A 56,304-nucleotide genomic window follows, 5' to 3' on the forward strand; every position below is an offset into this window, starting at 1 on the left:
CGATCCCGATACCGGTACGGCCGAATGGCTGCGTGACCAGCAACTGGATCAGCGCCCGCGCCTGGCGCAAAGCCTCACGGTGGAGGCTGGCTGGGAAATGGCAGTCGAAACCGTGCTGGGTGCCGACTTGCAGGCCGTGCTGGTCGATGATTTCGACGGGCTGGACCTGGCGAATTTCCAGCAGGGCGATCTGCGTCTGTTGAGCGCGAGTGCCGACACCCAGCGTATCGCGGGCAGCCTGCTTGAAAAGGTGGAAAGCGATATCGACCTGACCGCCTGGCTGGGGCAGGTGATCCCGGTCAACGATCTGGACGAGGCGCTGGCCCGGCGTGGGCAACTGGCCGCTGGTCAGAGCCTGATCAGTCGCGACGGTTATTGGGTCGGGCGGCATTTTCTGCGAGTCCGGCGCGCCAGCGAAGCCCAGAGCGGCGTGCTGGCACGCGGTCAGGAATTGCAGCAACTCGGCATTGAGCGTGACGAGCGCGAAGCGACGCTGGCCGCGCTGGAAGAACAGCTGCTGACCCTGCGCGAGCAGCAATCGCAGCAGGAAGAATCAAGAGAGCAACTGCGCCGTCGCGTGCAGGACGAGACCCGTCAGCAAAGCGAGCTCAAGGCGCAGCTGTCAGCGGCCAAGGCCAAGGTCGAACAGCTGACGCTACGTCGTACCCGTCTGGATGAAGAGCTGGCCGAGCTGGGCGAGCAACGTGCCGTCGAACATGAGCATCTGGGCGAGTCGCGTCTTGAGTTGCAGGACGCGCTGGACGCCATGGCGCAAGACACCGAACAACGTGAGGTGCTGCAGGCCCAGCGCGACAGCCTGCGCGAGCGACTGGACCGCGTGCGCCAGGAAGCCCGCCTGCACAAGGACCGCAGCCATCAGTTGGCGGTGCGTCTGGGATCGCTCAAGGCGCAGCATGACTCGACACGTCAGGCGCTGGAGCGCTTGCAGATGCAGTCCGAGCGCCTGACGGAAAAGCGCGAGCAGTTGAGCCTGAACCTGGAGGAGGGCGAAGCGCCGCTGGAAGAACTGCGCCTCAAGCTCGAGGAGTTGCTGGAGCGGCGCATGGTGGTCGATGACGAAATGCGCATCGCCAAGAACGCCCTGGAAGACGCGGATCGCGAACTGCGTGACGCTGAAAAGCGCCGTACCCAGGCCGAGCAACAGTCGCAATTGCTGCGCGGCCAGCTCGAACAGCAGCGTCTGGAATGGCAGGCCCTGACGGTGCGCCGCAAGGCTCTGCAGGATCAGCTGCATGAAGATGGCTACGACCTGCACGGCGTGCTCGCCACACTGACGCCTGAAGCCAGCGAGCAGGCCGCCGAGCAGCAACTGGAAAGCATCGCCGCACGTATCCAGCGCCTGGGCGCGATCAACCTGGCTGCCATCGACGAATACCAGCAGCAGTCCGAGCGCAAGCGCTATCTGGATGCTCAGGATGCCGATCTGGTCGAGGCACTGGAGACACTGGAAAACGTGATCCGCAAGATCGACAAGGAGACCCGCAATCGCTTCAAGGATACCTTCGATCAGATAAACAGCGGAATTCAGGCACTTTTCCCAAAAGTTTTCGGTGGTGGCTCCGCTTATTTGGAACTGACGGGCGAAGATTTACTCGATACAGGGGTGACAATCATGGCGCGTCCTCCTGGCAAGAAAAACAGCACCATTCATTTGCTGTCCGGTGGGGAAAAAGCACTGACTGCACTGGCATTGGTTTTTGCCATTTTCAAACTCAATCCGGCGCCGTTCTGCATGCTCGACGAAGTCGATGCGCCGCTGGACGACGCCAACGTTGGCCGATACGCCCGACTGGTGAAGGAGATGTCGCAAACGGTGCAGTTCATCTACATCACCCACAACAAGATCGCCATGGAGATGGCCGATCAGCTGATGGGGGTCACCATGCATGAGCCGGGCTGTTCACGGTTGGTGGCGGTGGATGTCGAGGAGGCCATGGCGCTAGTGGATGCTTAGGCTCTGTACGAAAAGTGGCTGCGCTCGGTGATGCTGCGTTAAAAACAGGCTCGGAATGCTCATTTACAACACGTAGACTCCGCTTCCTCGCCTGTTTTTGCCTTGCCTGACCTTCGCTCGCCGACTTTTCGTACAAAACCTGGGCAAATACACCCGATTCGGTGGGGAAAATGGCAGTACCGGCCCTGAAAATGTGAGGTCCGTGCGGTAGATATCAATTTGTGCGCCAAAGAGGTGTTACAGACGGTGTAAAGTTACCTTTGGTCGTGCTAGTTTAGTGACCACTTTTTATTTTCGCGTGGGCAAAATGCCAGTCAGAACATAGACTTGGCACCACGTATTAAAGGGGTTTAGGCCCTTATTTTCAGAATTCTTCATTAGAGGCACTGGATTACATGGAAATCGGTCTGCGCGAGTGGCTGATCGTCATCGGCATAATTGTCATTGCCGGTATTCTCTTCGATGGCTGGCGCCGTATGCGCGGCGGCAAGGGGAAATTGAAATTCAGGCTGGACCGCAGCTTCTCCAACCTTCCGGACGACGAGGAAACCACCTCCGCCGAAGTGCTGGGGCCGCCCCGTGTACTGGATACTCACAAGGAACCGCAGCTTGACGAACACGACCTGCCGTCGATGAGCGCCAGCCCGCGGGACAACGCACGCGAGAACACGCGTGAGAGCAAACGCAGCAACAGCGACAAGAAGCGCAAGGGCGAGCCGCATCAGGGCGACCTGAACCTGGACATGGACGGCCCGAGTCTGTTCACAGGCCGCGACGACGATTTCCCGGACGACAAGCCGACCCAGACCATCACCGAAGACAAGGACCTGCCTCCGGTCGAAGAAGTGCTGGTCATCAGCGTGATCTCGCGCAGCGAAGGCGGTTTCAAGGGGCCTGCGTTGTTGCAGAACATTCTGGAGAGCGGCCTGCGTTTCGGCGAAATGGACATCTTCCACCGTCACGAAAGCATGGCAGGTAACGGCGAAGTGCTGTTTTCCATGGCCAACGCGGTCAAGCCGGGCGTGTTCGATCTGGACGACATCGACCATTTCAGTACCCGTGCCGTGAGCTTCTTCCTCGGTCTGCCGGGTCCGCGTCATCCCAAGCAGGCATTCGACGTCATGGTCGCGGCGGCCCGCAAGCTGGCGCACGAACTGGACGGCGAGCTGAAGGATGATCAACGTAGCGTGATGACCGCACAGACCATCGAGCACTATCGCCAGCGCATCGTTGAATTCGAGCGTCGTGCATTGACTCAGCGTCGCGGCTGAGCCTCTACCGTGTCGGCCCTGGTTGAATCGCATCCACTGCATTCCACCAGGGCCGGATACCGGTACAACAGAACCATCCGATCGAGCAGCCCAGGCTGCTCTTTTGCTTTTTGAGAGAACACCGTATGAAGGCCGTCGAAACCCGAATCCTGGAACTGCGCGCAGAGCTGGATCAGCATAACTACCGCTACCACGTTCTGGATGAGCCCAGCATTCCCGATGTCGAATACGACCGCCTGTTTCATGAACTCAAGGCGCTGGAAGCCGAGAACCCGCATCTGGTGACGCCCGATTCGCCCACCCAGCGGGTTGGCAGCGCGGCGTTGTCGGCGTTCACTCAGGTGCGTCACGAGATGCCGATGCTCAGCCTGGGCAACGCGTTCGAAGAAAACGACATGCATGAGTTCGACCGTCGGGTAACCGAAGGCCTGGATCTGCCGGAAGGCAGTCGCAAGGTTCAGTACAGTTGCGAGCCCAAGCTCGACGGCCTGGCGGTCAGTCTGTTGTACCGCGACGGCGCGCTGGTGCGTGGCGCGACGCGGGGTGACGGGGCGACAGGTGAGGACATCAGCGTCAATGTGCGCACGGTGCGCAACATTCCGCTCAAGCTGCATGGCACCGGCTGGCCTGACGTGCTGGAAGTGCGTGGCGAAGTGTTCATGTCCAAGGCCGGTTTCGAGCGGCTTAACGCCAGCCAGCTGGAAGTGGGCGGCAAGACCTTCGCCAACCCGCGCAACGCTGCTGCCGGGAGCCTGCGCCAGCTGGATTCGAAGATCACCGCCAACCGTCCGCTGGAATTCTGCTGCTATGGCCTGGGCCAGGTTTCTGCTGAAGTGGCTGATACCCACGTGGGCGTGCTCAATCAGCTCAAGGCATGGGGCATGCCGGTCAGTCACGAACTGAAGCTGGCGGATGGTATCGAAGCGTGTCTGGACTACTACCGTGATATCGGCGAGCGGCGTTTGTCGCTGAGCTACGAGATCGACGGCGTGGTGTTCAAGGTCAACCGACTGGCCGACCAGCGTGAACTGGGTTTCCGTGCCCGCGAGCCGCGCTGGGCAATTGCTCATAAATTCCCGGCCATGGAAGAGCTGACCGAGCTGCTGGACGTCGAATTTCAGGTGGGACGCACCGGCGCGGTGACCCCGGTTGCGCGTTTGAAGCCGGTGAAGGTTGCGGGTGTCACGGTTGCCAATGCGACCCTGCATAACATGGACGAAGTGGCGCGCCTGGGCCTGATGATCGGCGACACGGTGATCATTCGTCGTGCCGGGGATGTCATCCCGCAGGTCGTGCAGGTGGTCATGGAGCGTCGTCCCGACGACGCCCGGCCAGTCGAGGTACCGAAAACCTGTCCGGTGTGCGGCTCGCATGTCGAACGCACGCAGCTGATCAAGCGCAGCAAGGGCAAGGCAACCGTCAGCGAAGGCGCGGTGTACCGTTGCGTGGGTCGCCTGGCCTGTGGCGCACAGCTCAAGCAGGCCATCATCCATTATGTGTCGCGTCGCGCCATGGACATCGAAGGCCTGGGCGACAAGACCATCGAGCAACTGGTGGACGAAAAGCTGATCGGCTCGCCTGCCGACCTCTACAAACTCGAATACGAGCAGATCATCGACCTGGAAGGTTTTGCCAAAATCTCCAGCGAAAAGCTGCTCAAGGCGATTGCCGACAGTCGTCAGCCAACGCTGTCACGCTTCATCTACGCGCTGGGTATTCCGGATGTTGGTGAGGAGACGGCCAAGGTGCTGGGGCGTTCGCTGGCGTCTCTGGATCGCGTCAGGCAGGCGCTGCCTGAAGTGCTCACGTACCTGCCGGACGTCGGCCTGGAAGTCGCTCATGAGATTCACAGCTTCTTCGAGGATGAGCACAACCGTCACGTGATCGACGCACTGCTGGGCGAATGCGGTCTGCAATTGCAGGATCAGGGTGAGCTGGGTGCCGAGTTCGCTGCCAGTACCACGCTTGAAAGTTTGATCGACAAACTGCACGTGCCTTCGGTCGGTCCGGGTGCCGCACAGAAGCTGGCCGACAAGTTCGGCACGCTGGAGGCCGTGATTAGCGCAGACTGGCTGGATATGCGTCAGGCGTTGCCGGAGAAGCAGGCGAAAGCAGTGCGTGATTTCTTCGATGATACGGCCAACGCCGAGCGTGCCCGGGCTATCGAAGCGCAACTCAAGGACTTCGGTATGCACTGGCGCAGCGAGAAAAAGGTCGTCGAAGGCCTGCCGCTGGCCGGGCAGACCTGGGTGCTGACCGGCACCCTGGAGCGTATGAGCCGCGAGGTCGCCAAGGAAAAACTCGAAAGCCTGGGTGCCAAGGTCTCAGGCTCGGTCTCGGCCAAGACCCATACTGTGGTTGCAGGACCGGGTGCGGGCTCGAAGCTGACCAAAGCCAATGAACTGGGCCTGACAGTGCTGGATGAAGATGCGCTGCTGTCGCGCCTGAGCGAACTGGGTGTGGCGGTGGATTGATAATCAGGTGGTGGGAGGCGGCTTGCCGGCGATAGCGGCGGTGCAGTTCACATCACAGTGGGAGTGAGCTTGCTCACGAAGAGGCCAGTACATCCGCTGAAGAGCCATGGCTTTCACGGACACGTCCGCTCCCACGGGGTGCAGTTCATTCGTTCTGCGGTTATCCAGTAGGATTTGTGTAACGACGAGCGCCCGCAAGCACCCTTTTGGCCCACAAAACCGCCGTTGTTCGACTGGATTCAGTTGGCCCGATAATATTTTGAACCCCTGAAGCTTCGACATGATCTAGTCCATGCAAGGCCCACGGGAGATCGCCATGTATCGCTTTTTCGAGCAATTAAGTTCACGTATCACCGCGCCCTTTGTCGGTGAAACCAAACGCAACAGTAAAGTCTGGCAATGTCAGTGCGGCCAGTCGGTGTTTTTCCCCAATACCCAATGCCTGGCTTGCTCGGCAGCGCTGGGTTATCTGCCTGAGCAGGGGCGTATTGCGTCGCTGGAGCCAGGGCCTGAGCCCAGCACATGGCGCTTGAGCGATGAACTCGGCGCAGGTGTCTATCGGCGTTGTGCCAACCTCGACACGCCAGCGGCCTGCAACTGGCTGTTTCCTGCGCACAACGCGGGTGAGTTCTGCGTCGCGTGCAGCCTGAACCGGACCATTCCTGACCTGTCGATCCCGGAAAACGGCGAGCGCTGGCGCAAGGTCGAAACGGCCAAGCGCCGTCTGGTCGCGCAGTTGATATCCCTCGGCCTGAAGGTTATCCCCAAGACAGTCGATGAAGAAGCCGGGCTAGCGTTCGACTTTGTCGGCGTGGATCTGGAAGGCAACCTGCCGACCACCGGTCACGCCAATGGCCTGATCACGCTGAACATCGAAGAGGCCGACGACGCGCACCGTGAAGCGATCCGGGTGAAGATGCACGAACCCTATCGCACACTGCTCGGTCACTTCCGTCATGAAGTCGGGCATTACTACTGGGACCGGCTGATCGCCAATACGTATTGGCAGGAAAGCTATCGCAACCTGTTCGGTGACGAGCGGGCCAGCTATGCCGACGCACTGGATCACCACTATAAAAACGGTGCGCCGGACAACTGGCAGGAAAGTTTCGTCAGCGCCTACGCCACCATGCACCCGTGGGAAGACTGGGCTGAGACCTGGGCGCATTACTTGCACATGATGGATGCGGTCGATACTGCGCTGGGCTTCGGCATGAGCGCCCGCGACATGGAACTGGACTACCAGCCGTTTCCGCTGGAGACGCTGTTCGACCCGCAACATCCAGGCGGTCCGGCGTTCCTGTCGTTCGTCAACGCCTGGATCGAACTGGCCAGCATGCTCAACGAGCTGTCGCGCAGCATGGGTCAGCCGGATTTCTATCCGTTCGTGCTGCCGCCCGCCGTCATCGCCAAGCTGCACTTCATCCATCTGGTCATCCAGGATGCCGGTGGCAAGGCGGATGAGGTATTGCAGGCGCAGTAGACGTTCTGGCGGAACACCGGACCTTGGGAGCGGACCAGGCGATGTTCCGCCTGTCCGCGAATGCAGCAGCTCAGCTGTTGCATCTTCGTCGGGTGTAACGACCTTTTCGCGGACAAGTCCGCTCCCACAGTCTGCTCCAGAAAAGCCTCTTGTTCAGGGGTTTATCGGGCTTTGACGGGATGCGGCTTGCCGGCCATGCAGTCTTTCAGGCGACACAGGATTGACTGGGCGGGCATCTGCGCCGACACGTTGTCTTCCGCACCCGTTGGGCTTAGCTGCTGTAGCTGCTTTCATCCTGAAGCTTCAACACCAGCCGCCGTTCGAAGCCTATCCGACCGCGATAGGCTTCGCCGGTGTCTATCCAGCCCTGACCCACGTACAGCCCGATAGCGGCTGCATTGTCCGCGTCCACTGACAGCATCAGTTGCCTGATGTCCGGCCACTTCAACCCCAGCGCGGCTGGCAGCGCTTTCAAGCACACCTTGCCCAATCCCTTGCCCTGTTCGCGACGATCGATCTGCAGCGCATGCAAGGTGGCGGTCGCGTCTTCCGATGCCCAATGCGGCAGGCATTCCCCGCGCTTGAGCATGAAAAAACCCTTGGGTATCTCGTCGACCAGCAGCACGAACCCCGCAATATCGGCGTTGGGATTGACCAGCAGGGTATTGAGCGCCGTATGGATATCGCCCGAGAACTGAATCTGTTCCGGTGCGATCTCGAGCGTTTCAAGCAGCGTGCATTGAGTGGGGGTGAGTTCTTCGTAGCTGACCAATCGAGTCTGCATGAGCAACCTGTCGGCTGATTGTGGGTAGGGGAGGCAGGTTACAGGAGGCTTCGGCTCCGATTCCAGCGTTGCCGCCCATCTGTGGCACAGACGGGCAACGCTTCAGCCCCTGTCACACAAGTGCTTGAGCCTGATCGAAATTTTTATCCGGGCCGGAGGTTGTAAACTCGCTCCAGACCGGTACAATGGCGCGGCTCGCCTACTGGTGAGCGTCGTTATGGTGACCCCATCGGTCCCCCCGCAACGATTACCCGTGAACCTGGTCAGATCCGGAAGGAAGCAGCCACAGCGGGAACATTGTGTGCCGGGGTGTGGCTGGTGGGGGCACCACCTTAACGACTCCTCTGTCGGTCCTCGACGCAGCAATAACCTCCAGAATCAACCTCCAGAATCCTGTCTCTCCAAAAGCCTTATTCCCGAATGTTTCGTCGATTCCGTTCAATCGGCAAATTAATCTGAACGCTCAAGCCATCAGGCCACCTAAAACCCTACGCGTCGCTTGAAACCGTGTTACGGCAAGGGGCATATCAAGTCGCTGCGGGTGTCAAAGGCTTTTCGGTCGGGCGTCTCGCAGCAATGCAGCCGGGGGGCCGAATGGAACATGACATCATCCTCTTTTTCACAGACTCACAATTTCTGGGTATTTCGCTGGCGAACTGGATTCTGGCTATCGTCGCATCGACGCTGAGCTTCGTCCTGGTTCGTGGGGCTATCGGGTTTGTGCTGCGAAAGATCCGCACACGCTCGTCGGCGCCCAATGCGCACTTGAGTTACATCGCTGTCGAGGTGCTGTCCGGCACCAGCAATACGCTGTTATTGCTGGCCTCGTTGTTGATCGGGGTCGGCATGCTCGATCTGCCGGAGCGCTGGCTCGGGCGGGTCAGCAGCCTCTGGTTCGTGGTCGCGGCCTTGCAGGTCGGGCTCTGGGCGAACCGCGCGATAGCGCTGGCGTTGTACCGCTATTTCGCCCGTCACAGCACCACCAGCACGTTTCAGGGCAGTGCGCTGGCGACCTTGAGCCTGTGGGGCGCGAAGGTCCTGCTGTGGGCCACGGTGCTGATGGCAATGCTGTCCAATGTCGGGGTGAACATCACGGCGTTCGTCGCCAGCCTTGGCGTGGGCGGCATCGCCGTGGCGCTGGCGGTGCAGAACATTCTCGGCGACGTATTCGCCTCGTTATCCATTGCCGTGGACAAGCCGTTCGAGATCGGTGATTTCATTGTGGTGGGCGCGCTGTCGGGCACAGTCGAGCATGTCGGCCTGAAGACCACACGCATCCGCAGCCTGGGCGGCGAGCAGATCGTCATGGCCAACGCCGACATGATCGGCAGCACCATTCAGAACTACAAGCGGTTGCAGGAACGTCGCATCGTCTTCGATTTCAGGCTGACCTATGACTGCTCGGCAGACCAGGTGCGCGAAGTGCCAAAGAAAGTCGAAGAGATCATTCGCAGTCAGGAAAACGCCCGGTTCGACCGCTCGCATTTCCGCAGCTTTGGCGAGACGTCACTGGAGTTCGAGACGGTCTACATCGTGCTCGACCCCAGTTATAACGTTTACATGGACGTGCAGCAGGCGATCAATCTGGACATCATGGAGGCGTTTGCCGACATGGATGTGCGCTTCGCCTTTCCGTCACGCACGGTGTACGTCGCGTCCTTGCCGCCGTCCAGAGCGTCACAGCTGACCGCGCTGGAGGCGCAAAACGCCCACGCCTGATGCTGGCGTCAGGCCTTGTGGTGGTTCGAGAACTGCAAGGCGTTGGTCAGATCGCCCATGGGTTGCTGCCCGCGGGCGATCATCGCGTCGTCGCGGCGCTTGAGGCCGTCAAGTTTTTCCAGGCCATGCACGCGGGTGATCAAGCGCAGGATCGAGGCGGTGTCGTAGACCGTGTGGTCAACCGTGCCTTTACGGGCGAACGGTGAGATGACCAGCGCCGGGACCCGGCTGCCAGGGCCGAAGCGGTCGCCCTTGGGCGGCGCAACGTGGTCCCACCAGCCGCCGTTTTCGTCGACCGTTATCACGATCACCATGTTCTCCCACTGCGGGCTGTTGCGCAGCACTTTGACCACGCGGTCGATGTGCCGGTCACCCGATGCGACGTCGGCATAACCGGCGTGCATGTTCAGGTTGCCCTGGGGTTTATAGAACGTGACCGCAGGCAGCTTGCCGGCCTCGGCATCAGCCAGAAAACGGTTAGTGCCCGACTCATCGCCCAGCCCGCCGTCACGCAGCCTGCGTTTGCGCTCGGCCGGATTCTGCGGGCCTTGCTGCGTAAAGTAGTTGAACGGCTGGTGATGGTATTGAAAGTTGGGGATCTTCGGGATGCCGGTGGAATCCTTGAACTCGTCCAGCGTGACTTGCCAGGCACCCGCGTACCACGCCCAGTCGATGTCCTTTTTCGACAGTTTGTCACCAATGTGCTCGTGGCTCTGCGGCACCAGTACGTTGGCCAGATCCGGTTTGGAGTAATCAGGATTCTGCGGGTCGCGCAGCCAGGTGGGCCAGTAAGGCGGGGCCAGGGTGTTGACCGCGAAGCCGTCCGGGGTAATGGCGCTGGGGCCGAACTGTGGCGGCCCTTCCATGGCGCTGGCGGGAGACTTTTCCAGTGGTTTGAGTCGCGGGTCTTGCGGATTGTCACTCTGCAGCGTCGCGATCTGCGATTTGGCGGGCGAGTTGGCGGCGTCGGGATAGATCGGCGCAGTCGCTGAAATCAGGTACTGGTGGTTGAGAAAAGACCCCCCGAAAGCACCCTGAAAGAAGTTGTCGCACAGCACGAATTCCTTCGCCACGTCCCACAGGCGCAGCGAGTATTGAGTCTGCGCGTAGTTGCCCATGGTCAGGCCGCCCGAGTCGGCCCAGGCCACGAAACGATCATTCTTGCCTTCGTTGATCTGCATCTGGTTCTGATAGAACACGTGCCACAGGTCGCGGGTGACCAGGCTCAGCGGCAGGTCTTCCTTATTTGGCCCTTTGAGCGGGAAGGGCGCATTGGGGAGGTTTTCCTGAAACTGCACGCCAGCCGGGTAGGTCACGCCGTCAACGGTCTGCGGCCCGACCTGCAGCACGCCACCCCAGGCGGGCGGCAAGGTGCTTAGCAGGCTGCCATCGCGGTCGCGTTGTTGATAGTCGGCAGGCTTGAGTGCTGACAAGGGTTTTTCCACACCGGGAAAATCGCCGAACAGGTTATTGAAGCTGCGGTTTTCCGCGTAGATCACCACCACCGTCTTGACGTTATCGCGCAGCGCCTTGTCCAGCGCCGCACCGGTCAGGTGCTTTTCGGCAGAAACGGGGGGCTTCTCGCCGGCGGTCACATAACTGCTAAGGGTTACGCCTGCGCCCAGCGCTGCCATGCCGCCCAGAAAGCGACGACGGCTGGGGTTGGTCGTGGGGTCGTCGGGTCTGTCGGTCATGGCCAATACCTGTCTGAATTAAGTGTTACCAAAGATTTCAGGCGAGCGTATCGATGCAATATGACGGTATTGCTACAGCGCGAACAGCGTTCCGGGGTGAAAACCTTTTAAGGAAGCGGTGAATTCGTTCTTCGCACCACAATAAACCGGACACCGGATGCAATTTTGTCCCTGCTCGGCTAGCATTGGCGGTCTTCCGCTTACCAGTCGCGACGGTTTTCAATGAGTTATCAGGTTCTTGCACGTAAATGGCGTCCGCGCTCGTTCCGCGAAATGGTCGGCCAGACACATGTGCTCAAGGCCCTGATCAACGCGCTGGACAGCCAGCGCCTGCATCACGCCTATCTGTTCACCGGTACACGTGGCGTTGGCAAGACCACCATCGCGCGCATCATCGCCAAGTGCCTGAACTGCGAAACCGGCATTACCTCGACGCCCTGCGGCACCTGTTCGGTGTGCATGGAGATCGATGAAGGCCGTTTCGTGGACCTGATCGAGATCGACGCCGCCAGCCGCACCAAGGTCGAAGACACCCGCGAACTGCTGGACAACGTGCAGTACGCGCCGAGTCGCGGGCGCTTCAAGGTCTACCTGATCGACGAAGTGCACATGCTGTCTAGCCACTCCTTCAACGCCTTGCTCAAGACGCTTGAAGAGCCGCCGCCCTACGTCAAATTCATCCTGGCAACGACCGATCCGCAAAAGCTGCCGGCGACCATCCTCTCGCGCTGCCTGCAGTTCTCCCTGAAGAACATGACGCCGGAACGTGTGGTCGAGCACCTGACCCATGTGCTGGGTGTCGAGAATGTGCCATTCGAAGACGACGCGCTGTGGCTGTTGGGGCGCGCCGCGGACGGCTCGATGCGCGATGCCATGAGCCTGACCGATCAGGCGATTGCCTTCGGTGAAGGCAAGGTCATGGCCGCCGATGTGCGCGCCATGCTCGGTACGCTGGATCATGGTCAGGTGTTCGATGTGCTGACGGCGCTGCTGGAGGGCGATGCCCGTGGCGTGCTCGAGGCCGTGCGGCATCTGGCCGAGCAGGGGCCTGACTGGAACGGCGTGCTGTCGGAAATCCTCAACGTCCTGCACCGCGTGGCGATTGCCCAGGCATTGCCTGAAGGTGTCGACAACGGGCATGGCGACCGTGATCGTGTGCTCGCTCTGGCGCAGGCGCTGCCAGCCGAAGACGTGCAGTTCTATTACCAGATGGGTCTGATCGGTCGGCGTGATCTGCCCCTGGCCCCGGACCCGCGTGGCGGTTTCGAGATGGTTCTGCTGCGCATGCTGGCGTTCCGGCCTGCTGACAGTGAAGACGCGCCGAGGCAGCCGCTAAAGCCAGTGGGGATCAGCCAGGCCACGGTTGATTCCCGCAAGGCAGTGGCCGATGCGACACCTGTTGCATCGGTGGCCTCCCGACCGCCTGTGATGGCGGCACCTGATCCGGCGTTTGAGGCGACGGTACCCGCGCCCGAACCTATCAAGGCTGCCCCTGTAAAACCTGCACCTGAGCCGGAACAGCCAGCGCCTGCCGAAGACATCGACCTGCCATGGAACGAGCCCAAGGCGCCTGTTGCCGAGGCGACGCCTGAGCCCGCTGCGCAACCTGCCGAAGCGCCGGTGGCCGAGCCGGTCCTGGAGACCCTTGGCGAACAACCTGACCTCACGCCCATGCCCACGCCTGCACCGGCCAGCCCCGTGCCGGACGCGCCGCAGATCGAGGAGCAACAGGCACAGCAGCAGGCCCCGGAAGAGCCACAGCCGGTTGCCGAGCAGGCGGTCACGCCTGCCATGCTCGAAGCCATACCGGATGCTGCTTACCTTTCAGCACCCATGGACCGCGACGATGAGCCGCCGCCGGACGACGACTACGTCGAGCCGGATGTCGACATCGACCCGGCCTCGTATAGTTATCTGGATGAACTGGCGCACGAGAGCGTCAGTGAAGCCGAACCGGTCGAACCCGAGCCGACCCCGGCGGCGATGCCCGCCACGGGCCTCGCACTGGAATGGCTGGACATGTTTCCCGGCTTGCCCATCTCGGGCATGACCGGCAGTATCGCCGCCAACTGTACGCTGATGGGCAAGGAGGGCGATCACTGGTTGCTGCACCTGGACCCGGCGCACAGCGCGCTGTTCAACGCGACTCAGCAACGTCGTCTGAACGATGCGTTGAACCAGTTCCTGGGGCGCACGATCAATCTGTCTATCGAGCTGATCAAGCCCGAGCAGGAAACCCCTGCCCAGGCCGCATCGCGTCTGCGTGCCGAGCGCCAGCGCCAGGCCGAGGCTTCGATTCATGCCGACCCGTTCATCCAGCAGATGCTGCAACAGTTTGGCGCGATGATTCGAGAGGATACGATCAAGCCTGTGGACGCTCCGGCAGCACAGGCTCAATAACTGACGGCACGGCGCTTTATGCGCTGCGCAAACGAACCATCCATATTCGAGGAGATATCCCATGATGAAAGGTGGCATGGCTGGCCTGATGAAGCAGGCCCAGCAAATGCAGGAAAAAATGGCCAAGATGCAGGAAGAACTGGCCAACGCAGAAGTGACCGGCCAATCGGGCGCTGGCCTGGTGAGCGTGGTCATGACCGGTCGTCATGACGTCAAGCGCATCAACCTGGATGACAGCCTGATGCAGGAAGACAAGGAAGTGCTGGAAGACCTGATCGCCGCCGCCGTCAACGACGCGGTACGCAAGATCGAACAGGCCAGCCAGGAAAAGACCGCTTCCATGACCGCTGGCATGCAACTGCCGCCGGGCATGAAGCTGCCGTTCTGACGGCTGCTGTTGCGGGTATCAATGCCAGGCCATGTGCCTGGCATTTTTTTGGGTTTTAAATCGCGTCGATGTGTTCATCAAAAAACACGTACACACCTGGAGATGAAGCTTCTTGTGGAGCGGACCGGGCGGCGTTCCGTTTGTCCGCGAAAAGGCCGGTACATCCGACAAATATTCAGCGACTGAAATACAGTATTCGCGGACGAGTCCGCTCCCACGAGTTTGCTGCGCCATAGCGCGGCGTCGTTACTGCTCCCCGAACCCGACGATCGCCTTGGTTTCCAGATATTCCTCAAACCCCTGCACGCCATATTCGCGCCCGTTGCCGGAGCGCTTGTAGCCGCCAAACGGTGCCATGGGGTTCCAGGCCGGGTAGTTGAGGAGCACTTGCCCGGCGCGGATGCGAGAGGCCACGGCTCGGGCCTGCTGCAGGTCCTGGCTTTGTACATGAGCCCCCAGCCCGTAAACCGTGTCGTTGGCGATGGCCACGGCCTCGTCCACGGTGTCGTAAGCAATCAGGCACAGCACCGGGCCGAAGATTTCTTCCTGAGCGATGCGCATCGAGGAGTCGACTTCCGAGAATACGGTAGGGCGTGCATAAAAGCCTTTCTCAAAGCCCTCGACACGTCCAGGCCCGCCGCAGATCAGCTTTGCGCCTTCCTCAAGGCCCGCTTCGATCATCGCCTGCACGCGATGAAACTGGGCCTGGTTGGCAATCGGGCCCAGCACACTGCTTTCCGATTGCGGATCGCCAACGATGATCGCATTGGCAGTTTCGATGGCCAGCGCCTCGACTTCTGCCAGACGGTTCCTCGGCACGATCATGCGCGTCGGTGCGCTGCACGACTGACCGACGTTACGGAACGCAGCCATGACGCCAGGCGGCACAGCCTTGGCGAAGTCGGCGTCGGGCAACAGGACGTTGGGGGATTTGCCGCCCAGTTCCTGCGTGACGCGCTTGACGGTCGGTGCGGCCGCCTGCGCAACCAGAGCGCCTGCGCGATTGGAGCCAGTGATGGAGATCATGTCGATGTCGGGGTGCGCAGCCATCGCGCCGCCGACTTCCGGGCCGCTGCCGTTCACGAGGTTAAACACTCCGGCAGGCAAACCGGCATCGTGCACCAGTTGCGCGAACAGCAGTGCGCTCAAGGGCGACAGTTCGCTGGGCTTGAGCACAACGGTACAACCTGCGGCAATGGCCGGTGCGACCTTGGCGGTGATTTGATACAGCGGCCAGTTCCACGGCGTAATAAGACCGCAGACGCCGATGGGTTCGCGCTGGATGGCGGTGCTGCCTTCAACGGTCTGGAATGCATAGGTGGCCAACAGATCCCGCGCAACCCGGACGTGTTCGGCAGCCAGTGGCACCTGCATCGCCCGCGCCGAGCTGATGGAGGCACCCATTTCCAGCGAGAGTGCCTGCGCCAGGTCTTCCTTGCGCTCGATGATCAGCGCATGAATGCGGCCAATCACGTCGGCGCGCGCCTGGGGCGTCGTCGCAGACCAGGCAGGGAAGGCCGCTCGCGCCGCTGCCACTGCCCGATCCACATCCGCCGCCGAGCCGCTGGCAACGTGCGCCACGACTTCTTCCGTGGCAGGGTTGATCACCGGCAAAGTGGCTGGATCGACTGGCGAGCACCAGTGACCATCGATGTAAAACTGCTGCGCCGTCTGTGGATCGACGCGATGGCTGTTCGAAGAATGTGTGGTCATCCAGCGGGCTCCCTGGAGCAATAGAGGAACGACGGCATGGTCAATCCGTTTCAGATCAATACGCTAACAAAGCGATCGGGATAAAAAGCGCCGATCTTGAAGGCTGCGAAGAATAATCTGCTGTATGCGGGCCGCTAAGCGCATGGAGCTGTTTTGGCCGGTACACCCAGGCCTGTCAGCCGATGGCCTGAGTGACCAGCGTGAACTGCCGGACCTTGTCGCTGACCGGTGGTGGCGCGCCGAGGACCATGCGCGGCGCTCGGTCGACACACGCCAGTCCCAGGCTTTCCAGCCAGGGTGCCAGCCCGCTGTCGGACAGAATGTCGAAGCGCACGAAGGTGTCGGGGATCAGGCGCAGCAAGCAAGAGATCAGCTGGCGTGCCTGGGTCTGATCCTGGGCTACCACCGGGCCGATGATGTGGCCGCGACCGAATCGGCGCAGCAAGGCGATGCCTTGTAGCTGACCCTCCACTTCGATGCCGACGGCATGTTCGGCATCTCGCAACAGGTCTGTCAGCACTGTCGTGCGATCCAGTCCACTGCCTTCATTGGCCAGCCGGATCAGCGCTGGATGATCGGCTGGGCCCAGCGTTCGCAGTGCAGAACCGGCGGCCAGCGGCAGTTGCTCGGGCAACTGTGGTACCCCTTGATGTTGCTGGATGCGTGCGTAATCGACAAAGCCCATGCTCTGGTATAGCGGCGCGCCGGCTTCTGTCGCATTGAGAATCGGCGTGCGTGGTGCTGTGGCGTCCAGGCACAGGTGCATCAGACGACGTCCGATGCCTTTGCCCTGGTGCGCGTCGCTAACGATCACCAGGCCGATGGACGACCAGTCGCCCTGATGACACGTGAACGCCACACCGATCAGTTGCCCGGCCTGCTCGGCCACGAAGCCTTGAGCGGTGCGCTGCACCATGGCCCAGTCTTCTTCGCGATGCGGCCATTTCAGATGCACTGACAGAGCATGGGCAGCGGGCATGTCCGCTGCGGTCGCGGCGCGGTAGTGACAGGTGGAATCTGAGACTGCGCTCATGGAATCTCCTTGAGGGTCTTGTAGGTGAGGTGTCAGCGCGCGCTGCGTGCCTGCGCTTCGATCTCGATCAGGTAGCCATGATGCAGCTCTGGCACAGGGACGACGGCACGGGCCGGGCGATGGTCGCCCAGATACGTGGCGTAGAGTCGGTCGAAGGCGGGCCAGTGCTGGATGCCTGCAACGTAGACGGTGACCTTGATCAGGTCATCGGCGCGGCACCCGGCGGCGGCGAGAATGGCCAGCAGGTTGTCCAGCGCTATCGCCGCCTGCACCTCGAAGGGTTCATCGACGCTGTGACTGCCGTCGGCGCGCACCGGCAACTGCCCCGAGACATGCAGCACACCCTGATGCCGTACGGCCTGGGAATAGTGCCCGCCTGGCGCTGCAGCGTCGGGCGTGTGGATCCGTTCGATATCACCAGCCATGCAGACGACTCCAGGTGTGCACGTCGCCCTCGGCATCCAGCGCGTGATAGTCAGGGAATTGCGCGCCGGTGGCACAGGCATGGTTCGGCAGGATGCGCAAACGGCTGCCAATCGCAAAGCGCGTTGTAATGTCGTCACCGGCGTCGGCCGCCAGGGTGATGATGCCGTGCTCCTGATTGGCACCGGTGACTCTCGCGCCTTCAATCCATTCTCCGGTTTCGGTGCAGACCTGGCCGTAGCCAAAGTCCTGCCGCTGGCGCTGCGTGCCGCGATCACGGCTCATCGCCATCCAGCCTGCGTCGACGATGATCCAGCCCTTTTCCTGCTGATGGCCGATGACTGTGGTCAGCACGCTCAACGCCAGTTCGTCGGCAGTGCAGACGCCAATGTTATGCATCACCAGGTCAAAGAACACGTAGACCCCGGCCCTGACTTCGGTCACACCTTCCAGGCCCTGCGCCGACAACGCGGTGGGCGTGGAACCAATGCTGACCTCGGGGCAGGGCAGTCCGGCCCCGCGGATGCGGTCGGCAGCCGTGACGCACAGCAGGCGTTCCTGTTCGGCCATTGCCTGAAGCGCTTCAGGTGTCTCCAGATCGTAGCTGGAGCCTGCATGGGTCATCACGCCACGCAGTTGCATGCCGCCTTCTGTCAGTAATCGCGCCACCTCCAGCAGTGCGTTGTCGTCGGCCTTCAGGCCGGATCGGTGGCCGTCACAGTCGATCTCGATCCACACCTCGAACGGCTCGTCATGTGCATGACCAAACGCAACGATGGCCTGCGCGGCGATGACACTGTCCGTCAGGATGCTCAGGCGGCAACCCTTGCGGCGCAGGGCCAGCGCCTGATTCAGTTTGCCGGGCGCCATGGCGACGGCGTAAAACACGTCGTCGATGCCGTTGGCAAAACAGTGCTCGGCTTCTTTAAGCGTCGATACCGTTACACCGCGGGCACCGGCGGCCAGTTGCGCCTGAATGACCGGCAATGACTTGCTGGTCTTGACGTGCGGACGCAAGCGCACGCCGAGGCTGTTCATGCGTTGCTGCATGCGCTGGATGTTGCGCTGCATGCGCGGCACATCGACCAGGGCGACGGGCGTATCGAGGAGCGGCGGTACGGCGGGTATCAAAGAGGCTGGCATGAGCGGCGCTCGCGTGGCTGGGTACGGCTCCACTCTACTGTTTGACGATGAAGCTGTGGTTCAATAGGTTGTCATCAATCCTTAAGCTGAGCTGAATGATCGCGATCGAAGATTTACGTCTGGCCGTGACGCTGTCGCGCTGCGAGTCACTCAGTGCTGCGGCCCGGCTTCTCAATGTCTCGCCACCAGCGTTGTCGATGCGGCTGCGCAAACTGGAAGCGCAACTGGGCATTACCCTGGCCAATCGAGACGCCCGGCGTTTGAGCCTGACCGCCGAGGGTGAGCGCTTCGCCCGGGAAAGCGCCCACTTGCTGGAGCAACTGGAAGCGCTGCCGGAGTCGTTCAAGCAGCGCGATGAACGTCTGGTTGGTACGCTCAGGCTCGCGGCGCCCTTCGGCTATGGCCGCCAGCGCATTGCGCCGCTGCTTGCACGCTTTGCCAGACTGCACCCGCAGTTGCGCCTGCACCTTGATCTGCGTGAAACGCCATGGCCGGATCGACACGACAGCGATGCGGTCATCCACATCGGCAGCCTCAACGACAGCCTGTGGATCGCCCGCACGCTGGCGCACAACAATCGCTGGCTGTGCGCTAGCCCGGCGTATCTGGAGCACCACGGTATTCCTGCGTCGCCCGACGAGCTGGCGGCTCATCGTTGTATCTGTATTCGGGAAAACGATGAAGACGTGACCCTCTGGCACATGAGCAAGGGTGCGTCAAAAAAGACCCTGCGAATCGAGCCTGTGCTGCTCAGCAACGACGGCTCTGTCGCCCGCCGCTGGGCCGAGCAGGGGCTGGGCATCGTGCTGCGCTCGCAGTGGGACGTCAGCGATGCCATTGCCAGCGGCGCACTGGTGCGGGTGCTTGCTGATTGGCAACTGACCAGCGCGCCGATCAACCTGCTGGTGCCCGTGCGCAAGCAACGCAGCGCAAGGGTGCAGGCGCTGATGGAGTTTCTGGAGGTGGCGTTGAAGACGTGAGGGTGGCCCCTGTTTACACCTGACGTACCGCATAGGCATATTTTGCTGCCGGTTCCCGGCAGATCGCCGGCAAGCCGTCTCCCACAGTCCGTTGTCTGCCAGGCGGCACTGCGTTGTCATGTGGTTATGCCTCTTGGCGCGCTACGTGTCAGGCACAGCGAACACCTGCTATTGGTCGCAGCCTATCAACCCCGAATTGACGCTGGCGGCAACGCGCGGGTATAAACCGCGTCTTGTGTTTTTGTCGGACTTTTCTTCATGAGCTTCAGCCCCCTGATTCGCCAGTTGATCGATGCCTTCCGCGTACTGCCGGGCGTGGGTCAGAAAACCGCGCAGCGCATGGCTTTACAGCTGCTGGAGCGTGATCGCAGCGGCGGTTCGCGGCTGGCGCTGGCCTTGAGTCAGGCGATGGAAGGTGTCGGTCATTGCCGCTTGTGCCGCACGCTGACCGAAGAAGAACTCTGCCCGCAATGCGCTGATGTGCGCCGCGACGACACGCTGCTGTGCGTGGTCGAAGGACCGACGGATGTCTACGCCGTGGAGCAGACCGGGTATCGCGGCCGTTACTTCGTGCTCAAAGGCCATCTGTCGCCACTCGACGGCCTTGGGCCCGAGGCCATTGGCATTCCGCAACTGATGGAGCGCATCGCCGGGCAGGGCACGTTCACTGAAGTCATTCTGGCCACCAACCCGACCGTGGAAGGCGAGGCCACCGCCCATTACATCGCCCAGTTGCTCAACCAGAAAGGCCTGATCGCCTCGCGCATCGCCCATGGTGTGCCGCTGGGTGGCGAGCTGGATCTGGTGGACGGCGGCACGCTGGCGCACTCGTTTGCGGGGCGCAAGCCGATTTCAATGTAGATGCTTCACCACTTTCTGCTTCGCCTGGGACAGCCGATCCTGTCAGATCAGTGGGCGGTTTTTCACCTGTCCGGATGAAAGCCCGGCAGGAAGTATTTGAACCAGAGCTTTGCGGTGTTGGCAATCAGTCCTCCCGTGCCGTACATATGTTTGAGAAATAGCCAGACTGCCCGGGCGTCCACTCGCCGTTTACGATCTGCCTTGAGCAGTCTCGTGAATACGATCACGGCCATCAACAGTGTTGGGGGGCCTGCCAGAACCAATGCGCCAGTGCGCAACAGATAGGATTTTACCCCTCTGCCCATAACGCTGTTCCATAGGTCATATGCTGCTGATTTGTGCTCGGTCTCCTCACGTGCGTGCCAGTTCCAGAGCTGCGCATAACCGGGTACTGATCCTTCCAGCAACGCAGGGTTGTTTAACGTCACGGTCGAGGCCAGTGCCGTGTGATGTTCAAACATCAGTGCCACCGCCAGTCGAAATGACGGGGCGACCCGATGCTCACCCAGAAGGTAATCCAGGAATCTATAGCATTGGCGTTCCAGTTCCCTGCCTGGCAAGCCTGCTTGGTCGAGCAACCGGTTGTATTGCCTATGTTCGCGGGAGTGCATCGCCTCCTGCGCAATCAGGCCTGCCAGCCTTTCTTTGAGTTTTGAGTCTGTGATTAATGATTGGTAATGTCTTGTGCTGGCGATAATAAAGCGCTCAAAGGCTGGAGCCATGACTGAAAAAGTGTTCAGAAAATGGGTGGTCAGTGCGCCATGAGCATGCCAGTCATTGACTCGATCTGCCGGCAGATCAAACTGACTGCTCAATTCTGTATGGCTGGCGGGCGTTGCAAATTGCCGGACTTCTGCTTCGCCTTGACGTGCACGTTCCATTACGAAATCCTCCCAAGGATGTCCGTAACTTCAGTTAACACTCATATGAGTTTTTGTGATGGGACGAGCAGTCTTTAACGGACCGGCAGCAAGACCGTTTCGCAATCATCAATGGCAGTTCAACGACGCGGCGTAATATCCCGCTCCACCGGCGGTGCATCCGGGTCCTGGCCTTCGGGAAACTTGCCTTTCAAATGCCAGGCAAAGGCAATGATTTCAGCAATGGTGCGGTACAGCGGCTCGGGGATGCTGTCGCCCAGTTCCATGCGGGCCAGCAATTTGACCAGCTCGGCGTTTTCGTAGATGGGGACTTCGTATTCGCGGGCGATGGCCAGGATGGCTTCGGCCAGTTGATCGTCCCCCTTGGCGCTGAGGGTGGGCGCACTTTGTCCGTCGTAGCTGAGTGCGATGGCCTGGCGCGGTGTGTCGACGTGTTGGGTCATCAGGCGTTCTCGTCAATCCAGCGTTGTTCGAGGGCGGTTCGTGGTCCTTGGGGTGGGGCACCGTGGTTGCAGGCCAGTTCGCCCACGGCGAGGCCGCAGGCAATCAGCCGTTCGCGCAAATGCCCCAGCTCCTGTCCGATCAGTGCTGCGCTGTCCGGACGCTCGGCCCAAAGCTGGCTCGACAAGGTTCCGCGCAGCAGTTGGGCATGCACCTGCAGCGGCCCCAGCGGTTCAAGGTCGAATGCCAGATCGACTTTCCAGAGCTTTTCCCGGGTTTCCTGAATCTCGCCGTCAGCCTTGTCGTCGGCAGATTCTTCCTCCGGCTTGTCTTCGCGCTGCACTTTGACCTGCAAGGGCACGATGTCATGGGCGTTGCGCATCGGAACTTCCAACTGCCAGGTGGTGACCTGCGTGCCGTCAGCGTTAGTGCGCGTCTGATCCAGACCGCCCAGTTGATGGCTTTGCACGCGTGACACGGCAGCCGCGGCGAGTTTGAGAAGAATTTCCAGGTCGTCTTCTTTCTCGCCACCGCCAACCGAGCGTGAAGGCAGAGGAAAGACGCTTGGCTGAGTGCGCGCAGCCACCATGCCCAACGTACCCAGCGCGTTGCGGATAGCGCTGGGCATAATCCGCGCCAGGGTGTTGGAGGCCGCCGCAGCACCATAGGAGCTGTTGTCGGGCAACCCCGGCAGAATCTGGGCAATCAGGCGCATCAGGTTGGCCTTCATGTCCGGTACGTGCAGCGGGTTCAGGCCTGCCTGCAGTTTCGCCTCCAGAAACACACCGCTGGCATTGAGCGCCTGGGCGACGGTTCTGGGCGATGTCATTTGCTCGACGTCAGGGATGTCGGCCAGTAACTGATTGATACTGGCCTGCAAGGGCGCGCTGATCGCCGGGCTGGTGCGGGGCAGGTTCTGCAGCGCGTTGATCAGGTTGTCCAGCGAGCCCTGACGGCTTTGTTGGGTGGCCAGTTGTTGCGCAACGGCCAGTTGATCGAAGCGACCAGGCAGGGCGACGAAGTTCAATGCCTGATTACCCTGCACCTGAGCGCTGAGCAGGCTGCCGACCTTCAGGGGCTGCGGGCTGTCGACGGTCAGGCTGGAACCTGCCAGCGCAGTATTGAGCAGCATCACGATCGAGCGGTAGGTGGCAGGCGCGGCGGCGGTGGCGCCCGGAAGGGCGTTAGCCAACTGACTCACCGCCTGTGCCACGATCTGAGTGGTCAGCACCTTGCCTTGTAGCAGCGTACCCACCGGTAATTGTCGGGTGTCGATGCTGATCAGCGAGTTCTTCAGTGCGCTGTTGAGTTGTTGCAGGGTCAGCGTCAACTCGTTGGCCGACGCCTGGGTCACTTGCAGCAGGCTGCCGGGCGTGAAGGGCACGGTGCTGCTGACCGGCAGGTTGGTCTGGCTGCCATTGCTCAGAATCAGTTTGAGCAGTAGCTGAAAGTTCTGGTCGACCTGCTTGAGGGTCAACACTTCGGCTTCTGCGGTCTGGCCTTCAGGGATCAGGGTGGGCGTGGCCTGCAGCAACGTCAGGACCTGCGCCTGGGAAATGCTGGCGCGTAGCAGCGCGGTCGCTGGAACCGTGGCGGGAACGCTGGTGATATCGCCTGTCATTCAATATTCGACCTGAGGAAATTGCCCCTTGGGTGTCAGGACTCGTATGTATAATACCGACCCAAAGCGGTCTGGCCGTCATTAAGTTCCCTTCATGTAACGGCCGCATCATGCTCGACTTGAACTGCCATTTCCTCCGTTTGTGCTGTTTTCGGCGCATTTCGAGACAACGCGACACTGGAAGCGCTCGATGACTGCTGTGACTCCATTTCTGCATGCCACTGGGTTGACCTGCGAGCGCGACGGACGGCTGCTGTTCGAAGACCTGGACCTTCACCTCCAGGCCGGCGACCTGTTGCAGATCAGCGGTCCCAATGGCAGCGGCAAGACCAGCCTGTTGCGATTGTTGTGCGGGTTGATGCAGCCGACCTCGGGCCAGGTCCTGCTCGCAGGAGTGCCCTTGAGTCAGCAGCGTGCCGAGCTGGCCAGGCAGGTGCTGTGGATTGGTCATGCGGCAGGCCTCAAGGAACTGCTGACGCCGTTGGAAAACCTGTCCTGGCTGTGTGCGTTGCATGGCTCCGGCGAGCCCGCCATGCTGGAGCAGGCGCTGGAATCGGTCGGGCTGAGCGGTTTTGAAGACGTGCCTTGTCATGCGTTGTCGGCGGGGCAGCAGCGCCGCGTTGCGCTGGCCCGCTTGCACCTGCCGGGTCCACCGATCTGGATGCTGGATGAACCGTTCACTGCCCTCGACCGGCAAGGCATCGACCAGCTGGAAACCTGTCTGGCCGAGCATTGCGAGCGTGGCGGTGCGGTGATCCTGACCACTCATCACACGCTGCACCTGAGCCCTGCGGGCTACCGGCAGCTGGATCTGGGAAGTGGCGCCCGATGAGTAACGTTTTCACGTCACTGTTGCTACGCGAGGCCAGGTTGCTGGCGCGCCGTCCGGCAGAGCTGGCCAATCCGCTGGTTTTTTTCGCTATCGTGATCGTATTGTTCCCTCTGGCTGTCGGGCCGGAGAGTCAATTGTTGCAAAGCTTGTCGCCAGGCCTGGTCTGGGTGGCGGCGCTATTGGCGGTTCTACTCTCGCTGGAAGGGCTGTTTCGCAGTGATTTCGAAGACGGTTCGCTGGAACAGTGGGTCCTTTCGCCGCACCCTCTGGCCCTTCTGGTTCTGGTCAAGGTGCTGGCACACTGGGTCTTTTCCGGGCTGGCGCTGGTGATGTTGGCGCCGATGCTGGCGTTGATGCTGGGCTTGCCCGGACACTGCCTGCCGGTGCTGATGCTGTCGCTGTTGCTGGGCACGCCGGTGTTAAGCCTGCTGGGGGCGGTCGGCGCAGCACTGACCGTCGGTCTCAAGCGTGGCGGCCTGTTGCTTGCGCTGCTGATTCTGCCGTTGTACATCCCGGTGCTGATTCTGGGCAGTGGCGCGTTGCAGGCTGCGTTGCAAGGCATGCCTGCGACCGGCTACCTGCTGTGGCTGGGCAGCCTGACGGCACTGGCGGTTACCCTGACACCCTTTGCCATAGCGGCTGGCCTGAAGATCAGTGTCGGCGAATAATTGAGGTTGCGAGGCCTGCCTGTCAGGCGCTCGGTAAACCCTGGATGTACCGTGATGAAAAGCGATTCACTCAAAAGCGGCCTGAGTTGGGCCTGGTTGCACAGGCTTGGCTCGCCCAAGGTCTTCTATGGCATCAGCACGCGACTGCTGCCGTGGCTGAGCGCGGCGGCGGTCCTGCTGATCGGCATCGGCGTGGTCTGGGGCCTGGCATTTGCGCCGCCGGATTATCAGCAGGGCAACAGCTTTCGCATCATCTATATCCACGTGCCAGCCGCGATGCTGGCCCAGTCCTGCTACGTGATGCTGGCCCTGTGTGGCGTGGTCGGGCTGGTGTGGAAGATGAAACTGGCGGATGTCGCCTTGCAATCAGCCGCGCCCATCGGCGCCTGGATGACGGCGCTGGCGCTGGCCACCGGCGCTATCTGGGGAAAACCGACCTGGGGCACCTGGTGGGTATGGGACGCGCGCCTGACCTCGATGCTGATTCTGCTGTTCCTGTACTTTGGCCTGATCGCGCTGGGCAATGCGATCAGCAATCGCGAGAGTGCGGCCAAGGCCTGCGCGGTGCTGGCGATTGTCGGCGTGGTGAATATCCCGATCATCAAATATTCGGTGGAGTGGTGGAGCACGCTGCATCAGGGCGCAACCTTCAGCCTGACCGAAAAGCCGGCCATGCCTGCCGAGATGTGGCTGCCGCTGTTGTTCACCACGCTGGGCTTCTATTGCTTCTTTGGCGCCGTATTGCTCATGCGGATGCGCCTTGAAGTGCTCAAGCGCGAATCCCGTACCCAGTGGGTGCAGGCTGAAATCCTGCGCAGCCTGGAGCGCGTCTCGTGAGTTTCGAGTCATTGGGCGATTTCCTGGCAATGGGTCGCCACGGACTGTTCGTCTGGTCGGCATACGGCCTTTGCCTGTTGGTGCTGCTTGTGAATGTGGCGCTGCCGGTGCTGGCACGTCGCCGTTATCTGCACCACGAGGCGCGTCGTGCGCGTCGGGAGGGCCGCAGGTGAATCCGCTGCGCAGAAAGCGCCTGTTGATCATCGTCGCTGTGCTGGTCGGCGTCGGGCTGGCCCTGACGCTGGCCCTCAGTGCGTTGCAGGAAAACATCAATCTGTTCTACACCCCGAGCCAGATCGCCAATGGCGAGGCGCCCCTCGACACGCGTATTCGGGCGGGCGGCATGGTCGAGAAGGGCTCGTTGCAACGCTCCGCCGACTCGCTGGATGTGCGCTTTGTGGTGACCGATTTCAACAGGTCGGTGACCATCTCCTACCGCGGCATCCTTCCTGATCTGTTCCGCGAAGGGCAGGGCATCGTCGCACTGGGCAAGCTGAATGCTCAGGGCGTGGTGGTGGCCGACGAAGTGCTGGCCAAGCACGATGAAAAGTACATGCCGCCCGAAGTCACCAAGGCGTTGCGCGACAGCGGTCAGGCGGCACCGGCTGCGCCTTCCACCCCATCGAAACAGGGCTGACCCATGATTCCCGAGCTCGGCCATCTGGCCATGATTCTGGCCCTGTGCTTTGCCCTGGTGCAGAGCAGCGTGCCGCTGATCGGTGCCTGGCGCGGCGACTCGCTGTGGATGAGCCTGGCGCGTCCTGCGGCGTCGGGGCAGTTCAGCTTTCTGATCTTTGCCTTCGGTTGCCTGACCTACGCCTTCATGATCGACGACTTCTCGGTCGCTTATGTGGCGCAGAACTCCAACACCGCGTTACCCTGGTATTACAAATTCAGCGCCGTATGGGGGGCACATGAAGGCTCGCTGCTGCTCTGGGCATTGATTCTGGGTGGCTGGACCTTCGCGGTGTCGGTGTTCTCCAGGCAACTGCCGCAGGTGATGCTGGCGCGGGTGCTGGCAGTGATGGGCATGATCAGCCTCGGTTTTCTGTCGTTCCTGATCCTGACTTCCAATCCCTTTGCGCGGATCCTGCCGCAGATGCCAGCCAACGGCCGCGATCTCAACCCTTTGTTGCAGGATATTGGGCTGATCGTGCACCCGCCGATGCTGTACATGGGCTACGTCGGTTTTTGCGTGGCATTTGCGTTTGCCATCGCTGCTTTGCTCGGCGGGAAACTGGACGCGGCCTGGGCTCGCTGGTCGCGACCCTGGACGCTGGTGGCGTGGGCGTTTCTCGGCATCGGCATCACGCTGGGGTCATGGTGGGCGTATTACGAACTGGGCTGGGGCGGCTGGTGGTTCTGGGACCCGGTGGAAAACGCCTCGTTCATGCCCTGGCTGGTCGGCACGGCGCTGATTCACTCCCTGGCGGTCACGGAAAAGCGCGGTGTGTTCAAAAGCTGGACGGTATTGCTGGCCATCGCGGCGTTTTCCCTCAGCCTGCTGGGGACCTTTTTGGTGCGTTCCGGGGTGCTGACGTCGGTGCATGCGTTCGCCTCTGATCCGGCCCGCGGCGTGTTCATTCTGATCTTCCTGTTGATGGTGGTGGGCGGTTCGCTGACCCTGTTCGCCTTCCGCGCGCCGGTGGTGAAAAGCCATGTTGGCTTTGGGCTTTGGTCGCGTGAGACGCTGTTGCTGGGCAACAACCTGGTGCTGGTGGTCGCGGCGTCGATGATTCTGCTCGGCACGCTGTATCCCTTGGTGATCGACGCCATGAGCGGCGCGAAGATGTCCGTTGGGCCGCCGTATTTCAATGCGCTGTTCGTGCCGCTGATGGGCCTGTTGATGGGGGTGATGGCGGTGGGCGTGCTGGTGCGCTGGAAAGAGACGCCGCTCAAGTGGTTGCTGGGCATGCTGGCGCCGGTGCTGATCGGCAGCGCAGTGCTGGCGGTGGTTGCCGGACTGGCGCTGGGTGATTTTCAGTGGGCGGTGCTGGCGACTTTCATGCTCGCGGCCTGGGTGCTGCTGGCCGGGGTGCGCGATCTGCTCGATAAGACCCGCCACAAAGGCCTGATCAGCGGCGCGCGTGGTCTGCATCGCAGTTACTGGGGCATGCAACTGGCGCACCTCGGCATTGCCGTGTGTGCGCTGGGCGTGGTGCTGTCGAGCCAGAACAGCGCCGAGCGCGACTTGCGGCTGGCGCCTGGCCAGTCCGTTGAGCTGGGTGGCTATGTGTTCGTGTTCGATGGCGCGAAGCACTACGAAGGCCCGAACTTCACCTCTGATCGCGGCACGATCCGGGTTCTGCGCGAGGGCAGGCAGGTCACCGAGCTGCACCCGGAGAAACGCCTGTACACCGTGCAGCAGTCGATGATGACCGAGGCGGGGATCGACGCCGGTTTCAGTCGTGATCTGTACGTCGCACTTGGTGAACCGCTGGGCGAGGGCGCGTGGGCGGTGCGGGTGCATGTCAAACCCTTCGTGCGCTGGATCTGGTTTGGCGGCCTGATCACCGGGCTGGGCGGCGTGCTCGCGGCCACGGACCGGCGTTATCGCCTCAAGATCAAGGGCCGGGTGCGTGAGACGCTGGGCCTGTCGGAGGTAACCACATGAAGCGCTGGGTCATGGCAGTGCCGTTGCTGGTCTTTCTCGGCGTGGCAGCCGTTCTGTTTCGCGGCTTGTACCTGGACCCGGCCGAGTTGCCCTCGGCGCTGATCGGCAAACCATTCCCCGAGTTCGCCCTGCGTGAAGTGCAAAGCGAACGCACCCTGACCCGTGCCGATCTGCTGGGTAAACCTGCGCTGGTCAATGTCTGGGCAACCTGGTGCATCGCCTGTCGGGTCGAGCACCCGGTGCTCAATCGGCTGGCGCAGCAAGGCGTGGTGATCTACGGGGTCAACTACAAGGACACCAACGTCGACGCGCTCAAGTGGCTCAAGGATTTTCATGATCCTTACCGCCTCAATGTGCGCGATGACGAAGGCTCGCTGGGCCTGAACCTGGGTGTCTACGGCGCGCCGGAAACCTTTCTGATCGATGCCAGGGGCGTCATTCGTCACAAGTTCGTTGGCGTGATCGACGACACCGTGTGGCGCGAACAACTGGCCGGGCTGTATCAGGCGCTGGTTGACGAGGCCAGACCATGAACCGTTCACTTAGCATCACGCTGCTGATCGTTGCACTGGCAATCAGCGGGCTCGCGCAGGCTGCCATCGAGGCCTATAACTTTCGCGACGAGACCGAGCGCGCCCGCTACAGCGAGTTGACCCGCGAGTTACGTTGCCCCAAATGCCAGAATCAGGACATTGCCGACTCCAACGCGCCGATCGCCGCCGACTTGCGCAAGGAAATCTACCGCATGCTGGGTGAGGGCCAGAGCAATCAACAGATCATCGACTTCATGGTCGATCGCTACGGCGATTTCGTGCGGTACAAACCGGCGCTGACGGCCAGAACCTGGCTGCTGTGGTTCGGTCCTGCCGGTCTGTTGCTGGGCGGCTTGGGGGTGATGGCCGTGATTGTCAAACGTCGCCGAAGCCTGAGTGCCGGGCAGGCCGATACGCTCTCCGACGAGGAGCAGCAACGCCTCGCCCGTCTGCTGGATGAACACCGAACATGATCGATTTCTGGATGGCAACCGGGCTGTTGCTGCTGGTGGCGCTGGGCTTTCTGCTGATTCCGCTGCTGCGCGGACACAGGGCGCAGCGCGAAGAAGACCGTACCGCGCTGAACGTTGCGTTGTATCAGGAGCGGCTCACTGAGCTGCAAGGCCAGCAAGAGGAGGGGGTTCTGTCAGCCGCGCGGGTGCAGAGTGCGCGTGATGAAGCCGCGCGCGAGCTTCTGGCTGACACCGAAGGCGCCGAGAAGGCCCGTACTGCGCAGCTTGGCAAACCCTGGCTGTTGCTGGCCGCGATACTGGTTCCGGTGCTGGGCATGGGCGCGTATCTGCAGCTTGGGGCCAGCGACAAAGTCGAACTGAGCCGTGAACTCTCGACGCCGCCCACCTCGGTGGCCGACCTGACGCAGCGGCTGGAGCGTACTGTTCAGGCGCAGCCGGATTCTTCCGAGAGCCTGTATTTTCTGGCGCGTAGTTACATGGCGCAAAACCGTCCGGGCGATGCAGCGCAGATGTTCGAGCGTGCCTCAGACCTGGCCGGAAGGCCCCCGGAACTGCTCGGGCAATGGGCGCAGGCGCTGTATTTCGCCAGCGACAAGCACTTCACACCGCAGGTGCAGGCCCTGACCGATGAAGCGCTCAAGGCGGACCCCAAAGAAGTCACCAGCCTTGGCCTGCTGGGCATTGCCGCGTACGAAACGCAGCGCTATCAGGCAGCGGTCGATTACTGGACCCGGTTACTGGACGTCCTGCCTGCGCAGGATCCATCGCGGTCGGCACTGGAAGGGGGCATTGCCCGCGCCAGGGACAACCTGAAAGCAGGCGCAAGTCCGGCGCAGGCCGCAAGCAAGACGGCTTCGATAAAGGTACGGGTCGATCTGGCACCGGCGCTTAAAGACAAGGTCCAGCCGCGTGACAGCGTGTTCATCTTCGTACGCGCTGTCGAAGGGCCGCCCGCACCGTTGGCGGTCAAACGGATCACGGTCGCCGAATTGCCCGCCGAGGTCGAACTGAGCGATGCCGACGCAATGATGCCGCAACTGAAACTGTCGAACTTTGCGCAAGTCCAACTGGTAGCTCGCGTGTCTCGCGCAGGGCAGCCGACCGCCGGTGAGTGGGTCGGCCGCAGCCAGCCACTGGCCAGCGATAGCGGGACGCAGCAGGCGTTGATCATCGACAGCCCTGATAACCCGTCAGCCAGATAAGAAGAGAGCCCGCTTATGTACCGCACTGCACGTATCACTTTGTTGGGTCTGGCCCTGGGCTTGAGCGCCTGTGCGGTCCAGCCGCCGGCCCCGAGGAGCCAGGAACCGATTCAGTCCCTGCCGGGCACCCAGCAACCGGGCGCTCCGCGTCCCACGCCGACCCCCAACAAACCACCCGTCAAGGCGCCGTCGAGCGGGCCGAAAACGTCGGCCAGTTTCGCGCCACCGCCAGGCGGCAACAGCCACTGGGATGCGCGCATGGGCGTTTACGTGATGGACGATCAAAGCAATACGTTCTATCGCCAGCGTACCTATTACCAGTGGAACAACGGCTGGAGCTGGGCGACCAGCCCCAATGGTCCCTGGCAGCCCACCGATGCGAGCGGCGTACCGGCAGGGCTGGGACGTCAGTTCAGCAATTGATTGAAACGAAAACGGCGACCTTGAAGGTCGCCGTTTTGCTGTGCCGTGGAGGGTTTATTTGCCCGAATAGATCTGGTCGAAGATACCCTTGTCAATGAAGTGGGTCTTCTGCACGGTGCGCCAGTCACCGAAGGTCTTTTCCACCGACAGGAAATCGACTTTCGGGAAGCGATCCTTGTACTTGGCCAGCACTGTGGGGTCGCGCGGGCGCAGGTAGTTGTTGGCGGCGATCTCCTGGCCTTCAGTGGACCAGAGGTACTTCAGATACTCGTCGGCCAAGGCGCGGGAACCCTTCTTGTCCACGACTTTGTCGACCACGCTCACCGGCGGTTCGGCTTCGGCCGAAACGGACGGGTAGATCACTTCGAACTGATCACGCCCGAATTCGCGTGCGATCATCTCGGCCTCGTTTTCGAACGTCACCAGTACGTCGCCGATCTGGTTGGTCATGAAGGTGGTGGTCGCCGCACGACCACCGGTGTCCAGGACCGGTACATGCTTGAACAGCTTGCCGACGAACTCTTTCGCAGCGGCTTCATCGCCACCGTTTTTCAGGGTGTAGCCCCAGGCGGACAGGTAGGTGTAGCGGCCGTTACCCGAGGTCTTGGGGTTCGGCACGATGACTTCCACGCCATCCTTGATCAGGTCCGGCCAGTCTTTCAATGCTTTCGGGTTGCCCTTGCGTACGATGAATACGGTCGCCGAGGTGAACGGTGCACTGTTGTTCGGCAGACGGCTGACCCAGTCTTTGGGCACCAGCTCGCCGTTGTCGGCCAGGGCGTTGATGTCGGTGGCCATGTTCATGGTGATCACGTCAGCCGGCAGGCCGTCGATGACCGAACGTGCCTGCTTGCTCGACCCGCCGAAGGACATCTGCACTGTGACGTCCTCGTTCTTCTCTGCTTTCCAGTGCTTCTGGAAGGCGCTGTTGTAGTCCTTGTAGAAGTCGCGCATCACGTCGTAGGAAACGTTGAGCAGCGTCGGGGCAGCCTGGGCGGCGCTGGAAAGCGCCAGGCCTGCGGCCAGTAGAGAAGCGGCGAAAAGTCTGTTCACTGCAAAGTCCTTGAAGGGTGGGTCATTGTTGTCTGATGGCTTAATGCCGCGACACTAGCAGCCGCGCATCCTTGTGCCTAAATACCAAAAACGTCTGTGCTTATGCCTGATTGGCTTCTTTGGGAAAAAGCTGATTGCCGCAGCGCGAGCAGAAGGCTGCGCCGTGCTCGTGAAATTTCTTGGCGCACACCGGGCAGTCGTGTTTGAGCTGTTCACCACGCATGGCGTTGGCCAGTTCGGCGGTGAATATACCCGTGGGCACGGCGATGATCGAGTAACCGGTGATCATTACCAGTGACGAGAGCATCTGACCGACCGGCGTTTTGGGCACGATATCGCCGAAGCCCACCGTGGTGAGGGTCACGATCGCCCAATAGATACCCTTGGGGATGCTGGTGAAGCCGTGTTCCGGGCCTTCGATCACATACATCAGCGTGCCGAACACCGTCACCAGCGTCGACACCGCGACCAGAAAAACGATGATCTTCTGCTTGCTGCCACGCAGTGCCGAGAGCAGATAGTTCGCCTGGCGCAGGTAGGTGCCGAGCTTGAGCACCCGAAAGATTCGCAGCATGCGAATGATCCGCACGATCAACAGGTACTGCGCATCGCTGTAATAGATGGCCAGGACGCCCGGCACGATGGCCAGCAGATCGACCAGCCCGTAGAAGCTGAATGCGTATTTCAGCGGTCTGGGCGAGCAGTACAGGCGCAGGACGTATTCGATGGCAAAAATCAGCGTGAAGCCCCATTCAACCCAGGCAAACACCTGCGAATAATCGCGATGAATACTCTCGATGCTGTCGATGATCGTGACCAGCAGACTGAGCAGGATGAGGACCAGCAAAACCTTGTCGAAACGCCGCCCGGCAGGCGTGTCGGCCTCGAAAATAACGGTATGCAGCCGCTCGCGGCGGCTGAGAGAGGTGTCCATGGTGCATCCCGAGTCAAAGATCGGGTGAGCCTAGGAGCAATGGGGGCCGGAGTGCAAGTTATGGTGTCATCTGATGGATCGGCGTCGCACCCTGGACCCCTTCGCGGACAAGCGGAACGCCGCCCGGTCCGCTCCCACGGAGTTTGCGTTGCGCCCGAGCGTTTGGGCAGGGCACTTATCCTGGTGGGAGCGGACCTGTCCGCGAAAGCCGGTACATCCGATGAAGATGCGGGGTGTGCAACTCAGTGTTCGCGGACAAACGGAACGCCGTCCGTACATTCAGGCGTCGAGCGAATGCAGGGCGGTCATTTGACCGCTACGTCATCCTTCTCCCATCCCCCGCCCAGCGCCAGGAACAGGTTGATCTGGCCCATGGCAACCTGAGTGTTGGCTTCGGCCAATTGGGCGCGCACCTCGGTGTAAGTGCGGGTGGCCTGCAGGTCAGCCAGGAACGAGGCGCGGCCGGCCTGATAGAAACGGTGAGTCTGATCGGCGGCTTCCTTCGCCGATTGCTCGGCGTCTTTCAAGGCGTCGCGGCGGTCGAGCAGGGCGGTGTACTGGGCAAGTCCGGTCTGGGTTTCGCGGATGGCGTTGAGCACCACGCCGTCGAAGCGGGCCAGCGACGCTTGCGCCGAGGCTTCGGCCTGATGGATACGGGCGCGTGAGCCGTTGGACGGGATGGTCCAGCTCAGCAGCGGCCCGAAGCCCCAGCGATTGGCCGCCGGTTTGCCCAGGTTCTCGATTGTGCCGATGGTGCCGATGGTCGCGCCGATGCTGATGTCCGGGTACAGCTCGCCGGTTGCGACGCCGATCTGCGCCGTGGACATCGCCAGATGCCGCTCCGCCTGACGAATGTCCGGCCGGCGCTTGAGCAGTGCCGCGCCATCGCCCACCGGCATCACTTGCGCGATGTGCGGCAGCTCGTTGCAGGTACTGACGCCTGCGGGCAACTGTTCGACAGGGCTCGCCAATAGCATCGACAGGCGAAACAGCGCTGACTGACGCTGCGCTTCGTAGCGGGGCAGCTCGGCGCGCAGGGATTTGAACTGGGTCTGCGAACGCGTCACCTGGGTTTCATCGCCACGTCCGGCGTCGCGCAGGCGTTGATTCAACTTCACACTCTGCTGTTGCAGGTCCAGCGACTCACGGGCGATGTCGTGTTCTTCGTTGGCGGCACACACCTGCGTGTAAGCGCGCACCACGTCCGCGACTACGGTGATGCGGGCCGTGTCCATCGCCGCCTGACTGGCGTCGACGTTGGCTTGCGCGGCTTCGATACCACGCTGCAAGGTGCCGAACAGGTCGAACTGATAGGACGTGGTCAGGCCGATATCACCCACGTTGGCCACCGGCACTTTCTCAGGCAGCAAAAAGGCTTCACCCGACTCTTGCAAGCGCTGCGCGCCGACTTTTGCGCTGTTGGTAAAGCCACCTGCGGCCTCAGCCTCGGCACCTTGATAGCGTGAGCGTTGCAGGTTGGCGGCGGCAATGCGCAGGTCGGTGTTGGATGCCATGGCCTGGTGCACCAGCTCATCCAGTTTCGGATCCTGATACAGACGCCACCAGTGCGCAGGCACCGGTGCCGAAACGGTGTTCACCGATTGACCTGCCAGCTCGCCCTGCAAGTCCGGGCGGTTGATCGCGCCGTCCTTGGGTAACTCATAGTTCGGGCCGACCATCTGGCAGGCCGACAGCAGGGTGCCCAAACCCAGCACCATGAGGCGAGATGCCCGTTTCATCGCGTGGCCTCCCGGGTATCTTCGATGATCGATACGGTTGCCGTACGTCCAGCGATCATGCGGAAGTCCTTGGGTACATCGTCAAAGGCGATCCGCACCGGGATCCGCTGCGCCAGTCGTACCCAACTGAACGCTGGGTTGACGTTGGGCAGCAGGTTCGAGCCGCTGGTGCGGTCGCGGTCTTCGATACCGGCGACGATGCTGACCACGTGACCGGTCAGCCGCGCGTTGTCGCCGATGACCCGGATGTCCACGCCCTGGCCGACATGAATGCCGTCCAGCTTGGTCTCCTCGAAGTAACCGTCGATGTGGAATGACGCCGCATCGACCACCGACAGTACCGGGCGGCCGGCTGTGACGAATTCATGCTCACGAGGCGCGCGGTCATTGAGATAGCCGTCCACCGGGCTCTTGATCACCGAGCGATCCAGGTTCAGTTGTGCGGCGTCCACCGCCACGCGAGCCTCGCCCAGCGCTGACAGCGCACGGGCTTCGCGTGACTGGCTTTCTTCCAGTTGTTCGCGCGCTACCAGATTGCCCAGCCCACGGTTGCGCTTGTTTTCGCGACGAGCCTGTTCCCAGGTTTCCTGGCGTTCGGCGACGGTGGCCTGAGCCTGACGTAATGCGAGGCGGAAACGGTCCTGGTCGATGGTGAACAGCACCTGGCCTTTATGCACCGGCTGGTTGTCGGAGACATCGACCTTCTGGATCAGCCCGGACACGTCCGGGGCAATCTGCACGACGTCGGCGCGAATGTGGCCGTCGCGGGTCCATGGCGCGTACATGTAGTACATCACCATGCGCCAGACAACGACGGCAGCCAGGGTCACTACCAGCAGGGTCAGGACCACTCGGCCCAGAGTCAGTATCGGTTTTTTCATGTCATCAGGTATCGACTGAGAGTATCCACGGCGCCGAGCAACAAAGCGTATAGACCTACGTTGAACAAAGCCCGGTGCCAGACCAGGCGGTAGAAGTGGGCGCGCGACAGCACGGCGTGCACGCCGAGAAACACCAGATAAGCGATGCCCATCATGGCCAGAAAGGTGGGGATAAAGATCCCGCTGATGTCCAGATCGCCGATCATAGAGGCGCTCCATCGATGTTGTGCGGCAGTTGTTCAGTCAGTTCTCCGGCGACCGTGACGATTTCCACGCCCGGCAGCAGCGCCAGGCGCAGGCCGCTGAGCGCGTGCAGCAGGTGCACGCGGGCCGGGTTGTCGCCCATGTCCTGATCGGTCAGCGAACGGCGTGCGCGGTCCATCAGCATCAGCAGGCCACGGGGCGCGGGAAGGCGCTCGCCAGCTTTGGTGCAGTGCCGGAAATAGCCGCTGACTTCGTCGATCACCTGGCGCAGCAGCACTTGAGCCTGTGGTGTCGCGCGACGGGTGTAGGCCAGCAGGTCGAGCATGTTCAGCGCGACACGCAGCTCGCGCAGTGCAATGCCGGTGTCCTGCGCGGTGAGCGTCAGGCGCGGCAGTTGCTGCATCAGACGATCGAGCATCTGCACGCCCATGCGTCGGTGTTCGGCCAGCGTCGATTCTTCGCTGAGGCTGGCGATGTCGCGCCAGCTGAATCGGGTCAGGCGCTTGACCGCCAGATCCACGCCGAACGGACGGAACACCAGCGTCCAGATGAAGGCGAACAGCAAACCCGCAGGTCCTGCGAGGTTGGCATTGAGAAAATTCAGAAAGTCCGCATCGTAGGCGCTCTGGATGCTGATGAAGGACGAGGTGTTGACGATGGTCAGCAGCGTGCCGAGAAAGAAGCGAGGCTGAACGGTCAGCGTGCCGACGCAGATGAATGGCACCGAAAACGCCAGCACCAGCATCGCAAAGTCATGCAGGTTGGGCAGCACCACGAACAGGTACAGGCTGGCGAACACCACTGACAGCATGGTCCAGAAGAAGAACCGATAGATCTGCGGCGCGGGGTCGTCCATGGCGGCGAAGAAGCTGCACGACACGGCCGCCAGCGCCACGGCACTCGCGCCGTCTTTCCAGCCCAGCAGAATCCATAGCACCGAGGCGACGATGATTGCCAGTACGGTCGAGGCCACCGAGTAGAGCATCAGGCCACGGTCGAGAAACGGCGTGAGGCGACCCAGACGCCAGTGGCGATAGACGGCGCGCCACTGGGACTGGTCGTCGGTCTTGATCGCGAATTGCAGCGTGCGGCAGTCATGCCACAAATCGATCCATTCGCCCAGACGGAACAGCACGTTAGAGAGCAGCAGTTGATCGCGATCGTCCAGCTGTGCAGAGCCTGGTTGCAACCGCTCCATTGACCGATGTAATTGCTGCCACTGTTCCTGCTGAGGGGCGTCGGCGGTGTTTTGCAGCCAGGTGCGGGCCTCCAGCAGCACGGGCGACAGGCTGGCAAGCAGCTCTGGCCTGCGACGCTCCAGCGCCCAGAGCGCGTCGTCGAGGGCATCGATGACGGGCAACAGGTGAATCATACGTCCGCGCAGTTCATGAGCATTGCGTACGGTTTGCTTGCGCGCGCCTTCGTGGCTCAGTTGGCCGATCATCATTTCCAGCGAGTTGAAGCTGGCGACCATCGAGTTGCGCAGTGTGCCGATCTCTTCAGGGTTACAGGTGCGGCTCAGGAAGTGGTCGCTGTAGCTCGACGCATCGGCGAACCACTTTTCAGTTGTGGCCTGAAACACCGGGGCGAGGCGTCTGGGCCAGAACATCGCACCGACGACAGCCGCACAGATGATGCCCAGAAAGATTTCTTCGGTACGTGACACCGCGATATCGAATACCGCCTGCGGGTTGTCCACCACCGGCAGCGAGATCAGCGGCAGGGTGTAGCCGGCCAGCATCAGCGCGTAGCTGTTGGCGGTGCGCAGGTGCAGGGACAGAAACAGCAGCGTGCCCGTCCACAGCCCGACGACTATGGCCAGCAGGAACGGTGTCTGCACGAACATCGGCACCAGCAGCACCGACGCCGCAGCTCCCGCCAGCGTACCGGCAGCACGATACAGCGCCTTGGAGCTGGTCGGGCCCACGAACGGGCTCGATACGATGTACACGGTGGCCATCGCCCAATAAGGACGGGGCATTTCCATCAGCAGCGCGATGTACAGCGCCAGCATTGAGGCACCGAAGGTGCGCACGCCGTAGAACCAGTCGCGTGCGGGCGGCACGCTGGAGAAAAATCCGTTCACGCCTGCGCCCCCTGGTCAGCGCGGGCAGACTCGGAAAAGGCCTGGAATACACGCAGCGCGGCTTCCAGGTCGCCAGGCGCCACACCTTTCAATACATCAGCACGCAGACGTGTCAGCTCGGTTTCGATTGATCCGGCCAGTTCGCGGCCTTTTACCGTCAGGCTCAAAGCCTTGGCGCGACGGTCGTTGGGGTCTTCGGTGCGACAAACGATGCCAGCCTTACACAGCTGATCCAGCAAACGGACCAGGGTCGGGCTTTCCATACCGGCTGCATGGGCGACTTTGACCTGATGCACGCCGTCACCCAGCCGCGCGATGGCCAGCAGCGGCCCGGCACAGGCTTCGGAAATACCGTAGGTGGCCAGCGTGGTCTGGCAGTTGCGTCGCCAGTGGCGTGACGCTGCAACCAGACCGCTGCTGATCGCCCGATGAAGCGCATCGACAGACATCTAAAGCACCAGGAATTTAGTTAGGAACAATATTGTTAGTGAGGATATTAATAGCTTGCTAACTAATATCTCGTAACAAGTTATTGCAGTCAACCGGAAATTGCCGAACGGGGTGTTTCGGCGCGAGGCAACCGCAGGCGCAAAGGATGTCAGTTGCCATACCGCGATGAGCGGTCGTGCGGAGTAAGTAAAAAGCCCGAAAAGTTCCTTTTCAAAGAAGATAATCCCGACCGTTCGTCGGTATCTTGTTCTCTGATCAGTTGTTTTTTGAACGGACTCTCCAAAAAAATGGCGCGGTGCCGAGAAGATCAGGTCCGTGTAAACCGACGCTTACAGGTCAGAGTGGGTTGGCCACTCAATCCCGAAAAATGACATCAATATAATGGCATTGGCAACGATTAGACGGTTTATTGGCGTCATAGGTTTGTCGTTCGTATTTAAAAAATAAACGATTCAGCCGATAGTCTGGTTGAACCGAACGGGCCGAGGCGCCCGTTCCAGAGCCCTTCTGCTGATGCGCATCGCGCACCCTGCGAGCAACGCCATGATCGACCTTGCCACCTGGAATCTGTCCGTCCCTGTCGGGACGCCTGCAACCATCATCGAAACCCCGAAATTGATGAAGGGCTATCAGGATGGTTATTTCCGCTCCGGCGATACGCTGTTTTTCTGGGCACCGGTGACCGGTTCCACGACGGAAAACGCCAAGTATCCGCGTTCCGAGTTGCGCGAAACGACGGCTGACGGCAGGGCGTTCAACTGGAACTACTCCAGTGCCGACAATTTTCTGCGTGCCACGCTGGAAGTTGATCAGGTGCCGTCGACCGGCAAGATCGTGATCGGTCAGATTCACTGCTACCAGAGCACCGAGCCGCTGCTGAAGGTGGAGTACCAATACAAGGAGAAATTGAAGACCGGCAACATCGTCGCCAAGTTTCGCCGCACCCCGGACGCGGAAATCGAGGTCATCACTATCGCGCAGGGCGTGCCGCTCAATGAGCGCTTCAACTACAGCATCAACCTCACACCGTCGGGCGATCTGACCGTCAACGCGTTCAACGCAGTGTGGTTCGCCAAGCTCGACCCGGCGTGGAGCACCAAGCTGTTCTACTTCAAGGCCGGGGTCTACACACAGGACAACACGGGCTACAACACCGAGGGTGGTTCGGCGACTTTCTACAAGCTGGCCATCGCCCACGAGAAAAAATCGTAACCCGGCCTGTCCTTGCGTCAGTTCGCCGGGAACACCAGGCTGAAACAGATGCGCCCGGCGGCGGGTTGTGCCACTTCGACCCGACCGCCGTGCAGGTGCATGATCGCCGCGACAATGGCCAGCCCCAGGCCATTGGAGTCCGAGCGCTGATGGCGTGAGGCGTCGCCGCGATAGAAACGGTCGAACAGACGCGTCAGACTGGCGTGCGGCAATACCGGTCCCTGATTTTCCACCTGCACGTGCCAGTGTCCTTCCAGGGCAACGACCCGCATCAGGATCTCGCTGTTTTCGTCGGCATAGCGAATGGCGTTGGCTACAAGATTGCTCAGCGCCCGGCGCAACAGGATAGGGTCGGCCAGCAGTGCGCCATGGCCGCTGGGGGTGAGGGTCATGCTGCGCTCTTCTGCCAGCCCTTCGAAATAACCGGCCACCCTGTGCAATTCATCATTAAGGTCCAGCGGTTTGCGTTCAAGCGCAGCCTGGGCTTCATCGGCGCGGGCCAGAAACAGAATGCTTTCCACCAGCCGCGAAATCCGCTCCAGCTCTTCCAGGTTGGAGGCCAGCAGCGCCTGGTATTCATCGGCGCTGCGGTTCTGGCGCAGCGCGACCTGACAATGCCCCATCAGCGAACCCACGGGCGTGCGGATCTCGTGCGCCAGGTCGGCGGAAAACTGGGTCAGGCGGCGATAGCCATCGTCCAGTCGGTCGAGCATGGCGTTGAAGGCATCGTTCAACTGTTGCAGTTCTACCGGCGTGTCGTGGCTGTCGAGTCGGCTGTGCAGGCTGGCCGGCGTGATGGCGGCCGCATGCGCTGCCATCCTGCGCAACGGCCGCAGACCGCGCCGTAACAGCGCGTAACCCAGCAGCGCCGTGACCAGAAACGCCAACGCCACGGCCGCATAGATACGCTCGCGGAAGGTCGCGAGCATGGCCATTTCCTTGACCATCAGGTGCGCGGCCTGCAAGCGCACTTCGACGCCGTTGGACATCACTTGCACGGCCGCCGCACGCAAGGGCACGCCTTGCAGGCTCATGCCGCTGCGCAGGTCCTCGACGCGTAACGGCTGATCCTGAGCCACGGTCGGCAGCTCGGGCAGGGGAGCGCGCTGCGGGTTGACCGAAATCACCGGCGGCTTGCCCGGCTCGCCAATGATGAAGATGTCTTCTTCGCTGTCGAGCATGTTTTCGAACAGTTGCGGGCTGCCCTTGAGGTTGTCCATGGTCAGGTCGTAGCGCAGCAGCTTGCGAAAGTGATCCAGGCGCGCCAGCACCGCGTGGTCGGAACGCTGCATTACGGTCTGCTCCATCGACCGGTACAGGTAAAGGCCTGCGCCGCCGACCGTGAGCATTGCCACCAGCGAGAAGGCCAGGGTCGAACGCAGGGTCAGGGAAGGTCGGCGTCTGCGCTGCATGGCCGCACCTCGCACACGTAACCGATGCCGCGCACGGTATGGATGAGTTTGGTCGGGTAGGGCAGGTCGATCTTGCTGCGCAGGCGTTTGATGGCGACATCCACCACGTTGGTGTCGCTGTCGAAGTTCATGTCCCAGACCTCCGAGGCAATCTGAGTACGCGACAGCACATCGCCTTCGCGACGCAGGAACAGATGCAGCAGGGCGAACTCCTTGTTGGTCAGCACGATGACTTGTTGCTGGCGCGTGACCCGGCGACGCAGCAGGTCCAGTTCCAGATCAGCCAGATGGAAATGATCGGCCTCGCGCACCACACCACGGCGCAGGATGGTGCGGATGCGCAGCAGCAGTTCGGTGAACGAGAACGGTTTGACCAGATAGTCATCGGCACCCAGTTCCAGCCCGCGAATGCGGTCCTGCAATTGATCACGCGCGGTCAGAAACAACACGGGCACGTCCTGTCGGGCACGCAAAACTTCGATGATCTGCCAGCCGTCGATGCCAGGCAGCATCACGTCGAGCACGATCAGGTCGTAGCGGTTTTCCAGCGCCAGGTGCAGACCGTCGGCCCCGTGCTGGGTCCAGTCGACCTTATAGCCGGATTCGCCCAGGCCTTTCTTCAGGTACTCCCCGGTCTTGGTGTCGTCTTCGATCAGAAGGATATGCATCGTGATGTCCGCTACGCTCTGCAGGCGCCCTCAGCGCCGATGCCGAAGTCTAACCAGTTGCCGGTGAGGTGTCCGGCGAATGACAAAAATGTCATTGCCTGGTCATTCTGCGGTGCCGGTAGCGGTGCAAAGATGCGTCCAGTCCCCTCTGCCAAGGAATTACCGATGAAGACTGCACTGTCCACTACGTTCGGCCTGTTGCTGCTCAGCGCCGCTGTCATGACCCAGGCTGCCGACATGCCGGTGGTCAAACCGATGCGCGGCACTGTCGACAGCCTCCAGGCCGACACCTTGAATTTCACCACCCGCGCAGGTCAGCACCAAAGCATCCAGTTGACCGACAAGACCGGTATTCGCCTGGTCTCCAAAGCCGACCTCGAATCCATCAAGGCTGACAGTTTTGTCGGCTCGGCCGCCATTCCCCAGGCCGACGGCACGCTGAAAGCGCTGGAAGTGACCGTTTTCGAAGCCAGCCTCAAGGGCAGCGGCGAAGGTCACTACGGCTGGGAAAACGCCGATGGCAGCACGGGCACCATGACCAACGGCACGGTTGGCACACTGTCCAAGGCCAACGGCCGCACGTTGACCGTCCAGTACAAGGGCGGCGAGAAGCAACTGGTCGTGCCGCAAGACGTGCCGATTGCCTACGTTGAGCCAGGTCAGCGCAGCGAGCTGAAAGCCGGTGCCAAAATCGTGCTGTTCCCGGCCGATGACGGCAAGTCGGCGCGCGGTGTTGCGGTCGGCAAGGATGGTTTCACCCCGCCAATGTAATCGCACCTGACGAGCGTAACGGCAGGCGACTTCGGTCGCCTGTCTGCCTTGTCATCCTGCAGCGCCTCACGGTGAGGAATATCACGATGAAAACCCGCCCGATCCATCCCTGGCCGGTGCGCCTCACGCACTGGGTCAACGCCGTGGGCATGGTCTGCATGTTCATGAGCGGCTGGGCCATCTACAACGCATCGCCCCTGATGCCGTTCACCTTTCCCAAATCCCTGACCCTCGGCGGCTGGCTGGGCGGTTCCATTGCCTGGCATTTCGCGGTGATGTGGCTGTTGGTCATCAATGGCCTGATCTATGTGCTGTATGGCGTGTTCAGCCGGCACTTCAAGCGTGACCTGCTGCCGGTGCGTCCCGGCGAAGTGAAGCGCGATGTGGTCGACGCTCTACGTTTCAGGCTGGCTCACATCAAAGGTCAGTACAACGCCGTGCAACGCCTGATGTACTGGCTGGTGCTGGCGATGGGTGTGCTGGTCGTGGTGTCGGGCCTGGCACTGTGGAAACCGGTGCAGTTTCAGGAACTGGCCAGTCTGCTGGGCGGTTATGACGTTGCCCGCTGGGTGCATTTCGGTGCCATGACGGCCATCGGCGCGTTTGTCGTTGTGCATCTGGTGCTGGTGTTGCTGGTGCCCCGAACCCTGTTACCGATGATTACCGGCGGCCGCCAGCCGAACGAAGAGAGAGCTGCCAAGCCATGAATGAACCACGCAAACGCATGACCCAGCGCATTCGGCTCGAGCCTGCGCAACAGACGCAGTTGATCGACATCCAGCGTCGTTCGTTTCTGCGCGCAGGATTGACAGTGGGCGCGATGTCGATGCTGACCGGCTGCAACCTGCAGGACGGTGATCAGGTCGACAAGGCGCTGTGGGCCATGTCGCGCTGGAACGACCGGGTCCAGGCCTGGCTGTTCAGCGGCCAGAAACTCGCGCCGACCTACACTAAGGCGCAAATGACCAACCCGTTTCCGTTCAACGCGTTCTACCCCGAGTACAACGTGCCCGAGCTGGAGCTTGCCGATTATCGTCTGGCGGTGTCCGGGCTGGTGCGTGACAAACAACCCTGGACAATCGAGGCGCTGCGCAAATTGCCGCAACGTACGGATATCACCCGCTTGATCTGCATTGAAGGCTGGAGCGCCATAGGGCAATGGGGTGGTGTGCCGCTGAGGACGTTTCTCGAGTACATCGGTGCAGACACCACGGCACGGTTTGTCGGATTCAAATGCGCCGACCGCTACTACTCAAGCCTGGACATGCCCACCGCGCTGCACCCGCAGACCTTGCTCGCGCTGGACTTCGGTGAAGTGGCCCTGCCACCTGATTATGGCTACCCGTTGCGCGTGCGCGTGCCGACCAAGCTGGGGTTCAAGAACCCCAAGCACATCGTCGAGATCTTCGTCAGCAACGAGAATCCCGGCGGGTACTGGGAAGATCAGGGGTATAACTGGTTCAGCGGGATCTGAGGGAGATCGCTGTGTGGTGAGCAACTGCTACGTTCGCCTGGAACAGGATGCACGCCCATTCGGCGCACTCTTCGGATACACATGTCTGGAAGACGCGAAAACGCGGCGAAAGCTAAAGCGTCTGAATGAATGCGTACCCGTGGGAGGCCTCACCACGTCTTCGACGTAGCGCTGTCGCGCAGCAAACTCAGTGGGAGCGGACCGGGCGGCGTTCCGCTTGTCCGCGAAAAGGCCATTACATCCGACGAATATTCATCGACTGAACTACAGCATTCGCGGACAAGTCCGCTCCTACAAAATCCGTTACTCAATGCGTTACAGGTTGTTTGATAAGAGGCGGCTTGCCGGCGCAGGCGTCAGTTCAGTCACTGATGACTAGCTTCAGAAAAAGCATCGCCGGCAAGCCGCCTCCCACAGTCCGTTGGTCGCAGCGAGACGGGTGTATAACGCTGAGCGCGGAGCATGGGCACGATCAGCAGACACACGATCGTTCCCACGCGCCGGCGTGGTCATGCCTCTCAGGACGCTACGTCCGCCGCTGAATGTCAGTTCAAGCCCAGCTTGCCGCGCAGGGTCGAGAGGTCTTCGGCCAGGGTGTTGACCGGGCCGACCAGGGCCTTGCGGTCGTTTTCCTTGACCTTGTCGTAGGTCTCAAAGCCACCGTCCTTGGTCTTGTACTTGGCCAGGATCTTGTCCACGGTCGCAAAGTTTTTGTCGACCTTGCCGGAAAACGCCTTGTCCTGCTGTTCGATCTGCGGACGGAACAGGTCGACGATTTTCTTCGCGCCGTCGATGTTGCCCTGGAAGTCATACAGGTCGGTGTGGCTGTAGCGGTCTTCTTCGCCGGAGATTTTGGTTGCCGCGACTTCTTCCAGCAGTGCTGCTGCGCCACCGACCACTTTCTCAGGCGGGAAGGTCAGGTCGGCCACGCGCTTTTCCAGGTCCTTGACGTCGCTCATCAGCTTGTCGGCGATAGGGCCCTGGTCCTTGGTGGTGTTCTGCGAGAACAGTGCGTATTCCAGGCGATGGAAACCGGTGAAGTCCTCAGCGCTCACGCCTTGTTCATGGTCGTCGACGCGTGAGTCGATGGAGGCGTCCAGGTCGCTGAACAGCTCGGCAATCGGTTCCACGGATTCATAGAACACGCGTGTCGGCGCGTACAGCTTTTTGGCGGTCGCCAGATCGCCTTTCTTCACGGCATCGGTAAATTTCTGCGTGTGGCTGACCAGCTCTTCGATGTTCTCGGTGACGTAGATCTTGTAATCCGAAACCGGGCCTACCAGATCCAGCGGCGCCGTGGCGGCGAAGGCGGCCAGCGGAGTCTGGAGCAGGCCAAGGGTCAGCAGCAAAGCCAGAGGCGTCTTTTTCATGGTTCTCTTCCGGGTGGGGAGGTTGAAGGTCATGCGGTTTTGGAGGTCGAAACGGCCGCCAGCAACGAGCGTCCGATGAAGTCGTTGTCGTCGGTCACGCCTGGCAGGGTGAAGAAGTAGCCGCCGCCGACCGGCTTGAGGTATTCCTCAAGCGGTTCGCCATTGAGGCGGTTCTGCACAGTGATGAAGCCCTTTTCCAGATCGGCCTGATAGCAGATGAACAGCAGTCCCATGTCGAGCTGACCGTTCTTGTTCACGCCGTTGGAGTAGTTGAAAGGACGACGCAGAATCAGGTTGCGCTGGGTCTCTGCGGTCCTCGGGTTGGCCAGGCGGATGTGCGAATCCAGACGGGTTTTCTTGCCTTCCGGGTCGGCGGCGTAGTTGGGCACGTCGGTCTCGACCTTGCCGTCCATGGGCGCACCGGCGCTCTTGGTGCGGCCGAAAATCGACTCCTGCTCCTGCAGCGGCGTGCGGTCCCAGCGCTCGACGAAATTGCGGATGATGCGTACGGCCTGATAACTGCCGTTGGCCGCCCAGGCCGGTTCGTCACTGCCCGGTTGCACCCACACCAGCTCATTCATGGTTTTCTGATTGTTGGAATCCGGGTTGGCCGAGCCGTCCCGGAAACCCAGAAAGTTACGTGCGCTCTCGGGCGGCTGACCGGGTTTTTTCGGTGCCTGAGGCGGAACAGTACCTTCCTGTTTCCAGCGCACCAGCAACAGGTCGGGCAGGTTCTTGACGATATCGCGCAGCGCATGGATGTTGCTGTCGGCGGTATTGGCGCAGAACTGGATGCTCAGGTCGCCGTGGCAACTGGCAGGTTCCAGCGCATCGTTGGGGAAACCGACCATGCGGCTCAGGCGCCTGGGCTTCACGTCTGTCAGGCCGAAACGCTCATCGAACAGTGACTCGCCCACCGACACGGTAATGGTCAGGTTGTCTGGCGTGACGACCGGTCCGAGGATGCCCGAGTCCAGTGGCGGCAGTTTTGGATCGACATCCGGCACCGGGCCACCGGTCATCAGGAAGCTGATGCGCTCGTTCAGGGTACGGAACAGGCGCTCGAGATCTTCACGATCAGCCGCCAGCACATCGAAGGCCACGAACATGCCCGAAGCCGGGCGCGGGTTGACGATGCCGGTCTGGTGCACGCCGTGGAACGTGTTGCGATCCTCGGTCTTCTCGCTGTTCGGCGCTTCGGTGACTTGCGCAGGCGCTGCGGCCAGTACGTTGCCGCTCAGGCTGCTGCCAGCCAGTGCGGCCCCGGCAGCGCCGAGGCCCATCAGGACGCGACGGCGCTGAATCGAAGCAGGGGCATTGTTGGCGTCAGGGTTTTTCATGGTGCAGTACTGTGCTCCTGAAGTTCAGAATTCGGTTCAGAGCCCGGACAGGCCGAGTGCCGGGTCGATGGTGTTCAGCGCGTCAGCCAGTTTCGCCGCCTTGCTCGCGATCTCTTTGCGCAGCCCGGCATCGACCTGGTCGTAAGGGCGATAACCTTCGTCGTTTTTCAACGCGTCCAGGGTGGTGTCCAGGTCGGCCATTGCCGCATCGATGTTCTGCAACTGCGTGCCCGCGCTTTTGCTCAGCAATGGACGCAGCAGATCGACCACCTTGCGGGTGCCGTCCAGGTTGGCAGCGAAGCCATTGAGGTCGCTGTGGCTGTAGCGTTCTTCTTCGCCGTTGCTGCGCACGTCGGCCAGGCTGCGCATCGTGCGGGTGACGATGGCCGCGAGTTGCTCCGGCGCCAGCGACTGGGCCAGCAGTTGTTGCTTGAGTTGGGTGACATCGTCCTGCAGGCGCTGCGCCACCGGGCTCAGGCCCTCGACGCTGTGCTGCTTGAACAGCCCGTACTCGATGCGGTGGAAGCCGTTGAAGCCTGGGTCCTGTTCGCGCTTTTCGTAGTAATCGGCGCGAGCGTTGATGGCGTTGTCCAGCTCGGCCAGACGTTGCGCGGCGGGCGCGATGCGCTGGTAAATGGCGCGGGCCGGCAGGTAGGCCGCTTGTGCGGCGCTCAGGTCGCCGGCGTCGATGGCCTGCTGCAGGGTGGTAACGGCCTTGATCAGCGCCGAACCCTGCAGGCTCAGGTACACGCGGTACTCGGACAGCGGGCCAATGAAGGCGGTCATCGACGGTCGCGCCTTGGCTTTGGCGTCGGATTCGGCGGTGGGCGTCACATGCAGGGTGCCGCGCGGGTTGCTCAGCAGGCCGCAGGTGATCGCGTAATCGCCGGGCGCCAGATTGGCGTTGATGATCTGGCTAAGTCCGGGTGCGATGTTTTCCCGCTCTTCGACCACCAGCACGCCATCGAGGATTTCCCATTCAACGGCCCGCTCGGATCGGTTGACGATGCGGAAGGCGTTCTTGCCCGCCGCCACGGTGAGCGCATTCGGCTCGCAGTTGTGGGCGTGAATGTTGACCACGGTTTCAGTACCAGCATTGGCGGCGCGCTTTTTGGCAGCCGTCTGCGAGGCGTAGTAGAACAACCCGCCTGCGGCGATCGTCAGGATCACGGAGCCGGCGACTGCCAATCGCAGGACACGGGGAGGCCGGGCTTTCTCGGAAAGCCCTGAGGGACGGTTCGACATGGGGGCCCTTATTCGTTCGTCACGGAAGATGGGTGTTGCTGCACGGGTTTGCTGGCCGTCGGGGCGTGCGGCAGGAAAAACAGCAGCAGCGCACCGATCAGGTAAATGAGGTAGACACTCAGGGTGCTGACGGTCGGTGCATCCTGATAACCAAACATGCCCGCCAGCACCGAGCCAGCGGGGCCGTCCATCGGCAGCCAGGCGCTGATGTCGAAGACCACGTCCTGCAAGTGGTTCCACACGCCCGCTTCATGCAGGGCTTGCACCGAGTTGGCCAGAACTCCGGCCGCCACGATCAGAATGAACAGACCGGTCCAGCGGAAGAACAGGCTCAGGTTCAGGCGCATGCTGCCGCTGTAGATGGCCACGCCGAACGCAACGGCCAGCAGCAGGCCGAGCAGCGCACCCAGCGGAGCGCCGGAGCCTTCGCTCTGCTGAAAGACGGCAAGCAGGAAAAAGACTGTTTCCAGACCTTCGCGGGCCACGGCGAAGAACACCATGGCGATCAGCGCGTAGGTCTGGTTTTTCGAGCCGGTGAGGGCGGCGTCCAGCGATTCATGCAGCGCATGCTTGATGGAGCGCGCCACCTTGCGCATCCAGAACACCATCGAGCTGAGAATGCCCACGGCAATCAGGCCGACAATGCCTTCGAACAGCTCCTGCTGCTTTTGCGGAAACTCGGCGCTCATCAGTTCCAGACCGCCGCCGACGAACAGCGACAGCGCAGCGGCCAGGAACACGCCTATCCACACCGCAGGCATCCACTCGCCGCGGCCGGTCTGTTTCAGGTAACTGGCGATGATGCCAACGATAAGCGCGGCTTCGATGCCTTCGCGCAACATGATCAAAAATGGAACGAGCATATTTCACCGGGTTGAGACTGGGGGTGAACGTGTTTCGACACGTCTCGGCCAAAGGTAATGGCCTGACATAATGCGTAACATAATGATACTCATTCTTGAATGGGGATAGTTGTTTTTTGTCTGAATTTAGTTTTTGCGATGTCGTTCAGGCGATGTTCAGGTTTTTCCGGCACGGCGATGGAACGCCAGAATGGGCCTCGTGTTTGCAGAAATGGCCGTCGCTGCTGCACAGTGCTGCTCGCCTGCGCCTGCAGATCTTCTGGAAAAAATACGATGTCAGCCGAACCCCACACATCCTCGCGAATCGCCCATGGGCAAGCCGTTGATGCGCTCAAACGCATCGATGCACGTTGGCAATCGTTGATTGAACAGGTCGGCCCGTGCCTGCATCCGGTCACTGCTGCTCAGGACCCGTTTCAGGCACTGGTCAAGGCTGTCGCGTATCAGCAATTGCACGCCAAAGCGGGCGACGCGATGGTGATGCGACTGCGTGCGTTGTTTGCAGGCCCGGGTTTTCCCGAGCCACAGCAACTGGCTGAACTGGACGATCAGCGCTTGCGAGGCTGCGGATTCTCGGCCTCCAAGTGCCGGGCGATCAAGGCCATCGCGGCTGCCAGGGTCAGCGGTACGGTGCCGGATGTGGCCGAGGCCATGCTTATAAGCGACGAAGAGCTGATTGCTCGCCTGGTACAGTTGCCGGGCGTAGGCCGCTGGACGGTCGAGATGATGCTCATCTACGGGCTGGGCAAACTGGACGTGATGCCCGCCAGTGATTTCGGGGTCAGCGAGGGCTATCGGCGGCTGTATGGCCTGGACGTCAAGCCCACGCCCAAGGCCATGACGACCCTCGCCGAACGGTTCGCGCCGTTTCGAACCGTTGCGGCGTGGTACCTGTGGCGGGTGCCCGCGGATTTTGCGGCCGGTGATCGGGACCCGGAGGTCTAGCGTTTACAGCCCTGGCACTGCACCTGATCGAGAATCTGATACGCCAGCTTCACGCGCGCCTCATTCGGATAATTCTTGTTGGCCAGAATCACAATGCCCAGTTGCTGCTGGGGAATGAACGCCACATAGCCGCCAAAGCCATTGGTGGAGCCTGTCTTGTTGACCCAGGTGTCGGGCAGCGCTTCGAGGGGCGGGTTGATCGGCTCGGCTTTATGAGCTTGCAGCACCATCGTGCTTGCGTTCCCTTCAAGCAGAGTCTCCAGCTTCACCGGCATCGGGTATTGCTCCCAGATCAGGTCCTGGGTCATCGCGCCCACCTTGAAATAACCGGTTCGGGTGTTCTTGAGGGCGTGTTGCAAAGGCGCGTCGTACTGATCTGCGCCCAGGTTGGCCTGGACAAAACTCAGCACATCGCGGCTGCTGGATTTCACCCCGTAAGCCTCGGATGCCAGCACGCCGGGGTTGACCCTGACCGGTTCATCAAGCTTGTTGTAGCCCTGTGCATAGCGCGACATTTGCTCCTGAGGCACCGTAAGGTAAGTGCTTTTCAGGCCCAGCGCCGGAAACAGGCGCTGCTGCATGGCGTTGTCGAAGGGCATTTTCATGCTGCGCGCCGCAACCAGCCCCAGCAGCCCGACGCTGGGGTTGGCGTAGCTGCGGTGAGTGCCGGGCAAGTACTCGGGTTGCCAGGCCTTGAAGTACGCCATCATCTGTCCGGCAGTCTGGACCTTGTCCGGGAACTGCAGCGGGAAGCCACCTGCGGTGTGCGTGCCCAAGTGGAAAACCGGCACCTTGCCCAGGCGTGTGTCGCGCAATTGCGGTACATAACTGTCAATGCTGTTGTTCAACGACAACTGCCCGGTGGCCTGTGCCCAACTGGCCAGGGTCGCGGTGAAGGTCTTGCTGATCGAGCCCAGTTCGAACAGCGTGTCAGGGGTGACGGGCTGACCGGTTTCCTTCGACGCATTGCCGTAGGTGAAGAATTGTTGCTGACCGTTATGGGTGACGGCAATCGCCATGCCGGCGATGTCGTTTTCCTGCATGACCTTGCTGGCCGCGTCTCTTACGAACGCGTCAAGTTTCGAAGTCTGCTCCTCGGCAAGCGCCAGCGAAGAGGTCAGGGTGAGGCTGGTCAGCAGCAAGGTTCGCAACGACCGCGTTTGATTCCATTGCATGAAAGCATTCCTTGTTTTTAGAGGGTAGTTCTGTTGTTTGTGCAGTACTGAAGAAGCTCCCAATCTGTGGGAGGCGGCTTGCCGGCGATGAACGATGATGCGATTTTCCTGATACACCGCGTCACGGTCCATCGCGGGCAAGCCTCCTCCCACAGTCCGGTGTTTGCCGCGCGACAGCGCTAAAACGAAGACGTGGTAAGGCCTCCCACAATGTTGTGTTTGCCGAGACGTGACTCAACAGGCACCTCTGCTCAAAACCTCTCTCATTACCTCCACAAACCGTCCGGCCGCGGGGCTCAAGGTCTGGCCGGTGCGGGTGATCAGGCCTATTTCGCGGCTGACGCCCGGGTGGTCGACGGGCACTTGAACGGTGTCGGAGCGGCCCTCGTCGGCCGACTCCGGCAGCAGCGTCATGCCCAGGCCCTGACGCACCAGCGCCAGTACCGTGGACATGTAGTTGGCCTCAAGACCTGGCACCAGGGCAAGCCCTTCGTCGGCGAACAATTGCTCGACACGCTCACGCACACTGCTGTCGCGCCCGGTCAGAATGATCGGCTGTCCCGCCAGATCGGCCAGGCTGACCGAGGAACGATCAGCCAGCGGATGAGTCCGTGGCACGAACAGCCGCAGCCGATCCACCATCAGCCTGTCGAAGTCCAGCCCGTGGCCCATACGCGCGCGAACGCCGAGGCCGAAATCCACGTCGCCTTCGCGCACCAGCGTGTCGATGCGCTGCGCCACCACATCGCGCAGGCGCACTTCGATGCCGGGAAACCGGGCGCGAAACGCTCTCAGGATGATCGGCAACGTGCTGGAACACATCGAGGGCAGGGCGGCCAGCGTCACCACGCCGCGGCGCAGTGCTGCCAGGTCCCTTGAGCCACTGACGATGTTGTCCAGGTCCAGCAGCAGTTTTTCCATGGGCTGCAGGTTGTTCTGCCCGGCGGCCGTCAGGCTGACATGGCGAGGGCTGCGTTCCAGCAGCGCGACGCCCAGCCATTCCTCAAGTTGCTGGATCTGCACGGTCAGGGCCGGGGGGGAGAGGTTCAGTTCCACTGCCGCCCTGGAAAAACTGCCGCTGTGGGCGACGGCCAGGAACGCGCGGATGTGCTGGATGGCGTTTTTCATGGGCGGTTAAAGCTCGGCATCAATGTTCTGTTTTTTGGAATGTGAGGCATTGAACATTTCAATTTACAAAGCATACCCCCGTTTCGATACTCGTTGAAAACAACAACAACTCGTCCCGCCGCCTGCCGGTCAGGGATGACACAACGGGACCTACCCATGCTCGCCATCCTCGGTGTCATTACCATCCTGTGCCTGCTCGCGGCTGTCATGAGCAAGCGCCTTTCGCCTCTGGTTGCCCTCATCGCACTGCCTATCATGGCGGCGTTGATCGGCGGCTTTGGTCTGCAGACCAGCGCCTTCATCATCACCGGTATCAAGAACGTCGCCCCGGTGGTCGGCATGTTTGTGTTCGCCATCCTGTTTTTCGGGGTGATGACCGATGCCGGCATGCTCGACCCGATCATCGACCGGATCCTCAAGGCCGTGGGCACGCGTCCGACACGGATTGTCATGGGCACTGCGCTGCTGGCATTGCTGGTCCACCTGGACGGATCCGGGGCAGTGACCTTTCTGGTGACCATCCCGGCGATGCTGCCTCTGTATACCCGGCTGGGCATGGACAAACGTATCCTGGCCTGCGTCACGGCCATGGCTGCAGGCGTCAACTTTCTGCCCTGGACCGGGCCGGTACTGCGCTCATCTGCGGCCTTGCACGTACCGGTTGCAGACCTGTTTCAGCCGCTGATCCCGGTGCAGATCGTGGGCCTGGCATTTGTCTTCGCCAGTGCCTGGTTTCTGGGCCGTCGTGAAGAGCGGCGTCTGGGCCTGGGCGCAGGCGCGCAGGTGGACGTGGTGCCCAAGCGGGTGCTGACCGAGCAGGAAGAGGTGCTGCGTCGGCCGCGTCTGTTCTGGGTCAATCTGCTGCTGACCCTTGCGGTGATGGGCGTGATGATTTCCGGGGTGGTCGATCCGGTGGTGATGTTCATGCTCGGCACGGTCGTCGCGCTGAGCCTCAACTACCCCAACGTCGATGCCCAGCGCAGCCGCATCGACGCCCACGCCAAGACAGCGCTGACCATGGCCAGCATCCTGCTCGCAGCGGGGGTCTTTACCGGCATCATGCAAGGCACCGGCATGCTCAAGGCCATGGCTGAAGTGGCGGTGCATCAGATCCCGGCAGGCCACGGCAAGTTGATTCCGATGGTGGTGGGCTTCATCTCCATGCCGTTGAGCCTGTTGTTCGACCCCGATTCGTTTTATTTCGGCGTCATGCCGGTGATCGCCGAGGTCGGCAAGGCGCTGGGAGTCGACCCGCTGCAAGTGGCTCAGGCCTCGTTGCTGGGCGTGCACACCACCGGTTTTCCGGTCAGCCCATTAACGCCTGCAACCTTTCTGCTGGTAGGGCTGTGCAAGATCGAACTGGCCGATCACCAGCGTTTCACCATCCCTTTCCTGTTTGCAGCTTCGGTCCTGATGACCCTGACTGCCATGCTCCTGGGAGTGTTCTGAATGAAAACCCTGCGCATCGGCTCCGGTGCCGGTTATTCCGGCGACCGTATCGAGCCTGCCGTTGAACTGGCCGAGCACGGCGAGCTCGACTACCTGATTTTCGAATGCCTGGCCGAGCGCACCATCGCGCTGGCGCAGCAGGCCCGGCTGGCTGACCCGAGTGCCGGGTACGATCCGTTGCTGAGCGAGCGCATGCGTCGCGTGCTGCCTTTTGTCGGTCGCTCTGCCGGCGGTGCTCGACGATTGCGGGTCATCACCAACATGGGCGCCGCCAACCCGTTGGCGGCGGCCCGGGAAGTGCGGCGTATCGCTGCCGAGCTGGGATTGTCCGGGCTCAAGGTCGCGGCGTTGACCGGCGATGACGTACTCGCGGCGTTGCAGACCGATGCATCCAGAGCACTGGACAACGGTACGACGCTGGCTGCATTGGGCGAACGACTGATCTCTGCCAACGCTTATCTGGGCGTCGAGGGCATCGTGCAGGCACTTGAGGCCGACGCCGATGTGGTGATTACCGGACGTGTCGCTGATCCATCGCTGTTCCTCGCACCCCAGGTGTTCGAATTTGGCTGGGCGGTCGATGACTGGACGCTGCTGGGGCGCGGCACGTTGGTCGGCCATCTGCTCGAATGCGCCGGGCAGATCAGCGGCGGTTACTTTGCCGATCCCGGTTTCAAGGACGTGCCGGATCTGGCGCGGCTGGGTTTTCCGCTGGCCGAAGTCGACGCATCAGGCCATGCGATTATCACCAAGGTGGCAGGCTCGGGCGGACGGATCGACACCGCCACGTGCACCGAGCAACTGATCTATGAGGTGCATGACCCGGCGGCTTATCTCACGCCAGACGTCAGTGCCGACTTTTCCGCAGTCAGTTTCCAGACAGAGGCGAAGGATCGTGTGCGGATTGCCGGGGCTGGAGGGCAAGTGCGACCCGAGACCCTGAAAGTGTCGGTCGGTTACCTGGACGGCTGGATCGGTGAGGGGCAGATATCCTACGGCGGGCCAGGCGCAGTGGCACGTGCGCAACTGGCGCGGGACATTGTGCTGGATCGTTTGAGGCTTATGGGCGTGATCGTTGAAGACCTGCGTGCCGAGTTGATCGGCGTCGATGCCCTGCATGGCAGCGAGCTGGGTTCACGCGCGGACGCAGAACCGTGGGAAGTGCGCCTGCGAATTGCCGCGCGCTGCGTTGCGCGCAGCGAGGCGATTCGTGTCGGCAATGAAGTGGAAACCCTGTACACCAACGGTCCTTATGGCGGTGGCGGGGCGACCAAGGCGGTTCGCCAGGTGGTGGCGGTCGCTTCATTGTTCGTGCCGCGTGATGCGGTCGATCCGATGGTGCATCTGGAGGATTCAATATGAGCGGTCCCGTCAAATTGAGAGCGCTGGCCCATTCACGGACCGGCGATAAGGGCGACACCTCGAACATTTCGGTGATTGCCTACCGTGCTGAAGACTACGCGCGGCTGTGCCAGACGCTGACCGTTGATCGGGTCGCCGCTTATTTCGCACAATTGCTCGATCCTGCCGCCGCCCCCATCCAGCGTTACGAACTGCCCAATGTGCATGCCCTCAATTTCGTGATCCCCGGCGTGTTGCGGGGTGGTGTCACCCGCTCACTGGCGCTGGATGCTCACGGCAAAGCGCTGGGCGCAGCATTACTGGACATCGAAATCGCCTGAAAACCGCCTGCCAATGCGCTGGCTGAAACCTTGCAGCGGTGGCCGATAGGGACGCGTTTGCGTAATATGCCCCCTTTTTTCGCACTGCTGCGGGTTATCTCGCAGACGCCGTTCAGGTCACTCATGAAGACAATCCGTATACGCGCCGAAGTCCTGGCAGGGCTCACGACCTCTTTTGCGCTGGTGCCCGAGTGCATCGCGTTCGCACTGGTCGCGCACCTAAATCCCCTGATGGGCCTCTACGGCGCGTTCATCATTTGCACGCTCACCGCGCTGTTCGGCGGTCGACCGGGCATGGTCTCGGGTGCCGCAGGTTCGATGGCAGTCGTCATCGTGGCGCTGGTCGTGCAGCACGGCGTTCAGTATCTGCTGGCGACCGTGTTGCTGGGCGGTCTGTTGATGATCCTGTTCGGGTTACTGCGGCTGGGCAAGCTGGTGCGGCTGGTGCCTTATCCGGTGATGCTCGGCTTCGTCAACGGCCTGGCCATCGTCATTGCCATGGCCCAACTGGAACACTTCAAGGTCGGCGAAGCCTGGCTCAGCGGCACGCCGTTGTACGTAATGCTGGGTCTGGTCGCGTTGACCATGGCCGTGGTCTATGTGCTGCCGCGTGTGACCCGCGCTGTGCCGCCCGCGCTGGTGGCGATCCTCGGCGTCGGGCTTGCGGTGTATTTTCTTGATCTGCCAACGCGCACGCTGGGCGACATGGCCCACATCGCGGGCGGCCTGCCGATGTTCAACCTGCCGGACATTCCGTGGAACCTGGACACCCTGCGCATCATTGCGCCTTACGCCATATTGATGGCGCTGGTTGGCCTGCTGGAGACCCTGCTGACCCTCAACCTGACGGACGAAATCACCGAAACCCGTGGCTACCCGGACCGCGAATGCGTGGCGCTCGGCGCGGCCAACATGGTGTCCGGTGCGTTCGGCGGCATGGGCGGTTGCGCGATGATCGGCCAGACCGTCATCAACCTCAGCTCCGGTGGCCGGGGTCGGGTGTCCGGCGTGGTGGCGGGCATGATGATCCTGATGTTCGTGCTGTTCCTGTCGCCGCTGATCGAGCGCATACCGCTGGCAGCGCTGGTGGGTGTGATGTTTGTGGTTGCCCAGCAGACGTTCGCCTGGGCCTCGTTACGCGTGCTGCGCAAGGTGCCGGTGAACGACGTGCTGGCGATCATCGCCGTCACCGTGGTCACGGTGTTCACTGATCTGGCGACGGCCGTGCTGTTCGGCATTGTCATCGCGGCGATCAATTTCGCCTGGCAGCAAGCCCGCGAGCTCTACGCCGACAGCCATATCGAAGCCGATGGCAGCAAGATCTACCACGTGCACGGCACACTGTTCTTCGCCTCGA

General features: G+C 61.4%; 52 protein-coding genes and 1 other RNA gene (2 of these 53 only partly in view). 29 read left to right on the top strand and 24 right to left on the bottom strand.

The genetic code is table 11. The features are described from left to right. The 4 genes from smc to BUB69_RS09190 all read left to right on the top strand — a co-directional run. Positions 1-1,975 carry the 3' portion of a chromosome segregation protein SMC gene (smc, locus tag BUB69_RS09165; protein WP_073164990.1) on the top strand. It extends 1,514 nt beyond the left edge of the window, so the window shows 1,975 of its 3,489 coding nt (coding positions 1,515-3,489); the start codon falls outside the window, past its left edge; the stop codon is at positions 1,973-1,975. Between the two features lie 395 nt (positions 1,976-2,370). After that, on the top strand, positions 2,371-3,246 hold the full coding sequence (gene zipA, locus BUB69_RS09175; RefSeq protein ID WP_073164993.1) for a cell division protein ZipA: 876 nt from the start codon (positions 2,371-2,373) through the stop codon (positions 3,244-3,246). 125 nt (positions 3,247-3,371) lie between these two features. Next, positions 3,372-5,720 carry an NAD-dependent DNA ligase LigA gene (gene ligA, locus BUB69_RS09180; protein ID WP_073164996.1) on the top strand — a complete coding sequence of 783 codons (2,349 nt, stop codon included), beginning with the start codon at positions 3,372-3,374 and terminating at the stop codon, positions 5,718-5,720. A 316-nt stretch (positions 5,721-6,036) separates the two neighbouring features. Beyond that, entirely contained in the window at positions 6,037-7,203 is a 1,167-nt protein-coding gene (locus BUB69_RS09190; protein WP_073165675.1) for a zinc-binding metallopeptidase family protein, read from the top strand. Positions 7,204-7,474: 271 nt separating this feature from the next. On the opposite strand, the gene BUB69_RS09195 is transcribed toward BUB69_RS09190, so the two are convergent. Continuing rightward, positions 7,475-7,987 (bottom strand): GNAT family N-acetyltransferase, encoded by a 513-nt coding sequence (locus tag BUB69_RS09195; RefSeq protein WP_073165003.1) that lies wholly within the window; start codon positions 7,985-7,987, stop codon positions 7,475-7,477. Positions 7,988-8,214: 227 nt separating this feature from the next. Here BUB69_RS09195 and ffs point away from each other — a divergent pair. After that, positions 8,215-8,311: signal recognition particle sRNA small type (gene ffs, locus BUB69_RS09200), an RNA gene on the top strand. Positions 8,312-8,581: 270 nt separating this feature from the next. Beyond that, positions 8,582-9,706, top strand: coding sequence for a mechanosensitive ion channel family protein (locus BUB69_RS09205; RefSeq protein WP_073165006.1), 1,125 nt, complete (start codon positions 8,582-8,584; stop codon positions 9,704-9,706). Positions 9,707-9,714: 8 nt separating this feature from the next. On the opposite strand, the gene BUB69_RS09210 is transcribed toward BUB69_RS09205, so the two are convergent. Further along, the gene (locus BUB69_RS09210) at positions 9,715-11,400 is read right to left on the bottom strand and encodes an acid phosphatase (RefSeq protein WP_073165009.1); all 1,686 of its coding nucleotides are present in this window, start codon (positions 11,398-11,400) and stop codon (positions 9,715-9,717) included. A gap of 222 nt (positions 11,401-11,622) precedes the next feature. On the opposite strand from BUB69_RS09210, the gene dnaX reads away from it, so the two are divergent. Beyond that, the gene (gene dnaX / locus BUB69_RS09215; RefSeq protein WP_073165013.1) at positions 11,623-13,800 is read left to right on the top strand and encodes a DNA polymerase III subunit gamma/tau; all 2,178 of its coding nucleotides are present in this window, start codon (positions 11,623-11,625) and stop codon (positions 13,798-13,800) included. Positions 13,801-13,861: 61 nt separating this feature from the next. Next, the gene (locus BUB69_RS09220) at positions 13,862-14,188 is read left to right on the top strand and encodes a YbaB/EbfC family nucleoid-associated protein (protein ID WP_004886053.1); all 327 of its coding nucleotides are present in this window, start codon (positions 13,862-13,864) and stop codon (positions 14,186-14,188) included. 246 nt (positions 14,189-14,434) lie between these two features. Here the strand turns inward: BUB69_RS09220 and BUB69_RS09225 are convergent, their stop codons facing one another. The 4 genes from BUB69_RS09225 to BUB69_RS09240 all read right to left on the bottom strand — a co-directional run bounded on the left by BUB69_RS09225 (position 14,435) and on the right by BUB69_RS09240 (position 18,500). Then, complete coding sequence (locus BUB69_RS09225; protein WP_073165016.1) at positions 14,435-15,901, bottom strand: aldehyde dehydrogenase family protein; 1,467 nt, start codon at positions 15,899-15,901, stop codon at positions 14,435-14,437. A gap of 175 nt (positions 15,902-16,076) precedes the next feature. Next, positions 16,077-16,934 carry a GNAT family N-acetyltransferase gene (locus tag BUB69_RS09230; protein ID WP_073165019.1) on the bottom strand — a complete coding sequence of 286 codons (858 nt, stop codon included), beginning with the start codon at positions 16,932-16,934 and terminating at the stop codon, positions 16,077-16,079. 32 nt (positions 16,935-16,966) lie between these two features. Then, complete coding sequence (locus BUB69_RS09235; RefSeq protein ID WP_073165022.1) at positions 16,967-17,359, bottom strand: RidA family protein; 393 nt, start codon at positions 17,357-17,359, stop codon at positions 16,967-16,969. Further along, a complete protein-coding gene (locus tag BUB69_RS09240; protein WP_141121837.1) occupies positions 17,349-18,500 on the bottom strand; it encodes a DSD1 family PLP-dependent enzyme in 1,152 nt (383 codons plus the stop codon). Before BUB69_RS09240 ends, BUB69_RS09235 begins: the two co-directional genes overlap by 11 nt. Before the next feature lie 95 nt (positions 18,501-18,595). Between BUB69_RS09240 and BUB69_RS09245 the strand changes: the two genes are divergently transcribed. Further along, on the top strand, positions 18,596-19,480 hold the full coding sequence (locus BUB69_RS09245) for a LysR family transcriptional regulator (RefSeq protein WP_073165024.1): 885 nt from the start codon (positions 18,596-18,598) through the stop codon (positions 19,478-19,480). A gap of 258 nt (positions 19,481-19,738) precedes the next feature. After that, positions 19,739-20,341 carry a recombination mediator RecR gene (gene recR, locus BUB69_RS09250; RefSeq protein WP_025996936.1) on the top strand — a complete coding sequence of 201 codons (603 nt, stop codon included), beginning with the start codon at positions 19,739-19,741 and terminating at the stop codon, positions 20,339-20,341. A 62-nt stretch (positions 20,342-20,403) separates the two neighbouring features. Here the strand turns inward: recR and BUB69_RS09255 are convergent, their stop codons facing one another. From BUB69_RS09255 to fliK, 3 genes are all read right to left on the bottom strand, one after another. Next, on the bottom strand, positions 20,404-21,222 hold the full coding sequence (locus tag BUB69_RS09255) for a metal-dependent hydrolase (protein WP_084537073.1): 819 nt from the start codon (positions 21,220-21,222) through the stop codon (positions 20,404-20,406). Positions 21,223-21,341: 119 nt separating this feature from the next. Further along, on the bottom strand, positions 21,342-21,665 hold the full coding sequence (locus BUB69_RS09260) for an EscU/YscU/HrcU family type III secretion system export apparatus switch protein (protein WP_024688604.1): 324 nt from the start codon (positions 21,663-21,665) through the stop codon (positions 21,342-21,344). Beyond that, positions 21,665-23,284: a flagellar hook-length control protein FliK gene (fliK, locus tag BUB69_RS09265; RefSeq protein ID WP_073165026.1), complete on the bottom strand. Its 1,620-nt coding sequence runs from the start codon at positions 23,282-23,284 to the stop codon at positions 21,665-21,667. The genes BUB69_RS09260 and fliK overlap by 1 nt, the downstream gene beginning before the upstream one ends. Before the next feature lie 190 nt (positions 23,285-23,474). Here fliK and ccmA point away from each other — a divergent pair, with 190 nt between their 5' ends. Genes ccmA through BUB69_RS09315 form a run of 10 tightly spaced genes read left to right on the top strand, consistent with a single transcriptional unit; the run spans position 23,475 to position 30,866 of the window. Next, positions 23,475-24,116, top strand: a complete 642-nt coding sequence (ccmA, locus tag BUB69_RS09270; RefSeq protein ID WP_073165029.1) for a cytochrome c biogenesis heme-transporting ATPase CcmA — start codon at positions 23,475-23,477, stop codon at positions 24,114-24,116. Next, on the top strand, positions 24,113-24,784 hold the full coding sequence (gene ccmB / locus BUB69_RS09275; protein WP_073165032.1) for a heme exporter protein CcmB: 672 nt from the start codon (positions 24,113-24,115) through the stop codon (positions 24,782-24,784). Before ccmA ends, ccmB begins: the two co-directional genes overlap by 4 nt. A 54-nt stretch (positions 24,785-24,838) precedes the next feature. Beyond that, the gene (locus BUB69_RS09280) at positions 24,839-25,621 is read left to right on the top strand and encodes a heme ABC transporter permease (RefSeq protein WP_073165037.1); all 783 of its coding nucleotides are present in this window, start codon (positions 24,839-24,841) and stop codon (positions 25,619-25,621) included. Next, complete coding sequence (ccmD, locus tag BUB69_RS09285; RefSeq protein WP_073165040.1) at positions 25,618-25,794, top strand: heme exporter protein CcmD; 177 nt, start codon at positions 25,618-25,620, stop codon at positions 25,792-25,794. The genes BUB69_RS09280 and ccmD overlap by 4 nt, the downstream gene beginning before the upstream one ends. Next, a complete protein-coding gene (gene ccmE, locus BUB69_RS09290) occupies positions 25,791-26,258 on the top strand; it encodes a cytochrome c maturation protein CcmE (protein WP_073165043.1) in 468 nt (155 codons plus the stop codon). The genes ccmD and ccmE overlap by 4 nt, the downstream gene beginning before the upstream one ends. A 3-nt stretch (positions 26,259-26,261) precedes the next feature. Continuing rightward, positions 26,262-28,235 carry a heme lyase CcmF/NrfE family subunit gene (locus BUB69_RS09295; RefSeq protein WP_073165047.1) on the top strand — a complete coding sequence of 658 codons (1,974 nt, stop codon included), beginning with the start codon at positions 26,262-26,264 and terminating at the stop codon, positions 28,233-28,235. After that, the gene (locus BUB69_RS09300) at positions 28,232-28,768 is read left to right on the top strand and encodes a DsbE family thiol:disulfide interchange protein (RefSeq protein WP_073165050.1); all 537 of its coding nucleotides are present in this window, start codon (positions 28,232-28,234) and stop codon (positions 28,766-28,768) included. Before BUB69_RS09295 ends, BUB69_RS09300 begins: the two co-directional genes overlap by 4 nt. Continuing rightward, positions 28,765-29,241 carry a cytochrome c-type biogenesis protein gene (locus BUB69_RS09305; RefSeq protein ID WP_073165054.1) on the top strand — a complete coding sequence of 159 codons (477 nt, stop codon included), beginning with the start codon at positions 28,765-28,767 and terminating at the stop codon, positions 29,239-29,241. Before BUB69_RS09300 ends, BUB69_RS09305 begins: the two co-directional genes overlap by 4 nt. Beyond that, positions 29,238-30,443, top strand: a complete 1,206-nt coding sequence (ccmI, locus tag BUB69_RS09310; protein ID WP_073165058.1) for a c-type cytochrome biogenesis protein CcmI — start codon at positions 29,238-29,240, stop codon at positions 30,441-30,443. The genes BUB69_RS09305 and ccmI overlap by 4 nt, the downstream gene beginning before the upstream one ends. Before the next feature lie 15 nt (positions 30,444-30,458). Further along, positions 30,459-30,866: a hypothetical protein gene (locus BUB69_RS09315; RefSeq protein WP_073165062.1), complete on the top strand. Its 408-nt coding sequence runs from the start codon at positions 30,459-30,461 to the stop codon at positions 30,864-30,866. 54 nt (positions 30,867-30,920) lie between these two features. Here BUB69_RS09315 and BUB69_RS09320 read toward each other — a convergent pair whose 3' ends face one another. The 7 genes from BUB69_RS09320 to BUB69_RS09350 all read right to left on the bottom strand — a co-directional run bounded on the left by BUB69_RS09320 (position 30,921) and on the right by BUB69_RS09350 (position 38,212). After that, positions 30,921-31,919 (bottom strand): sulfate ABC transporter substrate-binding protein, encoded by a 999-nt coding sequence (locus tag BUB69_RS09320; RefSeq protein WP_073165065.1) that lies wholly within the window; start codon positions 31,917-31,919, stop codon positions 30,921-30,923. A 100-nt stretch (positions 31,920-32,019) separates the two neighbouring features. Continuing rightward, the gene (locus tag BUB69_RS09325; protein WP_073165068.1) at positions 32,020-32,853 is read right to left on the bottom strand and encodes an ion transporter; all 834 of its coding nucleotides are present in this window, start codon (positions 32,851-32,853) and stop codon (positions 32,020-32,022) included. A 305-nt stretch (positions 32,854-33,158) separates the two neighbouring features. Beyond that, the gene (locus BUB69_RS09330) at positions 33,159-34,592 is read right to left on the bottom strand and encodes an efflux transporter outer membrane subunit (protein ID WP_073165071.1); all 1,434 of its coding nucleotides are present in this window, start codon (positions 34,590-34,592) and stop codon (positions 33,159-33,161) included. Continuing rightward, complete coding sequence (locus tag BUB69_RS09335; RefSeq protein WP_073165074.1) at positions 34,589-35,473, bottom strand: efflux RND transporter periplasmic adaptor subunit; 885 nt, start codon at positions 35,471-35,473, stop codon at positions 34,589-34,591. The genes BUB69_RS09330 and BUB69_RS09335 overlap by 4 nt, the downstream gene beginning before the upstream one ends. Further along, positions 35,470-35,679, bottom strand: coding sequence for a DUF1656 domain-containing protein (locus BUB69_RS09340; protein ID WP_024685348.1), 210 nt, complete (start codon positions 35,677-35,679; stop codon positions 35,470-35,472). Before BUB69_RS09340 ends, BUB69_RS09335 begins: the two co-directional genes overlap by 4 nt. Continuing rightward, positions 35,676-37,763, bottom strand: a complete 2,088-nt coding sequence (locus tag BUB69_RS09345; RefSeq protein WP_175561680.1) for an FUSC family protein — start codon at positions 37,761-37,763, stop codon at positions 35,676-35,678. Before BUB69_RS09345 ends, BUB69_RS09340 begins: the two co-directional genes overlap by 4 nt. Next, the gene (locus BUB69_RS09350; protein ID WP_073165077.1) at positions 37,760-38,212 is read right to left on the bottom strand and encodes a MarR family winged helix-turn-helix transcriptional regulator; all 453 of its coding nucleotides are present in this window, start codon (positions 38,210-38,212) and stop codon (positions 37,760-37,762) included. The genes BUB69_RS09345 and BUB69_RS09350 overlap by 4 nt, the downstream gene beginning before the upstream one ends. A gap of 544 nt (positions 38,213-38,756) precedes the next feature. On the opposite strand from BUB69_RS09350, the gene BUB69_RS09355 reads away from it, so the two are divergent. Beyond that, a complete protein-coding gene (locus BUB69_RS09355; protein ID WP_073165684.1) occupies positions 38,757-39,425 on the top strand; it encodes a polysaccharide lyase family 7 protein in 669 nt (222 codons plus the stop codon). A gap of 17 nt (positions 39,426-39,442) precedes the next feature. Here the strand turns inward: BUB69_RS09355 and BUB69_RS09360 are convergent, their stop codons facing one another. Beyond that, complete coding sequence (locus tag BUB69_RS09360) at positions 39,443-40,837, bottom strand: heavy metal sensor histidine kinase (protein WP_073165081.1); 1,395 nt, start codon at positions 40,835-40,837, stop codon at positions 39,443-39,445. Then, positions 40,810-41,505, bottom strand: a complete 696-nt coding sequence (locus BUB69_RS09365; protein ID WP_024685343.1) for a heavy metal response regulator transcription factor — start codon at positions 41,503-41,505, stop codon at positions 40,810-40,812. The genes BUB69_RS09360 and BUB69_RS09365 overlap by 28 nt, the downstream gene beginning before the upstream one ends. A 165-nt stretch (positions 41,506-41,670) precedes the next feature. Between BUB69_RS09365 and BUB69_RS09370 the strand changes: the two genes are divergently transcribed. The 3 genes from BUB69_RS09370 to BUB69_RS09380 all read left to right on the top strand — a co-directional run bounded on the left by BUB69_RS09370 (position 41,671) and on the right by BUB69_RS09380 (position 43,750). Then, positions 41,671-42,276 carry a hypothetical protein gene (locus BUB69_RS09370; protein ID WP_073165085.1) on the top strand — a complete coding sequence of 202 codons (606 nt, stop codon included), beginning with the start codon at positions 41,671-41,673 and terminating at the stop codon, positions 42,274-42,276. Positions 42,277-42,362: 86 nt separating this feature from the next. Then, positions 42,363-42,983, top strand: coding sequence for a cytochrome b/b6 domain-containing protein (locus tag BUB69_RS09375; RefSeq protein WP_073165088.1), 621 nt, complete (start codon positions 42,363-42,365; stop codon positions 42,981-42,983). Next, positions 42,980-43,750, top strand: coding sequence for a molybdopterin-dependent oxidoreductase (locus BUB69_RS09380; RefSeq protein ID WP_073165092.1), 771 nt, complete (start codon positions 42,980-42,982; stop codon positions 43,748-43,750). Before BUB69_RS09375 ends, BUB69_RS09380 begins: the two co-directional genes overlap by 4 nt. Before the next feature lie 545 nt (positions 43,751-44,295). Here BUB69_RS09380 and efeO (BUB69_RS09385) read toward each other — a convergent pair. Genes efeO (BUB69_RS09385) through efeU form a run of 4 tightly spaced genes read right to left on the bottom strand, consistent with a single transcriptional unit; the run spans position 44,296 to position 48,568 of the window. Beyond that, on the bottom strand, positions 44,296-45,120 hold the full coding sequence (efeO, locus tag BUB69_RS09385; protein WP_073165095.1) for an iron uptake system protein EfeO: 825 nt from the start codon (positions 45,118-45,120) through the stop codon (positions 44,296-44,298). A 29-nt stretch (positions 45,121-45,149) separates the two neighbouring features. Beyond that, positions 45,150-46,460 (bottom strand): iron uptake transporter deferrochelatase/peroxidase subunit, encoded by a 1,311-nt coding sequence (efeB, locus tag BUB69_RS09390; protein WP_073165098.1) that lies wholly within the window; start codon positions 46,458-46,460, stop codon positions 45,150-45,152. A gap of 36 nt (positions 46,461-46,496) precedes the next feature. Beyond that, positions 46,497-47,705: an iron uptake system protein EfeO gene (gene efeO, locus BUB69_RS09395; protein WP_073165102.1), complete on the bottom strand. Its 1,209-nt coding sequence runs from the start codon at positions 47,703-47,705 to the stop codon at positions 46,497-46,499. Positions 47,706-47,713: 8 nt separating this feature from the next. Beyond that, complete coding sequence (gene efeU / locus BUB69_RS09400; protein WP_073165105.1) at positions 47,714-48,568, bottom strand: iron uptake transporter permease EfeU; 855 nt, start codon at positions 48,566-48,568, stop codon at positions 47,714-47,716. Positions 48,569-48,841: 273 nt separating this feature from the next. Between efeU and BUB69_RS09405 the strand changes: the two genes are divergently transcribed. Further along, positions 48,842-49,513, top strand: a complete 672-nt coding sequence (locus tag BUB69_RS09405; RefSeq protein WP_073165108.1) for a DNA-3-methyladenine glycosylase family protein — start codon at positions 48,842-48,844, stop codon at positions 49,511-49,513. Here BUB69_RS09405 and ampC read toward each other — a convergent pair. Together ampC and BUB69_RS09415 are read right to left on the bottom strand one after the other, a co-directional pair. After that, entirely contained in the window at positions 49,510-50,688 is a 1,179-nt protein-coding gene (gene ampC / locus BUB69_RS09410) for a class C beta-lactamase (protein ID WP_073165112.1), read from the bottom strand. The genes BUB69_RS09405 and ampC overlap by 4 nt on opposite strands. A gap of 234 nt (positions 50,689-50,922) precedes the next feature. Then, entirely contained in the window at positions 50,923-51,816 is an 894-nt protein-coding gene (locus tag BUB69_RS09415; protein ID WP_073165116.1) for a LysR family transcriptional regulator, read from the bottom strand. 72 nt (positions 51,817-51,888) lie between these two features. Here BUB69_RS09415 and BUB69_RS09420 point away from each other — a divergent pair, with 72 nt between their 5' ends. The 4 genes from BUB69_RS09420 to BUB69_RS09435 all read left to right on the top strand — a co-directional run. Then, positions 51,889-53,265: a CitMHS family transporter gene (locus BUB69_RS09420; protein ID WP_342744034.1), complete on the top strand. Its 1,377-nt coding sequence runs from the start codon at positions 51,889-51,891 to the stop codon at positions 53,263-53,265. Continuing rightward, entirely contained in the window at positions 53,266-54,627 is a 1,362-nt protein-coding gene (locus tag BUB69_RS09425; protein WP_073165123.1) for an acyclic terpene utilization AtuA family protein, read from the top strand. Further along, a complete protein-coding gene (locus BUB69_RS09430) occupies positions 54,624-54,947 on the top strand; it encodes an AtuA-related protein (RefSeq protein ID WP_073165127.1) in 324 nt (107 codons plus the stop codon). The genes BUB69_RS09425 and BUB69_RS09430 overlap by 4 nt, the downstream gene beginning before the upstream one ends. A gap of 123 nt (positions 54,948-55,070) precedes the next feature. Next, on the top strand, positions 55,071-56,304 hold the 5' portion of the coding sequence (locus tag BUB69_RS09435) for a SulP family inorganic anion transporter (protein WP_073165685.1). It continues 212 nt past the right edge of the window; the window shows 1,234 of its 1,446 coding nt (coding positions 1-1,234); it begins with the start codon at positions 55,071-55,073; its stop codon lies beyond the right edge, outside the window.

The sequence above is a fragment of the Pseudomonas asturiensis genome (assembly GCF_900143095.1).
In the GTDB taxonomy this organism is placed as follows: domain Bacteria; phylum Pseudomonadota; class Gammaproteobacteria; order Pseudomonadales; family Pseudomonadaceae; genus Aquipseudomonas; species Aquipseudomonas asturiensis.

What these genes read in the sequence shown, in the direction of transcription:
- zipA (WP_073164993.1), top strand. Translation starts at nt 2,371, where the DNA reads ATGGAAATCGGTCTGCGCGAGTGGCTGATCGTCATCGGCATAATTGTC.
- ligA (WP_073164996.1), top strand. Translation starts at nt 3,372, where the DNA reads ATGAAGGCCGTCGAAACCCGAATCCTGGAACTGCGCGCAGAGCTGGAT.
- BUB69_RS09190 (WP_073165675.1), top strand. Translation starts at nt 6,037, where the DNA reads ATGTATCGCTTTTTCGAGCAATTAAGTTCACGTATCACCGCGCCCTTT.
- BUB69_RS09195 (WP_073165003.1), bottom strand. Translation starts at nt 7,987, where the DNA reads ATGCAGACTCGATTGGTCAGCTACGAAGAACTCACCCCCACTCAATGC.
- BUB69_RS09205 (WP_073165006.1), top strand. Translation starts at nt 8,582, where the DNA reads ATGGAACATGACATCATCCTCTTTTTCACAGACTCACAATTTCTGGGT.
- BUB69_RS09210 (WP_073165009.1), bottom strand. Translation starts at nt 11,400, where the DNA reads ATGACCGACAGACCCGACGACCCCACGACCAACCCCAGCCGTCGTCGC.
- dnaX (WP_073165013.1), top strand. Translation starts at nt 11,623, where the DNA reads ATGAGTTATCAGGTTCTTGCACGTAAATGGCGTCCGCGCTCGTTCCGC.
- BUB69_RS09220 (WP_004886053.1), top strand. Translation starts at nt 13,862, where the DNA reads ATGATGAAAGGTGGCATGGCTGGCCTGATGAAGCAGGCCCAGCAAATG.
- BUB69_RS09225 (WP_073165016.1), bottom strand. Translation starts at nt 15,901, where the DNA reads ATGACCACACATTCTTCGAACAGCCATCGCGTCGATCCACAGACGGCG.
- BUB69_RS09230 (WP_073165019.1), bottom strand. Translation starts at nt 16,934, where the DNA reads ATGAGCGCAGTCTCAGATTCCACCTGTCACTACCGCGCCGCGACCGCA.
- BUB69_RS09235 (WP_073165022.1), bottom strand. Translation starts at nt 17,359, where the DNA reads ATGGCTGGTGATATCGAACGGATCCACACGCCCGACGCTGCAGCGCCA.
- BUB69_RS09240 (WP_141121837.1), bottom strand. Translation starts at nt 18,500, where the DNA reads ATGCCAGCCTCTTTGATACCCGCCGTACCGCCGCTCCTCGATACGCCC.
- BUB69_RS09245 (WP_073165024.1), top strand. Translation starts at nt 18,596, where the DNA reads ATGATCGCGATCGAAGATTTACGTCTGGCCGTGACGCTGTCGCGCTGC.
- recR (WP_025996936.1), top strand. Translation starts at nt 19,739, where the DNA reads ATGAGCTTCAGCCCCCTGATTCGCCAGTTGATCGATGCCTTCCGCGTA.
- BUB69_RS09255 (WP_084537073.1), bottom strand. Translation starts at nt 21,222, where the DNA reads ATGGAACGTGCACGTCAAGGCGAAGCAGAAGTCCGGCAATTTGCAACG.
- BUB69_RS09260 (WP_024688604.1), bottom strand. Translation starts at nt 21,665, where the DNA reads ATGACCCAACACGTCGACACACCGCGCCAGGCCATCGCACTCAGCTAC.
- fliK (WP_073165026.1), bottom strand. Translation starts at nt 23,284, where the DNA reads ATGACAGGCGATATCACCAGCGTTCCCGCCACGGTTCCAGCGACCGCG.
- ccmA (WP_073165029.1), top strand. Translation starts at nt 23,475, where the DNA reads ATGACTGCTGTGACTCCATTTCTGCATGCCACTGGGTTGACCTGCGAG.
- ccmB (WP_073165032.1), top strand. Translation starts at nt 24,113, where the DNA reads ATGAGTAACGTTTTCACGTCACTGTTGCTACGCGAGGCCAGGTTGCTG.
- BUB69_RS09280 (WP_073165037.1), top strand. Translation starts at nt 24,839, where the DNA reads ATGAAAAGCGATTCACTCAAAAGCGGCCTGAGTTGGGCCTGGTTGCAC.
- BUB69_RS09295 (WP_073165047.1), top strand. Translation starts at nt 26,262, where the DNA reads ATGATTCCCGAGCTCGGCCATCTGGCCATGATTCTGGCCCTGTGCTTT.
- BUB69_RS09300 (WP_073165050.1), top strand. Translation starts at nt 28,232, where the DNA reads ATGAAGCGCTGGGTCATGGCAGTGCCGTTGCTGGTCTTTCTCGGCGTG.
- BUB69_RS09305 (WP_073165054.1), top strand. Translation starts at nt 28,765, where the DNA reads ATGAACCGTTCACTTAGCATCACGCTGCTGATCGTTGCACTGGCAATC.
- ccmI (WP_073165058.1), top strand. Translation starts at nt 29,238, where the DNA reads ATGATCGATTTCTGGATGGCAACCGGGCTGTTGCTGCTGGTGGCGCTG.
- BUB69_RS09315 (WP_073165062.1), top strand. Translation starts at nt 30,459, where the DNA reads ATGTACCGCACTGCACGTATCACTTTGTTGGGTCTGGCCCTGGGCTTG.
- BUB69_RS09325 (WP_073165068.1), bottom strand. Translation starts at nt 32,853, where the DNA reads ATGGACACCTCTCTCAGCCGCCGCGAGCGGCTGCATACCGTTATTTTC.
- BUB69_RS09330 (WP_073165071.1), bottom strand. Translation starts at nt 34,592, where the DNA reads ATGAAACGGGCATCTCGCCTCATGGTGCTGGGTTTGGGCACCCTGCTG.
- BUB69_RS09335 (WP_073165074.1), bottom strand. Translation starts at nt 35,473, where the DNA reads ATGAAAAAACCGATACTGACTCTGGGCCGAGTGGTCCTGACCCTGCTG.
- BUB69_RS09340 (WP_024685348.1), bottom strand. Translation starts at nt 35,679, where the DNA reads ATGATCGGCGATCTGGACATCAGCGGGATCTTTATCCCCACCTTTCTG.
- BUB69_RS09350 (WP_073165077.1), bottom strand. Translation starts at nt 38,212, where the DNA reads ATGTCTGTCGATGCGCTTCATCGGGCGATCAGCAGCGGTCTGGTTGCA.
- BUB69_RS09355 (WP_073165684.1), top strand. Translation starts at nt 38,757, where the DNA reads ATGATCGACCTTGCCACCTGGAATCTGTCCGTCCCTGTCGGGACGCCT.
- BUB69_RS09360 (WP_073165081.1), bottom strand. Translation starts at nt 40,837, where the DNA reads ATGCAGCGCAGACGCCGACCTTCCCTGACCCTGCGTTCGACCCTGGCC.
- BUB69_RS09365 (WP_024685343.1), bottom strand. Translation starts at nt 41,505, where the DNA reads ATGCATATCCTTCTGATCGAAGACGACACCAAGACCGGGGAGTACCTG.
- BUB69_RS09370 (WP_073165085.1), top strand. Translation starts at nt 41,671, where the DNA reads ATGAAGACTGCACTGTCCACTACGTTCGGCCTGTTGCTGCTCAGCGCC.
- BUB69_RS09375 (WP_073165088.1), top strand. Translation starts at nt 42,363, where the DNA reads ATGAAAACCCGCCCGATCCATCCCTGGCCGGTGCGCCTCACGCACTGG.
- BUB69_RS09380 (WP_073165092.1), top strand. Translation starts at nt 42,980, where the DNA reads ATGAATGAACCACGCAAACGCATGACCCAGCGCATTCGGCTCGAGCCT.
- efeO (WP_073165095.1), bottom strand. Translation starts at nt 45,120, where the DNA reads ATGAAAAAGACGCCTCTGGCTTTGCTGCTGACCCTTGGCCTGCTCCAG.
- efeB (WP_073165098.1), bottom strand. Translation starts at nt 46,460, where the DNA reads ATGAAAAACCCTGACGCCAACAATGCCCCTGCTTCGATTCAGCGCCGT.
- efeO (WP_073165102.1), bottom strand. Translation starts at nt 47,705, where the DNA reads ATGTCGAACCGTCCCTCAGGGCTTTCCGAGAAAGCCCGGCCTCCCCGT.
- efeU (WP_073165105.1), bottom strand. Translation starts at nt 48,568, where the DNA reads ATGCTCGTTCCATTTTTGATCATGTTGCGCGAAGGCATCGAAGCCGCG.
- BUB69_RS09405 (WP_073165108.1), top strand. Translation starts at nt 48,842, where the DNA reads ATGTCAGCCGAACCCCACACATCCTCGCGAATCGCCCATGGGCAAGCC.
- ampC (WP_073165112.1), bottom strand. Translation starts at nt 50,688, where the DNA reads ATGCAATGGAATCAAACGCGGTCGTTGCGAACCTTGCTGCTGACCAGC.
- BUB69_RS09415 (WP_073165116.1), bottom strand. Translation starts at nt 51,816, where the DNA reads ATGAAAAACGCCATCCAGCACATCCGCGCGTTCCTGGCCGTCGCCCAC.
- BUB69_RS09425 (WP_073165123.1), top strand. Translation starts at nt 53,266, where the DNA reads ATGAAAACCCTGCGCATCGGCTCCGGTGCCGGTTATTCCGGCGACCGT.
- BUB69_RS09430 (WP_073165127.1), top strand. Translation starts at nt 54,624, where the DNA reads ATGAGCGGTCCCGTCAAATTGAGAGCGCTGGCCCATTCACGGACCGGC.